Annotated in this window: 45 protein-coding genes (1 of these 45 cut by a window edge); 29 read left to right on the top strand and 16 right to left on the bottom strand. The window is 71.0% G+C overall.

The features are described from left to right. Positions 1-182: 182 nt before the first annotated feature. A complete protein-coding gene (locus AB6V31_RS14950; RefSeq protein WP_369366592.1) occupies positions 183-1,106 on the bottom strand; it encodes a hypothetical protein in 924 nt (307 codons plus the stop codon). 18 nt (positions 1,107-1,124) lie between these two features. On the opposite strand from AB6V31_RS14950, the gene AB6V31_RS14945 reads away from it, so the two are divergent. From AB6V31_RS14945 to abc-f, 11 genes are all read left to right on the top strand, one after another. After that, positions 1,125-1,877: a hypothetical protein gene (locus AB6V31_RS14945; RefSeq protein WP_369366590.1), complete on the top strand. Its 753-nt coding sequence runs from the start codon at positions 1,125-1,127 to the stop codon at positions 1,875-1,877. Further along, positions 1,874-2,911 carry an HAD-IIA family hydrolase gene (locus AB6V31_RS14940; RefSeq protein ID WP_074695202.1) on the top strand — a complete coding sequence of 346 codons (1,038 nt, stop codon included), beginning with the start codon at positions 1,874-1,876 and terminating at the stop codon, positions 2,909-2,911. The genes AB6V31_RS14945 and AB6V31_RS14940 overlap by 4 nt, the downstream gene beginning before the upstream one ends. Positions 2,912-2,930: 19 nt before the next feature. Next, positions 2,931-3,089: a hypothetical protein gene (locus AB6V31_RS14935; RefSeq protein ID WP_369366588.1), complete on the top strand. Its 159-nt coding sequence runs from the start codon at positions 2,931-2,933 to the stop codon at positions 3,087-3,089. Further along, complete coding sequence (locus AB6V31_RS14930) at positions 3,086-3,886, top strand: TlyA family RNA methyltransferase (RefSeq protein WP_369366586.1); 801 nt, start codon at positions 3,086-3,088, stop codon at positions 3,884-3,886. The genes AB6V31_RS14935 and AB6V31_RS14930 overlap by 4 nt, the downstream gene beginning before the upstream one ends. Next, a complete protein-coding gene (locus tag AB6V31_RS14925) occupies positions 3,883-4,803 on the top strand; it encodes an NAD kinase (RefSeq protein WP_056224195.1) in 921 nt (306 codons plus the stop codon). Before AB6V31_RS14930 ends, AB6V31_RS14925 begins: the two co-directional genes overlap by 4 nt. After that, complete coding sequence (gene recN / locus AB6V31_RS14920; RefSeq protein WP_369366584.1) at positions 4,800-6,494, top strand: DNA repair protein RecN; 1,695 nt, start codon at positions 4,800-4,802, stop codon at positions 6,492-6,494. Before AB6V31_RS14925 ends, recN begins: the two co-directional genes overlap by 4 nt. After that, the gene (locus AB6V31_RS14915; RefSeq protein ID WP_369366582.1) at positions 6,491-9,304 is read left to right on the top strand and encodes a DUF2207 domain-containing protein; all 2,814 of its coding nucleotides are present in this window, start codon (positions 6,491-6,493) and stop codon (positions 9,302-9,304) included. Before recN ends, AB6V31_RS14915 begins: the two co-directional genes overlap by 4 nt. 72 nt (positions 9,305-9,376) lie before the next feature. After that, a complete protein-coding gene (locus AB6V31_RS14910; protein WP_369366601.1) occupies positions 9,377-11,074 on the top strand; it encodes a CTP synthase in 1,698 nt (565 codons plus the stop codon). Between the two features lies 1 nt (position 11,075). Further along, positions 11,076-11,654, top strand: coding sequence for an NUDIX hydrolase (locus AB6V31_RS14905; RefSeq protein ID WP_074695208.1), 579 nt, complete (start codon positions 11,076-11,078; stop codon positions 11,652-11,654). Position 11,655: 1 nt separating this feature from the next. Beyond that, positions 11,656-12,585, top strand: a complete 930-nt coding sequence (gene xerD, locus AB6V31_RS14900) for a site-specific tyrosine recombinase XerD (protein WP_369366580.1) — start codon at positions 11,656-11,658, stop codon at positions 12,583-12,585. A gap of 173 nt (positions 12,586-12,758) precedes the next feature. After that, positions 12,759-14,399, top strand: coding sequence for a ribosomal protection-like ABC-F family protein (gene abc-f, locus AB6V31_RS14895; protein ID WP_369366578.1), 1,641 nt, complete (start codon positions 12,759-12,761; stop codon positions 14,397-14,399). A 123-nt stretch (positions 14,400-14,522) separates the two neighbouring features. Here the strand turns inward: abc-f and AB6V31_RS14890 are convergent, their stop codons facing one another. The 7 genes from AB6V31_RS14890 to AB6V31_RS14860 form a co-directional block, all read right to left on the bottom strand. Then, positions 14,523-14,867, bottom strand: a complete 345-nt coding sequence (locus AB6V31_RS14890; protein WP_144785893.1) for a LysR family transcriptional regulator — start codon at positions 14,865-14,867, stop codon at positions 14,523-14,525. Between the two features lie 157 nt (positions 14,868-15,024). Beyond that, a complete protein-coding gene (locus AB6V31_RS14885; protein ID WP_369366576.1) occupies positions 15,025-16,578 on the bottom strand; it encodes a GMC family oxidoreductase in 1,554 nt (517 codons plus the stop codon). After that, the gene (locus AB6V31_RS14880) at positions 16,575-17,969 is read right to left on the bottom strand and encodes an alpha/beta fold hydrolase (RefSeq protein ID WP_369366575.1); all 1,395 of its coding nucleotides are present in this window, start codon (positions 17,967-17,969) and stop codon (positions 16,575-16,577) included. Before AB6V31_RS14880 ends, AB6V31_RS14885 begins: the two co-directional genes overlap by 4 nt. A 143-nt stretch (positions 17,970-18,112) precedes the next feature. Further along, positions 18,113-19,015, bottom strand: a complete 903-nt coding sequence (locus AB6V31_RS14875) for an SDR family oxidoreductase (RefSeq protein WP_056224178.1) — start codon at positions 19,013-19,015, stop codon at positions 18,113-18,115. A 106-nt stretch (positions 19,016-19,121) separates the two neighbouring features. Continuing rightward, the gene (locus AB6V31_RS14870) at positions 19,122-20,117 is read right to left on the bottom strand and encodes a LacI family DNA-binding transcriptional regulator (RefSeq protein ID WP_369366572.1); all 996 of its coding nucleotides are present in this window, start codon (positions 20,115-20,117) and stop codon (positions 19,122-19,124) included. Positions 20,118-20,229: 112 nt separating this feature from the next. After that, a complete protein-coding gene (locus AB6V31_RS14865) occupies positions 20,230-21,384 on the bottom strand; it encodes a Gfo/Idh/MocA family protein (protein WP_369366571.1) in 1,155 nt (384 codons plus the stop codon). Further along, on the bottom strand, positions 21,381-22,235 hold the full coding sequence (locus tag AB6V31_RS14860; RefSeq protein WP_369366569.1) for a class I fructose-bisphosphate aldolase: 855 nt from the start codon (positions 22,233-22,235) through the stop codon (positions 21,381-21,383). Before AB6V31_RS14860 ends, AB6V31_RS14865 begins: the two co-directional genes overlap by 4 nt. A gap of 95 nt (positions 22,236-22,330) precedes the next feature. On the opposite strand from AB6V31_RS14860, the gene AB6V31_RS14855 reads away from it, so the two are divergent. The 10 genes from AB6V31_RS14855 (at position 22,331) to AB6V31_RS14810 (ending at position 34,800) form a co-directional block, all read left to right on the top strand. Beyond that, on the top strand, positions 22,331-23,362 hold the full coding sequence (locus AB6V31_RS14855; protein WP_369366567.1) for an aldose 1-epimerase family protein: 1,032 nt from the start codon (positions 22,331-22,333) through the stop codon (positions 23,360-23,362). Positions 23,363-23,448: 86 nt separating this feature from the next. Further along, positions 23,449-24,525: a LacI family DNA-binding transcriptional regulator gene (locus AB6V31_RS14850; protein WP_056224168.1), complete on the top strand. Its 1,077-nt coding sequence runs from the start codon at positions 23,449-23,451 to the stop codon at positions 24,523-24,525. Further along, complete coding sequence (locus tag AB6V31_RS14845) at positions 24,522-25,559, top strand: hypothetical protein (protein ID WP_369366565.1); 1,038 nt, start codon at positions 24,522-24,524, stop codon at positions 25,557-25,559. The genes AB6V31_RS14850 and AB6V31_RS14845 overlap by 4 nt, the downstream gene beginning before the upstream one ends. Then, positions 25,556-27,007: an L-fuculokinase gene (locus AB6V31_RS14840; RefSeq protein WP_369366563.1), complete on the top strand. Its 1,452-nt coding sequence runs from the start codon at positions 25,556-25,558 to the stop codon at positions 27,005-27,007. The genes AB6V31_RS14845 and AB6V31_RS14840 overlap by 4 nt, the downstream gene beginning before the upstream one ends. Before the next feature lie 2 nt (positions 27,008-27,009). After that, a complete protein-coding gene (locus AB6V31_RS14835; protein ID WP_369366561.1) occupies positions 27,010-27,789 on the top strand; it encodes an ATP-binding cassette domain-containing protein in 780 nt (259 codons plus the stop codon). Continuing rightward, a complete protein-coding gene (locus tag AB6V31_RS14830; protein ID WP_369366559.1) occupies positions 27,786-28,868 on the top strand; it encodes an ABC transporter permease in 1,083 nt (360 codons plus the stop codon). Before AB6V31_RS14835 ends, AB6V31_RS14830 begins: the two co-directional genes overlap by 4 nt. Positions 28,869-28,911: 43 nt before the next feature. Continuing rightward, on the top strand, positions 28,912-29,901 hold the full coding sequence (locus tag AB6V31_RS14825) for an ABC transporter substrate-binding protein (protein WP_369366557.1): 990 nt from the start codon (positions 28,912-28,914) through the stop codon (positions 29,899-29,901). A 228-nt stretch (positions 29,902-30,129) separates the two neighbouring features. Further along, positions 30,130-30,957 carry a class II fructose-bisphosphate aldolase gene (locus AB6V31_RS14820; protein WP_369366556.1) on the top strand — a complete coding sequence of 276 codons (828 nt, stop codon included), beginning with the start codon at positions 30,130-30,132 and terminating at the stop codon, positions 30,955-30,957. Further along, complete coding sequence (locus tag AB6V31_RS14815) at positions 30,954-31,952, top strand: 1-phosphofructokinase family hexose kinase (protein WP_369366554.1); 999 nt, start codon at positions 30,954-30,956, stop codon at positions 31,950-31,952. The genes AB6V31_RS14820 and AB6V31_RS14815 overlap by 4 nt, the downstream gene beginning before the upstream one ends. 31 nt (positions 31,953-31,983) lie before the next feature. Continuing rightward, positions 31,984-34,800: an FAD-binding and (Fe-S)-binding domain-containing protein gene (locus AB6V31_RS14810; RefSeq protein ID WP_369366552.1), complete on the top strand. Its 2,817-nt coding sequence runs from the start codon at positions 31,984-31,986 to the stop codon at positions 34,798-34,800. 77 nt (positions 34,801-34,877) lie between these two features. Here the strand turns inward: AB6V31_RS14810 and katG are convergent, their stop codons facing one another. Both katG and AB6V31_RS14800 read right to left on the bottom strand, forming a co-directional pair. Next, entirely contained in the window at positions 34,878-37,190 is a 2,313-nt protein-coding gene (gene katG, locus AB6V31_RS14805) for a catalase/peroxidase HPI (RefSeq protein WP_369366550.1), read from the bottom strand. Between the two features lie 242 nt (positions 37,191-37,432). Further along, positions 37,433-38,677: an HAD-IA family hydrolase gene (locus tag AB6V31_RS14800; protein WP_369366548.1), complete on the bottom strand. Its 1,245-nt coding sequence runs from the start codon at positions 38,675-38,677 to the stop codon at positions 37,433-37,435. A gap of 74 nt (positions 38,678-38,751) precedes the next feature. Here AB6V31_RS14800 and AB6V31_RS14795 point away from each other — a divergent pair, with 74 nt between their 5' ends. The 7 genes from AB6V31_RS14795 (at position 38,752) to AB6V31_RS14765 (ending at position 45,633) form a co-directional block, all read left to right on the top strand. Next, positions 38,752-40,104, top strand: a complete 1,353-nt coding sequence (locus AB6V31_RS14795) for an FGGY family carbohydrate kinase (RefSeq protein WP_369366547.1) — start codon at positions 38,752-38,754, stop codon at positions 40,102-40,104. 75 nt (positions 40,105-40,179) lie between these two features. After that, entirely contained in the window at positions 40,180-41,067 is an 888-nt protein-coding gene (locus AB6V31_RS14790; RefSeq protein WP_074695237.1) for a tagatose-bisphosphate aldolase, read from the top strand. Between the two features lie 162 nt (positions 41,068-41,229). Continuing rightward, positions 41,230-42,201 carry a LacI family DNA-binding transcriptional regulator gene (locus AB6V31_RS14785; RefSeq protein ID WP_369366599.1) on the top strand — a complete coding sequence of 324 codons (972 nt, stop codon included), beginning with the start codon at positions 41,230-41,232 and terminating at the stop codon, positions 42,199-42,201. Between the two features lie 250 nt (positions 42,202-42,451). After that, positions 42,452-43,096, top strand: a complete 645-nt coding sequence (locus AB6V31_RS14780; protein ID WP_369366545.1) for a hypothetical protein — start codon at positions 42,452-42,454, stop codon at positions 43,094-43,096. Positions 43,097-43,115: 19 nt separating this feature from the next. Further along, positions 43,116-43,580: a hypothetical protein gene (locus tag AB6V31_RS14775; RefSeq protein ID WP_369366543.1), complete on the top strand. Its 465-nt coding sequence runs from the start codon at positions 43,116-43,118 to the stop codon at positions 43,578-43,580. Further along, positions 43,577-44,500, top strand: a complete 924-nt coding sequence (locus AB6V31_RS14770; protein WP_143017896.1) for a hypothetical protein — start codon at positions 43,577-43,579, stop codon at positions 44,498-44,500. The genes AB6V31_RS14775 and AB6V31_RS14770 overlap by 4 nt, the downstream gene beginning before the upstream one ends. Then, complete coding sequence (locus tag AB6V31_RS14765) at positions 44,497-45,633, top strand: alpha/beta hydrolase family protein (protein WP_369366541.1); 1,137 nt, start codon at positions 44,497-44,499, stop codon at positions 45,631-45,633. Before AB6V31_RS14770 ends, AB6V31_RS14765 begins: the two co-directional genes overlap by 4 nt. A gap of 13 nt (positions 45,634-45,646) precedes the next feature. On the opposite strand, the gene AB6V31_RS14760 is transcribed toward AB6V31_RS14765, so the two are convergent. The 5 genes from AB6V31_RS14760 to AB6V31_RS14740 all read right to left on the bottom strand — a co-directional run bounded on the left by AB6V31_RS14760 (position 45,647) and on the right by AB6V31_RS14740 (position 50,899). Continuing rightward, positions 45,647-47,107 (bottom strand): mannitol dehydrogenase family protein, encoded by a 1,461-nt coding sequence (locus AB6V31_RS14760; RefSeq protein ID WP_369366539.1) that lies wholly within the window; start codon positions 47,105-47,107, stop codon positions 45,647-45,649. 182 nt (positions 47,108-47,289) lie between these two features. Beyond that, complete coding sequence (locus AB6V31_RS14755; protein ID WP_369366597.1) at positions 47,290-48,279, bottom strand: ABC transporter substrate-binding protein; 990 nt, start codon at positions 48,277-48,279, stop codon at positions 47,290-47,292. Positions 48,280-48,354: 75 nt separating this feature from the next. Further along, positions 48,355-49,440, bottom strand: coding sequence for an ABC transporter permease (locus AB6V31_RS14750; protein ID WP_074695251.1), 1,086 nt, complete (start codon positions 49,438-49,440; stop codon positions 48,355-48,357). Further along, positions 49,437-50,213, bottom strand: a complete 777-nt coding sequence (locus tag AB6V31_RS14745) for an ATP-binding cassette domain-containing protein (RefSeq protein WP_369366538.1) — start codon at positions 50,211-50,213, stop codon at positions 49,437-49,439. Before AB6V31_RS14745 ends, AB6V31_RS14750 begins: the two co-directional genes overlap by 4 nt. Then, on the bottom strand, positions 50,213-50,899 hold the full coding sequence (locus AB6V31_RS14740; protein WP_369366536.1) for a nucleoside/nucleotide kinase family protein: 687 nt from the start codon (positions 50,897-50,899) through the stop codon (positions 50,213-50,215). The genes AB6V31_RS14745 and AB6V31_RS14740 overlap by 1 nt, the downstream gene beginning before the upstream one ends. Before the next feature lie 238 nt (positions 50,900-51,137). Here AB6V31_RS14740 and AB6V31_RS14735 point away from each other — a divergent pair, with 238 nt between their 5' ends. After that, complete coding sequence (locus tag AB6V31_RS14735; protein ID WP_074695256.1) at positions 51,138-51,866, top strand: SDR family oxidoreductase; 729 nt, start codon at positions 51,138-51,140, stop codon at positions 51,864-51,866. A 104-nt stretch (positions 51,867-51,970) separates the two neighbouring features. Here the strand turns inward: AB6V31_RS14735 and AB6V31_RS14730 are convergent, their stop codons facing one another. Beyond that, a protein-coding gene (locus AB6V31_RS14730) for a D-arabinono-1,4-lactone oxidase (protein ID WP_369366534.1) crosses the window boundary here: on the bottom strand, positions 51,971-52,340 show its end. The gene runs 878 nt beyond the window's last position; only the last 370 of its 1,248 coding nucleotides appear in the window; the start codon falls outside the window, past its right edge; its stop codon occupies positions 51,971-51,973.

The raw sequence follows: 52,340 nt of genomic DNA, 5'->3' as shown, positions 1-52,340 counted from the left end.
GACACCGCCGGACTTCCCTTAGTCGAAATGGCCACCCAAAGTTGGGTGGCCATTTCGCATTTACGGGCACAATCCCCGGAAGGACAGTCATGTCGTCGGATGACGCGAACGATCGCAAGAGCAACGAAGGGCGCTCGGGCGACCGCGCATCCGGGCGCGGACAGTCTTCTCGAGGCAATGATTCATCGCCTCGCAGCGATCGTCCTTACCGCCGCGACGGGCAGGCCGGGGGGCAGCGCCGCGACGGTGACCGTCCGTTCCGTCGTGATGGTGACCGTCCTGTTCGTCGTGATGGTGACCGTCCCTTCCGTCAGGACGGTGACCGTCCGTTCCGTCGTGATGGTGACCGTCCTGTTCGTCGTGATGGTGACCGTCCCGTTCGTCGTGATGGTGACCGTCCCGTTCGTCGTGATGGTGAGCGTCCGGTTCGTCGTGATGGTGATCGTCCGTTCCGTCAGGACGGCGACCGTCCGTTCCGTCGTGACGGCGAACGCCCCGCCCAGCGCGATGGTGATCGTCCGTTCCGTCGTGAGGGGGATCGTCCTGTTCGTCGTGATGGTGACCGTCCTGTTCGTCGTGACGGTGACCGTCCCTTCCGCCGGGATGCTGATCGTCCTGTTCAGCGTGATGGTGATCGTCCGTTCCGTCGCGACGGGGATCGTCCTGTTCGTCGCGAGGGGGATCGTCCGTTCCGCCGTGACGGTGATCGTCCCGTTCAGCGCGAGGGGGAGCGTCCGTTCCGTCGTGACGGGGACCGTCCGGTTCGTCGTGACGGGGACCGTCCCGTTCGTCGCGACGGCGATCGTCCGGTTCGCCGTGACGGTGACCGTCCGTTCCGTCGGGACGGGGACAGCCCCGTGCGCCGAGACGGTGATTCCCGCGGCTTCGGGGGCGGTGACCGACGTCCGAGTGGCGACCGCCGGCCGGGCGCGGGAGCGCCGCGTCGATTCGATCGCGAGGACTCCCGTGCCACGCGCCCGCCGCAGGATCGTCGCGAGCGTGGCCCGGAGATCCCCGAGGACGTCACTGCCTTCGACCTTCCTGGCGCAGCCCGCAACGAGTTGAAGACGCTCAGCAAGGACAACGCCGACAACGTCGCCCGTCACCTTGCGATGGCTGCTCGCATGATCGACGAAGACCCCCAGCTGGCGCACGAACACGCGCTGGCGGCATCCCGGAGCGCCGGCCGTGTCGGGGTCGTCCGCGAGACCGTCGCCATCACGGCATACGCCGTCGGCGACTTCGCCCTGGCACTCCGCGAACTCCGGACGCACCGCCGGATTACCGGGTCCGACGAGCAGCTTCCGCTCATCGTCGACAGTGAGCGCGGGGTCGGACGTCCCGATCGCGCCCTCGAGGAGGGGCGCGCGGTCGACCGCTCGAGCCTGTCCGTTCCGGTACGTGTACAGCTGGCGATCGCCATGTCGGGAGCGCGCCTCGACCTCGGGCAGACGGACCGTGCTCTGCAGGAGCTCGAGATCCCCGAGGCCGACCCGGACCGCGCGTTCGAATGGAGCCCGGCCCTCTTCTCCGCGCGCGCAGCGGTTCTCGAAGAACTCGGACGGTCCGATGAAGCCGCCGAGTGGGAGCGTCGAGCCGAGATCGCGGCCGACGCCCTGGACGCCGCCGCAGGCGTCGCCGATCGCGAGGTCATCGTCGTCGAAGAGATCGAACTCATCGATGACGAGGGTGGTGTGGACGTGGCATCCGGAGTCATCCCCCTCGAAGGAAACGACGTGGCGGTCGAATCGGCTGACGACGCTGCGAGTGAACCGCACGACGAAGACGTGACAGACGGTGACGGGGACGATCGTGCCGACGGCATCGAGCCCGCCGAGACGGTTGTCGAAGCGGACGTCGAGGAAGACGGGCGATGATTTTCGGCCGGAGCACTCCGCCGCCGACACCGCTCGACGGCGTCGACGTCGTCCTGGCGGACCTCGACGGGGTGGTCTATGCCGGCCCCGGTGCTCTGCCGCACGCGGTCGACAGCCTGAACCGCGCCCAGCAGGAGGGGCGTCGTCTCGGGTACATCACGAACAACGCGTCGCGGACCGACGCGTCGGTCGCCGAGCACCTCACCTCCCTCGGGCTGCGTGTGGCGGCGGACGACGTCACCACCAGCCCGCAAGCGGCGATGCGTCTGATGCGCGACCTGGTGCCCGCGGGTTCCACCCTGCTGGTCATCGGCGGCGAGGGTCTCGTCGTCGAGGTCGAGAAGGCCGGCTTCGTCGTCACGCGCAGCGCCGATGACAACCCGGCGGCCGTCGTCCAGGGCTTCGCTCCCGAGGTCGGGTGGGTCCATCTCGCCGAGGCCGCGTACGCACTCGCGACGCCTGTGGAGGAGGGGGGGATCCCCTGGGTCGCCACCAACTCCGACTGGACGATCCCGCAGGCCCGCGGCATCGCTCCGGGTAACGGCACGCTCGTGTCGGCCGTGCACACGGCCGTGGGGCGGTTGGCCACCATCGCAGGCAAGCCCGAACGGCCCATCTTCGATGTCGCCGTCGCCCGCACCGGCGCGCAGTCGCCGCTGTTCATCGGTGATCGCCTCGACACCGACATCCAGGGTGCGCGCACGGCTGAGATGCGCTCCCTGCTGGTGCTCACCGGCATCGACCGACCGAAGCAAGTTCTCGCGGCGCCGCCCTCGCAGCGCCCCGACTACATCGTCGAAGACCTCCGTCAGCTCTTCGAGCCGTACCCCACGACGGTCGTCAAGGGCGACCGCACCCGTGTGGGTGATGCGATCGTCGAGATCGACGGCGTCGATCTCCGGATCGTCAACGACGGAGGGCGGCAGATCGACCTTCTGCGTGCCGGCTCGGCGGCCATCTGGAACAGTGGTCGTGCCATCTTCGGCTTCCGGGTTCCGGAGCAGCTCTACGCGGACCCGTTCCGCGTGCGCTGACGTCGGTAGCATGGCATCCATGTCCGACAGCTCCGCCCCGGACGCCGGGCTCATCGATCGGCTGCGTCTCATCGAGGAGGAGCCCCTCGACACCCGCGCGGACGCTTACGCCGCCGTGCACGAAGAGTTGGCTCGACGACTCGAATCGGCGCCGATCGATCCGACCGCAGCGTCGTGAGCCCGCGCCTCGATGCCGAGCTCGCCGCCCGCGGGCTGGCGCGTTCCCGCTCGCACGCGGCTCAACTGATCTCCGGCGGGCTCGTGACGGTCGACGGCCGCCCCGTCGTCAAAGCATCGACGCCCGTGGAGACGGACAGCGTGCTCGACGTCGCGGGGGCCGACCACTACGTCAGCCGCGGCGCGCACAAGCTGCTGGCCGCGCTCGATGCCTTCGGGGTCGACGTGAGCGATCGGGTCGCCCTCGATCTCGGAGCGTCCACCGGCGGCTTCACACAGGTCCTTCGCGAGCGCGGCGCGCGCCCGGTCATGGCCGTCGACGTGGGGCACGGTCAGTTATCCACCGTCGTGGGGGCGGACCCCGACGTGGTGTCGGTCGAGGGGTATAACGTGCGGTTCATGACCGCCGACTCCCTCGCGGGCGCCACGGGTATCGCCGAGCGTCCCACCGTGGTGACCGGAGACCTGTCGTTCATCTCGCTGGAGCACGCGTTGCCCGCCGTCGTGGCCACGGCGGCCCCCGAGGCGGATGTCATCCTCCTCATCAAGCCGCAGTTCGAGGTCGGCCGCACAGCGCTGAAGGGCGGGCTGGTCACCGACCCCGCCCTGCGATCCGACGCCGTGCACGGCGTGCTCTGGGCCGCGTGGGACGCGGGTCTCAGGACCTCCGGGCTCATCGCGTCGCCCATCGTCGGAACGCACGGGAACCAGGAGTACGTCGCGTGGTTCTCGGCCACTCGGGGCAGCGACCCCTCAGAATGGGAGAGCACCGTGACCCGACTGACCGGAAGCCGATGACCCCCAGCGATCGCCGAATCCTCCTCGTCGTGCACGCGCGCCGAGATGACACCGTCCACGCCGCCGAGCGCATCCTGACCGCCGTGCGGTCGGCCGGTGCCACCCCGGTGGTGTCCGCGGAGGACCGGCCCGAGCTCGCGGAGCGTCTGTCGCTCGAGGGCGTCCAGACCCTCGGGGTCGACGTCGGCATCGACGACATCGAGCTCGCCATCGTGCTCGGCGGCGACGGCACCATCCTGCGCGCGGCCGAAGTCGTGCGGGGTGGGACCGTCCCGATCCTCGGGATCAACATGGGCCACGTCGGATTCCTCGCCGAGATCGAACGCGACGACATGGACGACGCCGTGCGTCGGGTCATCGACCGCGACTACGTCGTCGAGGAGCGACTCGCCCTCGCGGTGCGCGTGTTGAACGCCGACGATGAGGTCATCTTCGAGACCTGGGCACTGAACGAGGCCACCGTCGAGAAGGCGAGCCGCGAGCGGATGCTCGAAGTGGTGATGGAGGTCGACGGCCGTCCGCTGTCATCGTTCGGCTGCGACGGGATCGTCGTGGCGTCTCCGACCGGTTCGACGGCCTACAACTTCTCCGCCGGAGGGCCGGTGATCTGGCCGACGGTCGAGGCCATCGCCGTCGTCCCCCTCTCGGCGCACGCCCTTTTCGCACGTCCGCTGGTGGTGAGTCCCGAGGCGATGGTCGCCGTCGAGGTACTCGAGCGCACGAGCGGCAGCGGCATCCTGTGGTGCGACGGCCGACGCTCGCACGAGCTGCCCCCGGGCGCTCGCGTGATGGTGCGTCGTTCGTCGCGGCCCGTCCGCCTCGCCCGCCTGCACCCTGCCGCGTTCACCGACCGGCTCGTTCGGAAGTTCCGCCTTCCGGTCACGGGATGGCGCGGGATGCCGGGAGGTGCGGCGTGATCGAAGAGATGCGGCTGCGCGACCTCGGCGTGATCGCGGACGCGACCCTGCCGATCGGGCGCGGTTTCACGGCCATCACCGGCGAGACCGGGGCGGGCAAGACCATGGTCGTGACCGGGCTCGGGCTGCTGCTCGGTCAGCGCGCCGACTCCGGCGCGGTGCGCAAGGGCGCGACCCAGGCTGCCGTCGAGGGCGTGTGGCTCGTCCCCGAAGAGGGGGTCGTCTCCGCGCGAGTGCGGGAGGCCGGAGGCGATGTCGAGCCCGTCGGGGACGGTTCGGCCGAGCTCTATCTCGGACGCACCGTCTCGAGCGAAGGACGCGGGCGCGCCACCGTGGGCGGACGCACCGCTCCGGCGGGTGTCCTGGCTGATCTCGCCGACGACCTCGTCGTCGTGCACGGACAGTCCGACCAACTCCGCCTCAAGTCGTCGGGAGCGCAGCGCGATGCCCTGGACCGCTTCGGCGGGGAGCCGGTCGTCGCTGCCCGCACCGCCTATCGCGCGGCGTGGGACGCCTGGCGTGCTCTGGATGCCGAACTGACCACCCTGACCGCTGATCGTGACGACCGCGCCCGCGAGGCCGAGCAGCTGCGCGCCGCGATCGCCGAGATCGAGGCCGCAGCGCCGATCGTCGGCGAGGAAGAGGAGCTGGCGCGCCGCGCCGAGCGTCTCGCCAACGCCGAGGATCTGCGAGTCGCCGCCGTGACGGCCCACGCCGCCCTGTCGAACGAAGACGGCTCACCCGATGTCGTGACGCTGCTGGCCGAAGCCCGCCGGGCCCTCGAGCGGATCTCGGGCAGCGACGAGGCACTCGCCGCCATCGGCGAGGTGATCGCCGACCTCGGGTATCGCGCGACCGACGCCTCCGTCGCGCTGTCGGGCTACCTCGCAGACCTCGACGAATCCGGCCCGCACGAGCTGGTCGCGGTCGATGAACGCCGCGGAGTGCTCGCCGGACTCGCCCGCACGCACGGAACGGTCGAGGCGGCGATCTCGTTGCTCGAGACGGGCTCGGCTCGTCTAGTCGAATTGGATGACGACGGCGACCGCCTCGAGCGACTCGAGGCGCAGCGCGACGCCGCGGCCTCCGAGCTGGATGCGGCCGCGGAAGCGCTCACCGCTGCGCGACGCGAGGCCGCCGAGAGACTGGGCGCCGCGGTCACCGAGGAGCTCCATGCGCTCGCCCTTCCCGACGCCCGGTTGAGCGTCGACGTGGCCCCCGCCTCACCCGCCGGTCACGGACGCGATGAGGTGTCGATCCTGCTCGCCCCGCACCCGGGCGCCGATCCCCGCCCCGTGTCGCGCGGGGCGTCCGGGGGCGAGCTGAGTCGCGTCATGCTCGCCATCGAGGTCGTCATCGCCGGCGTCGACCCGGTGCCCACCTTCGTGTTCGACGAGGTCGACGCCGGAATCGGGGGAGCCGCGGCGATCGAGGTCGGTCGTCGGCTCGCTCGTCTCGCGGAATCGTCGCAGGTGATCGCCGTCACGCACCTCGCGCAGGTGGCGGCCTTCGCGGGAAACCACCTGACGGTCGTCAAGGGCAACGACGGTGCGGTCACGGCATCCAGTGTCCGCCGTCTCGACGGGGCCGAGCGCGAAGCCGAGATGGCCCGCTTGCTGTCGGGACTCACCGACTCGGAAGCGGCGTTGACGCACGCCCGTGAACTGCTGGAGACCGGCCGATCCCGATGACCGACGACTCCGACGACGAGCTCTCAGCGCCGCCGGAAGCGACGCTGATCGACCCCCCGCGGCACACGCCGCTGTGGGCGTTCCTCTCCCGGCTGCTGCTGCGTCTCGAGGCGTGGCTGCGGTCGCACGGGGGGACACGTCTGCGTGCCGGCATCCGCGTGTTCTGGGCGGCGGTCGCCGCCGTCGGCGTGGTGCTCCTCGTCGGCCCGGTGATCAACGCGCCCCTCACCTTCGACGACATCACCTCGTCGGCGAAGGAGGCCACGAGCACCTGGATCGCGAAGGACTTCTCGGCGGAGTACGACCTGCAGCGTCACGACGACGGGCGACTCGTCGTCGCGGTGACGGAGAAGTTCACCGCGGTCTTTCCGGACGACGTCGACGAGAACTCGATCGAACGCGTGCTCGCGTCGCAGTACGAGGGACACGATCTCGCTCCCGCGCTGCGCGAGGCGCGGCTCGACGATCGCCCCGTCGACGCACGGGTGGAGACGACGCCGACCCGCACGACCTACGTCATCGGGGGAGTGGACAGACTCACCGGGTCGCATCTCGTCGAAGTGCGCTACGACCTGCGCGACCTCGCTTACGACGACCGCGACACCTCGTCAGACCAGGTGTCCCAGGTGCTGCAGTGGGACGTCTTCGGGCCCGAGTGGCCGCACGGGGTCTCGTCGAGTTCGTTGCGCGTCGTCGTGCCCCGCGACCTCGAGGGGGCTTTCGCGCGCCAGCCCTCGGCGGGACTGTCGTGGCTTCTCGTGGGCGGTTCCACCACGATGGAGCCCGAGGACGCGGCATCCGATCCGCTCGTGTACGAGATCACGAACGACCAGAACATCCCTCCCCACGGATCGTTCTGGTTCACGTTCCGGTTCGATCCGGGTACGTTCGCGATGCCGGGGCCGTCTCCGCTGTTCTTCGTCCAGGCGTACGGGCCCTTCGTGCCGCTGTTGCTCTCGGCGGCCGGCGTGCTCTTCGCCTTCGCCGCGCGGGCGGTGGCCTGGGCCGACGCGCGGGGGCGCGCGTGGTTCGTGCCGGAGTCGCAGCCGCGCCGCGGCAGCTCGGTGGCGCTGGACGCACGCCTGTGGGGAGCGCGCCGCACGGCGGTACTCGCCGAGGCCCTCGACGCGTGGCGTCGAGATCCGAAGGACCCCCGGCTGACCCATCGTCTCGCGCGCGCCGCCCATCGAGCGGGGCGGTGGGGGGATCTGCTCCCGGCTCTGCGGTCGTTCCGCTTCTCGCCCGCGTGGAGGGCGCAGTTCGAACGTGGTCTCCGCACGGTGCCGCGCGGGTTCGTCCGGGACGCCTTCCTCGGCGGAGCGTTCGCGCTCGCCGTCCTCCAGCTCGGACTGACGCGACAACTCTCGTATCAGCGCGCGCTGACGATCGAATGGTGGCCCGTGGCTGCCGCGGCGGCCTCCGTCGCTCTCGCCGGCGTGATCCTCGCGGTGGCGCTGAGCGCACGCCCACTGACGCGCGAGGGAGCCCTCGCGCGTGAACACCTGCTCGGTCAGCGGCAGTATCTCGAGCTGACGAGCGCCGCCGAGCGCACGCCGCTGCGATCGGCGGATCTGCCCTACGTCGTGATCTTCTCGCACCCGCGCGCGGCAGGTCGTCTGCTCCGAGGCCTGATCGAGCGCGAAGGGATCGATCGTCGGGTGGGGGCCGATCCGAGGTTCCTCGGGGGCGGACGACTCGCCGTCCGTGCGTGCGCGCTGGGTCTCGTCGCCGGCGCCATCGCCCTCGCGTTCCTCACGACGGCGTCCACCACCGCCGCTCCCGATCAGACCGCGGTTCTCGACGGGATCGAGGGCAGCAGCGGTCTCGCCGTGACGGACGCCGACATCGCCGCCACCCTCCGTCGCGACGGCGACGGAGCAGGCCGGGTGGAAGTCGTCGAGACCCTGAAGACGGAGGTCGAGGCGGATCGCCGGGTGATCCCCCAGGTCACGCGCGTGTGGCGGGACGTCGTCGACGGGCACGATCAGGGGCTGACCGTCGAGTCGATCACCGTCGACGGCGGGACGGTTCCGTTCGTGCAGACCCGGCGTCTCGATCACGCCGTCGTCCAGACGCGCCTGACCGACGACTGGACCGGGACCCACGTCGTCGAGATCCGGTATGAGGTGACGCGCCCGATCGCCCAGGACGCATCGGGGGAGCGGATGACCTGGACCGCCCTCATGCCGGGGTGGTCGTGGTCGTGGCGGACCGTCGACGCGGAGACGGAGCACGTGCGGATCGCGTTGACCCTCGCGGACGGACTGGGAGAGGGCCTCGAAGAGGGGTCCGGATGGGTGGATGCCACTCCCTACCGCCCGGACGCGGCGCCCGAGCCACTGGGCGACGACGCCGTGCAGAGCGGGTCCGAGACCGTCATCGCGTTCGACGCCAGGGCGAGCGACGAGTATTCGCCGGACAGCCGGTGGCCGTCCTCGTCGACGTACGCGGGGCTCGACCTGCGATTCGCCTCGGGGACGTTCTCATCGGCGACGCCTCCGAGCATCGGGCACACCCTGTGGGCGGCGCTTCCCTGGGTCATCGGGCCGATCCTCGGAGCGGGGGCCGTCGTCCTGGGCCTGGTGGGCATGAGCGCGCGCGACCGGGTCGGTGTGCGGCGCGACCTCGCGCGGTGGTTGCCGCCGAGCCTGGTCATCGCCCAGGTCGTGCTCGTCGGCTGGGCGGCCGGCGACGCGGCGACCGAGGACGCGATCCTTCCCGTCGTGCTGATCCCCGTGGTGCTCTCGGTGGTCGTCGCGGTGGTCGCCTTCGTCCGCACCCGAAGACTCGCCATCGTCACGCGAACGTGACGCGGATGTCGGAGGGGGGTGCCAGACTCGGAGGCGAACCCCCACACGCGACTGATAGGATCGAAGCCCGTGATGCAGACTTCGGACGCGGGACATTCAGACGGCACGACTTTCACGACGAAGCACATCTTCGTCACCGGAGGCGTGGTCTCCTCACTGGGCAAGGGCCTGACGGCGGCTAGCCTCGGCAACCTCCTCACGGCTCGCGGACTTCGCGTCGTCATGCAGAAGCTCGACCCGTACCTGAACGTCGACCCCGGGACGATGAACCCGTTCCAGCACGGCGAGGTCTTCGTGACCGACGACGGAGCCGAGACCGATCTCGACATCGGCCACTACGAGCGATTCCTCGACATCGAGCTCAGCCAGGCGGCCAACGTCACCACGGGCCAGATCTACTCGCAGGTCATCGCGCGCGAGCGCCGCGGCGAGTACCTCGGCGACACGGTGCAGGTCATTCCGCACATCACCGACGAGATCAAGCGCCGCATGCGCCTGCAGGCCAGCGAGCAGCCGCAGCCCGACGTCATCATCACCGAGATCGGCGGAACCGTCGGCGACATCGAGTCGCAGCCCTTCATCGAGTCGGCGCGTCAGATCCGCCACGAGCTCGGCCGCAAGAACGTCTTCTTCGTGCACGTCTCGCTCGTGCCGTTCATGGGCGCCTCGGGTGAGCAGAAGACCAAGCCGACGCAACACTCCGTCGCGACCCTGCGCTCGATCGGCATCCAGCCCGACGCCCTCGTTCTGCGCAGCGACCGCCCCGTCACCGAGTCGAACAAGCGCAAGATCGCGCTCATGTGCGATGTCGACGAAGACGCGGTCGTCAACGCGATCGACGTGCCGAGCATCTACGACATCCCCTCGATGCTGAACGACCAGGGCCTCGACGGTCACATCGTCGACGCCCTCGACCTCGACAAGGCGAGCGACGTCGACTGGTCGCGGTGGCAGCGCGTGCTCCAGGCCGTGCACAACCCCAAGCACGAGGTCTCGATCGGACTCGTCGGCAAGTACATCGACCTGCCCGACGCGTACCTCTCGGTCACCGAGGCCATCAAGGCCGGCGGCTTTGGTCAAGAGACGCACGTCAAGATCACGTGGATCCCCTCCGACCTCTGCGAGACGCCCGAGGGCGCGGCGAAGGCCCTCGGCGCGGTCGACGGCATCATCGTCCCCGGTGGTTTCGGCATCCGCGGCATCGAGGGCAAGCTCGGTGCGCTGCGGTTCGCACGCGAGCAGGGCATCCCCACGCTCGGCATCTGCCTCGGCCTGCAGTGCATGGTCATCGAGTACGCGCGCACCGTCGCCGGCCTCGAGGGCGCGTCGTCGAGCGAGTTCGACCCCGACACCGCGCACCCGGTCGTGGCGACGATGGCCGAGCAGGTCGACATCCTCGAAAGCGGCGACCTCGGCGGCACGATGCGCCTGGGCCTGTACCCCGCCGCGCTCGCGGAGGGCTCGCTCGCGGCCGACCTGTACGGCTCGAACAGCATCTCGGAGCGCCACCGTCACCGCTACGAGGTCAACAACGCCTACCGTCAGCAGCTGAGCGACGCGGGCCTGGTGTTCTCGGGGCTGAACCCCGACCTCGACCTCGTCGAGTTCGTCGAGTTGCCGCGCGACGTGCACCCGTACTACATCGCCACGCAGGCGCACCCCGAGCTGCGCTCGCGCCCGACCGAGCCGCACCCGCTGTTCCGCGGTCTTGTCGGCGCGGCCCTCGAGCGTCACCGCTCGAGCGAGCTCTTCGACGTCGAGGAGGACTGACGTGGAGGAGCTGCGCGACGAGAAGGTCGACCTCGAGATCGTCTCGACCGACCTGGTCTACGAGGGCGCGGTCTGGGACGTGCGCTCCGACACCGTGCGCTACGGCGACGGCGAGATGACCCGCCAGTACGTCGAGCACCCGGGAGCCGCGGCGGTCGTCGCGATCGACGACGACGAGCGCGTCGTGCTCATCCAGCAGTACCGCCACCCCATCAAGGAGCGCGACTGGGAGATCCCCGCCGGGCTGCTCGACGTCGCGGGGGAGCCGCCGATCGAGACCGCCAAGCGCGAGCTGACCGAAGAAGCCGATCTCGCCGCCGACCGCTGGCAGCACCTGGTGTCGATGCACACGACCCCCGGCGGCAACGACGAGGTCGTGCACCTCTTCCTCGCGCGCGGTCTGCGCGCGGTCGAGACCGACTTCGAGCGCGAACACGAGGAGTCCGACATGCGCCTCGAGCGCGTGCCGCTGGCCGAGGTCATCGACGGCGTGCTCGCGGGACGCCTGCGCAACGGCATCCTCGCCACCGGCGCCCTGGCGGCGGCCGAGGTGTTGCGCCGCGAGGCCTCCTCCCGCTGACGTGGAGCTCGAGCGCGCGGTCGAGACCTACCTCCGGCACGTTGCGCTCGAGCGCGGGCTCTCGGACCACACCGTGGCCGCGTATCGCCGCGACCTGTCCGTCTACACGGACTGGTTGGGCGAGCGTGGCATCGGCGAGGTCGAAGCGGTGACACCCGCTCTGATCGCGGACTTCGCGGCCGAGCGGGCCTCGGCCGAGCCACCGCCCGCCTCGTCGTCGCTGGCGCGGCTGCAGTCGTCGGTGCGGGGGCTGCACCGCTTCCTCGTGCGGGAGGGACGAGTGGATGCCGACCCTAGCGGCCGACTGCGCCCGCCCAAGGCTCCGCGCCGCCTGCCGAAGGCCCTCACGATCGCTCAGGTCGATCAGCTGCTGGATGCCGCGGGTCCCGCGCCCGGTTCGGCAGACGCCTCCGCCGCGGAGCCGGCGGCCGTGCGCGACCGCGCTCTGCTCGAGCTGCTGTACGCCACGGGTGCCCGCGTGTCGGAGATCGTGCAGCTCGACGTCGACGACACCGCCCACGGCGACCTGCTGCGCGTGCGCGGCAAGGGCGACAAGGAGCGGATCGTGCCCGTCGGCTCGTACGCGCGCGCGGCCGTCGAGGCCTACCTCACGCGCGTGCGCCCCGCGCTCGCCGCGAAGGGACGGGCGACACCGCGGCTCTTCCTCGGCGTGCGCGGGGCGCCGCTGTCGCGCCAGAGCGCGTGGTTGATCATCCAGGCCGCCGCCGAGAAGGCGGGGCTCACCGCCCACGTCTCACCGCACACGCTGCGGCACTCGTTCGCGACCCACCTGCTGCACGGCGGAGCGGACGTGCGCGTCGTCCAGGAACTGCTCGGACACGCCTCGGTGTCGACGACACAGATCTACACGCACGTGTCGGTCGACGCGCTGCGCGACGTGTACGCGACCTCGCACCCGCGGGCGCGGTGACGCGACGGCATCCGGTGCCTTCGGCGGGCTCAGGGACCCGGGCGGCGGCGCCCGGTCTCGTCGACGGGCTCGGGGACCTGCATGGGCCGGCGCCTGAGGGAGTGGCATCCGGGGTCTTCGAGGCGTCGAAGGCGGAGGCGTGAACAGCGCGGCGGCCCTGAGACACTAGAGGGATGACCGCCACCCTCGTCGCGCAGGGCCTCGCCGGGGGCCACGGACACCGCACGCTCTTCGACGGCGTCGACCTCACCGTCGCGCCGGGAGACGTGATCGGCGTGGTCGGGGCGAACGGAGCGGGCAAGTCCACGCTGCTGCGTCTGCTCGCCGGCGTCGACGAGCCGCAGGGTGGATCGATCAGCCTCGCGCCCAGCGACGCCTTCGTCGGTTGGCTCCCGCAGGAGCACGAGCGCGTCGCGGGAGAGACCGTCGCGCAGTACATCGCCCGCCGCACCGGGTGCGCGGAGGCGACGCGGGAGATGGATGCCACGGCGGCGGCGCTCGGCGATGCGTCGGTCGTGGGGGCGGACGACGCCTACGCCACGGCCCTCGAGCGGTGGCTCGCCAGCGGCGCCGCCGACCTCGACGAGCGGATGCCGATCGTGCTCGCCGACCTGGGTCTGGAGGTGGGACCGGATGCCGAGATGACGGGTCTCTCCGGAGGCCAGGCGGCGCGCGTGGGGTTGGCGGCCCTGCTGCTGTCGCGCTTCGACATCGCGCTTCTCGACGAGCCGACCAACGACCTCGACCTCGACGGGCTCGAGCGACTCGAGACCTTCGTGAAAGGGCTCCGCGGCGGTGTCGTGCTGGTCAGCCACGACCGGGAGTTCCTCGCCCGCTCGGTGACCCGCGTGCTCGAGCTCGACCTCGCGCAGAACTCCCACCGTGTCTACGGCGGTGGGTACGACGCCTACCTCGAGGAGCGCGCGACCCTGCGCCGCCAGGCGCGTGAGAAGTACGAGGAATACGCCGACACGAAGGCCGACCTGGTCTCGCGTGCTCGGACGCAGCGCGAGTGGTCGAGCCAGGGCGTGCGCAACGCCATGAAGAAGTCGCCCGACAACGACAAGATCCGCCGCAAGGCCGCGACGGAATCGAGCGAGAAGCAGGCGCAGAAGGTGCGTCAGATGGAGAGCCGCATCGCCCGCCTCGACGAGGTCGAGGAGCCGCGCAAGGAGTGGCAACTCGAATTCACGATCGGATCGGCGCCGCGCTCGAGCTCGGTCGTGTCGACGCTGTCGGGGGCGGTCTTCCGCCAGGGCGACTTCACCCTCGGGCCGGTGTCGCTGCAGGTCAACGCGGGCGAGCGGATCGGCATCACCGGGCCGAACGGCGCCGGCAAGTCGACCCTGCTGCGCGGCATCCTCGGCCGTCAGAGCCCTGACGAGGGATCGGCCTCGCTGGGCTCGAGCGTCGCGATCGGCGAGATCGACCAGTCGCGGTCGCTGCTGGTCGGCGGGCGTGCGCTGGCCGAGACGTTCGAGGGCTTCGTGCCGGAGATGAACGCCGGTGAGGTGCGGACGCTGCTGGCGAAGTTCGGGCTCAAGGCCGATCACGTCACCCGCCCGGTCGATGAGCTCTCGCCGGGCGAGCGCACGCGCGCGGGACTCGCCCTGCTGCAGGCGCGGGGCGTCAACGTCCTCGTGCTCGACGAGCCGACGAACCACCTCGACCTGCCGGCGATCGAGCAGCTCGAGCAGGCGCTCGAGTCGTACACCGGCACGCTGCTGCTCGTCACGCACGACCGGCGGATGCTCGCCGCGGTGCAGACGGACCGCCGCTGGCGCGTGGAAGCCGGGGTCGTGACCGAGCTCTAGGCGAGCGGCGCGGGGCGCACCCGTCGCTCGATAAACGCGGATTCTGTCGAGACACGCTGTGTCGCAGAGAGTCTCGCCACTATCAGCGTTTATCGCGTGTGGGGGCGGCGGGGAACGGTGGGGTCAGCGGCCCTGGCGCTTCTTGTAGGGCTTCGGCTCGCCCTTCACGATCGGGGCGCGGCCCTTGCCCTTGTTGGCTTTCGCCTTGCCGCCGCCGGGGGCCTTCTGCCGCGGCGCGGCGGGAGGCGCATCCGCGATGCGGAGGTGGGCTTCTTCGAGCAGCAGGCGGCCGGCCGGGGTGAGCTGCGTCGGCGGGGTGCGCGAGATGAGCGGCTGCCCCACCTGCTCCTCGAGCTTGTCGACGGTCGTGTACAGCGAGGCGAGGGGGATGCGCAGCTTCTCGGCCGCGCGCGGGAAGTGCAGCTCCTCAGCGAGGGCGGCGAACCGGACGAGGTGCTCGAGCTTCATGGCATCCATTCTCCCGTGTTCGACGCGCGGAGCGGACCGGGCCGCTCAGCATGCGGACACGGGTGCCGCTCCTGAGCCGTCTGGAGCGCGGACCGGGGGACCTGGACGCGCGTCACCGTCCCGCCGCACCTGCGCGCGGCGGGACGGACGACGCCACTCAGGCGGCGGTGGAGGCGAGGAAGCGGTCCGCGGTGCGCAGCGAGAGGGCCATGATCGTCAGCGCGGGGTTGGCGGCGATCGCCGAGGGGAAGACCGAGTTGTCGCAGATCCAGAGGTTCGGGATCTCGTGCGAACGGCCGTCGGCATCGACCACGCCGTCGGACGGGTCGGTCGACATGCGGCACGTGCCGATCGTGTGCGCGGTGCGGGCGAGGACCATCGTCTCGCGCGCCCCGGCGGCCTCCATCACGCGCAGCATGAAGGCCGTCGCGTGCTTGTCGATCGCCTTCTCGTTGTCGCCGGCGGTGAACGTCACCCGAGCGCGCGGGATGCCGAACTCGTCGAGCTCGTCGACCAGCTCGAGGCGGTTGTCGTCGGACGGGAGGCAGTCGGCGTTGATGCCGATGCCGGCCATGAACCGCGCCTGATCGAGTCGCTGCAGGAGCTCGGGGCCCCACAGGCCGCCGCCGCGCACGAGGGTGGTCGAGAACGTCAACGGCATGACCCCGAGGCTCTGCACGAGGTATCCGCCGGCGAAGTCGGCGTCGGCCGGGCGCATCATGTCTTCGCTGATGAGCGACGAGGGGTACCCGCGGTGCCCGCGCACCGGCTCGTCGAACCGGCCCCACACCTGCGTCGCGCCGTGCGCGAGGAAGTTGCGGCCCACCTGACCGTTGTCGTTGGCCAAGCCCGTGTGCAGCAGCAGGCGCGGCGTTTCGACACCGCCGCCGGCGAGCACGAGGGCGCGGCAGCGCTGACGACGATCGACGCCGTCCGTGCGGTAGACGACGGCCTCGACGTGGCCGCGGGCGTCGAGCTCGATGCCGTGCACCATCGCCTCGCTGCGGATCTCGGCACCGGATGCCACGGCCGCGGGCAGGTACGTGTTGGCGGTGGACGCCTTGGCATCCACCCGGCATCCCTGATGGCACTCGCCGCAGTTGACGCACGCCCCGCGCTCGCCGTGGTGGTCCTGCAGGCGGGCGCGGGTGAGAACGGCGGCCGGGGCGTCGGCCCAGCGCACGCCGAGGGCGTCGCAGCCCTTGGCCACGAGGTTCGCGGGAGCATTGCGCTTCGCCGGCGCGTAGGCGTAGGTACGGCTGGGATCCCACGGATAGGGGGACGGACCCGAGACGCCGATGTCGCCCTCGACGCGCTCGACGTACGACAGCAACTCGTCAGGATCGATCGGCCAGTCGCGGCCGACGCCCGATTCGGTCTTCAGTGCGAGGTCGCGTCGATCGGGGCGCGGGGTGAACGCCCCCCAGTGCAGCATCGAGCCGCCGACGCCGCGCCCGCTGTTGTTCGGGCCGAACGCGGTCGGGTCGTCACCGCCGCTGAGGCGCTCCGACATCCAATTGATTTCGACGGCCTCGGTCTCATCGGGCGTGAGGTCGTCGAGCGAGAAGTGCCGCCCGGCCTCGAGAGCGACCACCGTGAGACCCTTCCGCGCGAGTTCGGCGGTCAGGGGTGCGCCGCCGGCGCCGGTTCCGATCACCACCACGTCGACGATCTCGTCGTCGGTGAAGGTGCGCATCGCTTCGAGGTTCATGCCGCGTCTCCCGTCGCGATCGTGCCGCCGACGTTCGCCGGCTCCCAGTCTTCGCGGCGCCCCAGGCGCAACTCGACGAATCCGCGGATGGGGCGGCCTCCGGTGGCGAACCCGTCGTAGCCGACGCGCGCCATGCTCGCGGGGTGGGCGAGCCACTGACGGACGAGGTCGTTGCGCACGTCCTCGAGCCACGCCTTCAGCTGGGCGGCGTCGAAGGGGCCCTCGGCATCCGCCTCTCCCTCGACGGCGGCGCGGAAGGTCTCGGCACGCTCCACCGGGTCGGTGGGCCACGTGGCGGCCATCTGATCGAGACCGGTGCGATACGCCTCGGCGTCGATGGGCAGGTCGGCGTGACGCCAACCGTCACCCTCGCCGCGCGCGAGCTGAGCGTCGACGCGTCCGGCGATGTCGATCGCCGGTCCGTCCTGGGGCACCACGAGGTCGGCGATCTCGCGGAGCAGCGTCAGCTGCGCCAGGTCCAGCACCGCGGGGGCGTAGCCGCGGTCGTCGGGCAGGGATCGTCGAGCCAGGATGCCGCGCACCCGGGCATCGACACGATCGCCGGCGATCAGCCGGGCCCAGTCGTCCGGCACCACCGGACCGACCCGCACCTCGTCGGCGATGAAGCGGGAGATCGCCGCAGCGGCCTCGGCGGGACGTTCGAGGGGGATCATGTGCCCGGTGTCGGGGAAGGTCGTGAAACGCGCGCGGGGGTAGACCGAGGCGAGCAGCTCCGGCTGGGCGGCGGCCCCGAGGTCCGCGTCGTCGGTCCCGGCGAGCACGAGCACGGGGATATCGAGGGTCTGCACCTCGGCGGTGGCGTCGACGCGACTTCCCGTCTCGAGCCAGGCGCGCCACGCGGTGGGCGACGTGCGACGAAGATCCGCGAGGGCGAGGGAATGCGCCCCGGCATCGAGGGGCTCCGCGGTGTTCTGATCGATGAAGGTCTCGGCATCCTGCTCCGAGATCGCCCCGCCGTCGACCCACGAGAGCATCCGCTCACGGCGCTCCTCGTCCATGGGTTCGGGACGCGGCGGCGAGGGAGCCATGAGCACCATGCCGCGGAGTCCGAACAGCGGAGCGTCTCCGCGCAGGACGCGCGCGGCCACGAGCGCGGCGATCTTGCCGCCCATGCTGTGGCCGCCGAGCATCCACGGACCGTTCGCGTGGCCGGCGAGGTGGCGGAGGACGTGCTCGACGGTCTCGTCGAGGGTGGCGTCGGGGGCGCTCGCGGCGGAGCCGAACCCGGGGAGGTCGATGCCCTGCACCCGCACGTCGTCATCGAGCTTCTCAGCGAGGCGGTCGAAGGAGCCGGAGCTCGCTCCCAGCGCGTGGAGGAGGTACAGGGTGAGGGGCGCCCCGCTGGCGGCGGAGGCGTTGTCGGTGGGCATGCACTCACGCTCGCGTACGGGAGGCCCCGGAACGGGTCGGTTGCGGAACGGGACGTTTTGCGCAAGCGTGCGCTGTGGCCCGTCCCTGGGACGACGATCGCCCCGGCCGTGCGCGACGGACCGGGGCGATGCGCGTGGTCGGCTTACGGAGTGACCATGCCGCCGTTGACGTTGAGGGTCTCTCCCGAGACGTAGCTCGACTCCGCGGAGGCGAGGAAGACGAAGGCCGGCGCGATCTCGGCCGGCTGGCCTGCTCGCTGGTAGGTGCTCTCGTCGTCGAAGTGCTCCATCTGGTCGTCGGAGACGCCCTGACTCACCTGCAGCGCCGACCAGGTGGGTCCCGGTGCGACGACGTTGACCCGGATGCCGCGTGACGCGAGCTGCTGCGCCAGGCCCTTCGAGAGGTTGTTGATCGCGGCCTTGGTCGCGGCGTAATCGAGGCGGTCGGGCGCCGGCACGTACGCCTCGAGGGACGCGGTGTTGATGATCGTGCCACCTTCCGGCAGATGGGCGAGGGCCGCCTTGGTGATCCAGAACGGCGCGAACACGTTGGTGCGGAACGTCTGCTCGAACTGTTCGTCCGAGAGGTCGTCGACCTTCTCGACCATCACCTGCTTGCCGGCGTTGTTCACGACGATGTCGAGGCCGTCGAGCGCCTCGGCGGCGCGGGCGACGAGCTCGCGGCACGCGCCGGGATCGGTGATGTCGGTCGCGATCGAGACGCCGGTACGGCCGGCATCCCGGATCTGCTCGAGGATGTGGTCGGCATCGCGCTGCTCGTCGGGCAGGTGCACGATGGCGACGTCGGCACCCTCGCGCGCGAAGGCGATCGCCACGGCCCCGCCGATCCCGGAGTCGCCCCCGGTGATGAGCGCCTTGCGGCCGACCAGGCGGCCGAGCCCGCGGTAGGTCTTCTCACCCAGATCGGGCACCGGACTCATATCGGCTTGAACGCCGGGCTCGGGCTGGTGCTGCAGGGGCGGCTCGACGCGGGCGTAACGGGTGACGGGATTGTCGAAGGTGAACTGATCGCGATCGGAGGTCATGCCTCGACGGTAAGCAGGGGCCGCCGCGCGGGGCGCGGCCTTGACGGGAGCGGGGCAGCCACGCTCGGACCGCGGGAGCCGGCGCGGAGACGGGAGTGTTCGATGGTCAGGACACTCCGCCCCGGTCGACGAGGCGCGTCGGAACGAGGTGCGTGTGAGAGCCGGTCGCGGGGTCGGCGCCCCTCGCCAGCAGCGTCTCGGCCGCGCGCGTGCCGAGCTCGGTGACGTCGTAGTCGACGATGCGGATGCGACGAGGCAGGAGTCGCGAGAGCTCGAAGTCGTCGAAGCCCGCGATCGCGATCTCTGCTCCGCGGGGCAGGATCGCCTCCAGGGCACCGATCGTGACGCGGTTGTTGGCGCAGAAGACCGCCGTCGGCGGGTCGGCGGAGTCGAGCAGCCGATGCACGGCGTCGCGCGCGACGGCGGGGGTGTGGAGGCCGTCCACGACCAGCGCGGGATCAAGGGGCGTTCCGGCCGCGGCGAAGGCCTCACGTGCTCCGGCGAGGCGCTCGACCATGGTGAAGATCTCGGGGGAGTCGAGCAGCACGGCGGTACGACGGTGTCCGGCCGCGAGGAGCTCAGCGACGGCGTCGCGAGCGCCTCCCCGGTTGTCGAGAAGGATGGCATCGGCCGGTACCCCGCTGCCGGGGCGGTCGAGGAAGACGACGGGCGTCCCGAGCTCGACCTCGCGGGACAGGTAGGAGTGATCGGTGGCGGTGGGGACGACGATGAGGCCGCCGATCTGGCGCTGGCAGAGATCGAGGGCGAGGGTGCGTTCCAGGTCGGCATCCTCTTCGCTGGATGCCATGACCAGGTGCATGCGCTCTCGCGTGGCGATCGTCGAGACGGCGGCGGCGACGGCCATGTAGAAGGTGTTCGAGAGGTCGGCGGCGACGAAGCCGATCGTGTCCCGGTTGCCCGAGCGCAGGCTCGCGGCGAGGGAGTTGCGGTGGTACCCGAGCCGCGCGACCGCGGCGCGCACTCGCTCGATCATGGCCGGGTCGACGCCCGACTCCCCGTTCACGACCCGGGAGACGGTCTTCAGGCTGACTCCGGCGTCGGCGGCGACGTCGATCATCGTGGGCCGACCGGTCTTGCGCATGCGTCTCCTCGTGCTGCCGTGAAGCGACGGCATCCTCCGAGCATAGGGAGTGCGCCCGCCTCGAACCGGCGACGCGGGGCCCGGTGGCGCGTCCGGGCCCCGCGTCACGTGATCAGGCCTCGGGGGCGACCAGCGCGCCCGTCTCGTGGGAGGCGATCGCGGCCGCGAACAGGCGGTGGGTGAGCGCCGCCTCTTCGGGGCGCACGCAGCCGAATCCGTCGCCCAGCTCGCCCTGGTATTCGGCGAGGAAGGCCGCCCACATCTGCAGGATGGCGTCGGAGAAGCCCGACTCGAAGTTGGGACCGGTCACCGTCGGCCAGACGGACTGGCTCCCGGCATCCACGCTCTGCCAGCTCTGCTCGCGGCCGACACCGGGCACGTCGACGAAGGCGAACACCTCGACCTGCTTGGGGTTCTTGGTGCTGAAGCGCACGCCGCCCGACATGCCGATGGCCTCGAACTCCCACGTGTTCTTCTGCCCCGGCGCGATGCGCTTGGTCTCGGTGGTGAGGGGGAAGGGGGCGCCGTCGTGGCGCGACCACGAGTGGATCACGGCGTTGTCCCACGTGTCGCACGGCTGCGGCGACCCGTCGGGACCGGGGCGCTCGGTGACGATGTCCTGCAGGATGCCGACGACCTTCTCGGGCGCCCACCCCAGCCGCAGCGGCACGTGCCACGTGTGCATGCCGAGGTCGTTGAGCACTCCCGCATCGCCGCAGAACTGCTTCTGCCGCTTCCAGTTGAGGGGCTTGTTCACGTCGATGTCGCTGGAGTGCAGGAAGGTGCATTTCGCCTCGACGATGCGGCCAAGACCGCCCGCGCGTACGTAGTCGACCGCCCACTGAGCACCGGGGAAGAACGGCATCTCGCTCGAGACGCGCACGAACGACTGAGGGTTCTCCTCGATCGCGGCCACGACAGCGTCGGCGGCGGCGCGGTCGATGCCGAACGGTTTCTCGGCCAGCAGTGCCTTGCCCGCGCGCACGGTGTCGACGTAGAGACGCTCGTGCAGGTCGTGGCGGACCGCGATGTAGACGACGTCGACGCGGGGGTCGGCGAGCAGCTCGTGGTGGTCGGTCGTGGTCAGCTGCACCGTGTCGATGCGCTCGAAGAACTCCAGCGCCGCGGGGTTGATGTCGCAGACGGCGACGAGCTCGGGCTCGGCCGGGTGGTCGATCAGGGCGGGCCAGCGTCGCAGCGCCGCCGCGATTTCGCGGCCCATGAGGCCGCCGCCGATGATGCCGACGCCGATCTTCTTGCCGGTCATGCGCGGTCTCCTTCCACGGGGGCGCCGATGAGGGCGAGAGCCTCGTCGACCGAGGCGTCGTCGTGCACGACGGCCATGAGCGCGGCCGTGATGCCGGCGGGGTCGTGGTGCTGGATGACGTTGCGTCCGTAGACGATGCCGCGCGCGCCCTGCTCGAGGACGGCCTGCGTACGCTCGAGCAGTGTGCGGTCGTCGACGCGCCCGCCGCCGCGGACCAGCAGCGGGGTGTCGCCGGCGGCCTGGATGACCCGGTGGTACTCGGTGATGTCGTCGGTGGGGTCGGCCTTGATGAGGTCGGCGCCGAGCTCGCGCGCCTGGCGGACGAGCGTGATCACCTTGGCGGTGTCGCCGTCGACCCCGTATCCGCCCGAGCCGGGCTTGGTCTGCATGACGAGGGGCTCGATCATGAGCGGCATCCCGTACTTCTCGGCGTCTGTGCGGAGGGCCAAGATCGAGCGGATGCACTGCTCGCGCACCTGCGGCTCGCCGGGGAGGTCGAGGAGGTTGACGCACACGGCCACGGCGTCGAGACGCACGGCCACTTCGATGGCATCCGGAACGTGGATGCTGTGCAGCGGGGTTTCGAGGGGATCGCCGTAGACGTTGGCGATGTCGGTGCGCAGCACGAGTCCGGGCTTCTGCTTGCCGGGGAACGCCTGCAGCAGCGGGGCCTGGCCGAGGGTGAGCTGCACGGCGTCGGGGCCGGCGTCGACGAGCGTCGCGACGGTCTTCGCCATGTCTTCGATGCCGGTGAGGAAGGTGTGCTCGTGGAACGCGCCGTGGTCGACGGCGACATCGAACGCGCGACCGGATCGGGCGTTGAAGAGGCGATTGAGGCGGGGTTTCGACATGGGGTGTGGGTCTCCGAAGCGTCGTATCGGGGCGCGGCTCTGCGCTCGACGGTCAGTATGCGGTTCGCAAGACAACGTTGTCAAACATTGGTAGCGTGAGCGTCGCAACGGCGAGGAAGGCGGGGCTCATGGGCGAGCTGTACGGACGATCGATCGACGAGGCGCTGCGGCGCTCGGGCTCCGCGGCGCAGGTCGCCGCGGTCGAGGCATCGGTGCGCAGCGATGGACCGGATGCCGGAACCCGGCGACTCCGAGTGATCGCGGGCGACCTCGACATCGAGCTGCTGCCCGACCGCGGACTCGACCTCGGGCAGGTGCGGCACCGCGGCGTGCCCTTGGCCTGGGTGTCGCCGACGGGATGGCCGCGCCCCGGCGCCGCGGGGTTCGGGGCGTCGTTCGGCGGGGGACTCGTGACCACCTGCGGCCTGCTGTCGTTCGGCCCGCCGTCGGTCGACGCCGAGGGGGAGCATCCCCAGCACGGGCGGTTCAGCGGGCTGTCGGCATCCGTCACCCGGGCGGAGGCGCGGGCGGATGCCGTGGTGGTCGAGGCCACCGTCGTCGAGGCGACGGTGCTCGGCGCCCACTTGGAGCTGCGACGGCGCCTGCGCGTGCCGCTGGGCGCGGGGCGGATCGAGCTGCGCGACGAGATCGTCAATCGCGGGTCGCGGGTGGTGGAGCCGATGGTGCTCTACCACGTCAACCTCGGCTGGCCGCTGGTCGACGCGGGCACCGTGCTGCGCTCGCCCGCGGACCGCGTCGAACCCCGCGACGCGGCGGCCGAGGCGGGGCTCGACGGGTGGGCGGAGTTCCCCGAACCGGTCGCGGACTACCCCGAACAGGTGTTCCGCCACGAGCTGCCGAGCGATCGACGGGTGAGTGCCGAGGTGATCGCGGCGTCGGGGCTCGGCATCCGGATCTCGTTCGACACCACGGTGCTGCCGGCGATGTTCCAGTGGCGCGTGGCACAGGACGACGGTCTCGTGCTGGGCGTCGAGCCGGCGACGGCGGCGACGATCCACGGCCGTGCCGCCGCGCGGGAAGCGGGGCTGCTGCGCGTGCTCGCCCCCGGTGCGTCGTGGGAGCTCGGTCTCGACATCGATGTCATCCGTAATCGATCTGAGACTTGACAACGTTGTCCGGCTGACCGCAGGATGACTCCATCGGAGCCCGCCCGAGGGATCCGATCCGAAATGACAACGATGTCGAGGATGCGATGACGCACGATGAACGGGTGGCCGCCGCCGCGGTCGCCGAGGCCGCGCCGGCCCGCCCGCGCGCTCGCCTCATCGACGTCGCGATGGCTGCGGGTGTGAGCCCCAAGACCGTGTCCCGGGTCATCAACGACGAGACGGGGGTGCTCCCCGTCACCCGCGACAAGGTCATGCAGACCGTGCGCGACCTCGGCTTCGTGCCCGACCGCAGCGCCCGGGAGCTCAAGCGTCGCGAGGCCGACACGATCGGCATCCTGATCGACGCGATCAGCGACCCCTTCTTCGCCGCCTTCGTCAGCGTGGTCGAGGAGCTCGCGATCGCCGAGGGCCTGAGTGTGATCTTCGCCAGCACCGGCTACGACGCCGCGCGCGAGACGGCCCAGCTCGACCGCCTGACCGGACGCCGCCTCGCCGGTCTCGTGGTCGCCCCCGTCGCCGTACCCGCCGCGGTCCTCGCGGGGCTCCGCAACAGGTGCCCCGTGGTGACAGTCGACCGCGTGCGCTCGGGGATCGACGCGGTCGTCATCGACGATTTCGGGGCGGCGGCCGAAGCGACGGCCGCCCTCCTGTCGCACGGCCACCGCCGGATCGCCTTCATGGGCGAGGACGTTCCCTACCCCACCGTCAGCGATCGCCTCGCCGGATACCGCGCGGCGCTCGAAGCGGCCGGCGTGGCCTTCGACCCCTCACTCGTGATCTCGCACGAGCGCTTCCGCGCGGGGGAGGCGGCCGAAGCCTCGCCCCTGCTCGAACGCGTGGACGCCCCCACCGCCCTGCTGTGCGCGACGAGCCTCGCGGCCATCGCGACCGTGCGCGCGATCCGCGCGCGGGGGCTCCGGATGCCCGCGCTCATCTCGTTCGGGGACTTCACCCTCGCCGAGGTGCTCGAACCCGGGATCTCCTATGTCGATCACGATCCCCGTCTGCTCGGCGCGGCGGCCTTCCACCGCCTCCGGCACCTGGCCCAGCACCCGGACGACGCTCCGAGCCGAACGGTCGTGCCCACGCGTCTCGTGCCCCGCGGCTCGGGCGAGATCGCCCCCGCCCTTCCCCTCGACCCGATCGGAGCGACGCGATGAAGCCCGTCCTGCTGCCCCCCAATCCCGTGCAGCACTTCTACCGCGGAGGCGACCGCATCGCCGCCCTCCGCGGCATCGTGCCCGAGACCGACCGTCAGCCCGAGGAGTGGCTCGGCTCGACCGTCTCGCGCTTCGGCTCCGACGAGATCGGTCTCGCCGTCACCGACAGCGGGGGGTTCCTGCGCGACCTCGTGACCGCGGATCGCGCCGCGTGGGTGGGAGCGCGCAGCGGACGGGATGCCGCCGACCTCGGCATCCTGGTCAAGCTCCTCGACGCCCGGCAGCGCCTTCCCGTCCACGTGCACCCCGACCGCGGGTTCGCGAGCGCCCACCTCGACTGCCCGTACGGCAAGACCGAGGCCTGGTACGTGCTCGAGACCGAGGACGACTGCGCCGTCCACGTCGGCTGGAACGAGAGCGTCGACCGCGACGAACTCGACCGCCGCCGCGACGCGCAGGACAGCGAGTGGATGCTCGCCCACATGAACCGCGTCGTCGTGCGCCCGGGCATGGGGGTGCTCGTGCCCGCCGGCACCGTGCACGCGATCGACGGCGGCATCTTCGTCGCCGAGGTGCAGGAACCCACCGACTTCTCGATCCTGCTGGAGTGGTCGGTCACGACCTCGACGCGCGAGGAGTCGCACCTCGACCTGGGCTTCGATGCCGTCATGCCCGCGGTGTCGACCGAGAAGCTCGACGCCGCGGCCCTCGACGCCCTGGTCAGTACCTCCGGCACGACCCCGGCCGGACCCGCTTTCCGCTCCCTGTTGCCGGATGCCGCGGACCCCTACTTCCGCCTCTTCGACGCCGCGGGAGACACGGTGGCGCACGCGGCCGGCTTCTCGGTCGTCCTGGTGCGCGAGGGCGCGGGCGCCCTGGTGTCGGATGCCGGCCGGGTCGACGTCGAGCGCGGACAGGTCTACGCCGTGCCGCACGCCTTCGGTGCCTGGCGCCTCACGGGCGGAGCCGAGATCCTCGTCGCCGCCCCCGGCGCCGGCTGGCCCGGAACCCTCCGCGGCGGTGACGTGCGATGAGCGATTACGTCGTCGGCGTCGACATGGGCTCGACGAGCACCAAGCTGCTCGTCGCCACCCCCGAGGGACGTCAGGTGCTCGTCGTGAGCCGCCGGTCGCCGTGGACCAACCTCGACCACGGTCAGGCCGAGATGACCGCAGCGGAGGCCGTCGCCGTCGTGCGCGACCTCGCCGCCGAGGCCGATGCGCGCCTCGATGAGGGCTACCGCATCGTCGCGCTCGGGGTCTCGGGCATGGCCGAAGCCGGCGTCCTGCTCGACGAGCGAGGCGCGGCCCTCGCGCCGATCATGGCGTGGTTCGACCCCCGCGGGGCGGCGCAGATCATGGCGACGCCCGATTCCTTCCGCGCCGAGTTCCCCGGCCGCACCGGACTGCCGGTCGGACCCCTGGCATCCATCGCCAAGCTGCTGCACCTGCGCGACGAGGGTATCCCGCTCGCGGGAACCACGTTCCTGAACGTCCCCGAGTTCGTCGTGCACGCGCTCGGCGGCCCCCGCGTCGCGGAGTACTCGCTCGTCTCGCGCACCGGCCTCATCGACCAGGACGACAGCACCCCCTGGCAGGCCGCCCTCGACGTGCTCGGCGTCGACGAGTCGATCCTCGGCACCCTCGTCAGCGCGGGGGAGCCGGTCGGCACCCTCGCCGACCTCGACATGCCGGCGGGCTTCCGCGGCGCCGCCCTCACCGTCGCCGGCCACGACCACCTCGTCTCGGCGGTCGCCGTCGGCGCCACGCACACCGGTCAGCTCTACGACTCGATGGGCACCGCAGAGGCGCTCGTGCGGGTGCTCGACGACACCCTTCCCTTCGATGCGCGCGAGCGTCTGGCCCACGCCGGCATCAACTGCGTGCGCCACGTCATCCCCGGCAAGTACGTCCTGCTGGCGGGCACGAAGTCGGGCCTGCTCATGCGGCGCGTGCTGCAGCTGCTCGGCATCACGGATGCCGTGGGGCGGGCCCGCATCGACGACGAGGCTCTCGCTCTTCCCGTTGACGGGACTCTTGCCGACGGAGGCCTGGAGGTCTCGGGCGCGCGCAACGACGACGGCGTGCTGAACATCGTCGCGCAGAGCGACGGGCTCAGCCCCGCCGAGCTGTTCGCGGCGAGCCTGCGCCACGGCAACGACATGCTCGCCGAGTGCATGTCTGCGATGGACCGCGAAGTGACCCCTCCCACCTCGACGGTGCTCACCGGTGGCTGGTCGACCATGGCGTCCGTCGTGCGTTCGCGCTCCGCGCTGCTACCCGAGGTCACCGTCTCGACCCACGACGAGGGCACGGCCTACGGCGCCGCGCTCTTCGCCGCCTTCGCCGCGCGGTCGGTCGAGGGCACGGCATCCGGAACCTTCGCGAACGTCGCGGACACCTTCCTCTCGTCATCGCTCGACCCGGCGGAGCGCCGTTCCGCCGTGCTCGCCTCTCTCACCCCCACCCCTGAAAGGAGCTGACGATGTCGTCAGTCAGCACGACCGTCCCGGTGCTGCAGGCCCGCGGCCTGTCACGTCAGTTCGGATCCGTCCGCGCCCTCAACAACGTCGACTTCGAGGTCTACCCCGGAGAAGTGACGGCCCTGATCGGCGACAACGGCGCCGGCAAGTCGACGCTCGTCAAAGCCCTCTCGGGCAACCTCGCGGTCGACGAGGGCGAGATCCTCTTCGACGGCACGCCCATCGAGATGTCGAACCCGCAGGTGGCGTCGTCGCTGGGGATCGAGACGGTCTACCAGGACCTCGCCCTGGCGCCCCACCTCGACCCGGTGCAGAACATGTACCTCGGCCGCGAGATCCGCCGCCCCGGCCTCGCGGGAGCGCTGGGTTTCATGAAGACCAAGGACATGGCCGTCGCCTCGCGGGCCGCGTTCGACGAGCTCGGCGCGACGGTGCGATCGCTGTCGTCGCCCGTGGGCGAGATGTCGGGCGGTCAGCGCCAGGCCATCGCGATCGCCCGCGCCGTGCACTGGGCCGGTCGCCTCGTCTTCCTCGACGAGCCGACCGCCGCCCTCGGTGTGCGTCAGACCAAGAACGTGCTCGAGACGATCCGGCGCGTGCGCGACAAGGGCATCGCCGTCGTCCTGATCTCGCACTCCATGCCGCACGTGATCGAGGTCTGCGACCGCATCCAGGTGCTGCGCCTGGGCACCCGCGTCGCCAACGTCGACGCGAAGAACACCTCCATGGAAGAGCTCGTCGGACTCATGACCGGCGCCGTCACGAAGGACGACCAGAAGTGAGCACCAAGACTCCTCCCACCGAGACCGTCGCCATCGGCACCTTCGACGACTCGCGGCCGAATTTCTTCAAAGGACTGCTCAAGGCGCAGGCCTTCCAGATCCTCATCATTCTCATCGTCATCGTGCTGATCTTCAGTGCGCTGGCCCCCGACTCGTTCGCGCAGTGGTCGAACTTCCGCCTGATCATCCAGAACGCCTCGATCCTCGCCGTCCTCGGCGTCGGCATGACCTACATCATCATCACCTCGGGCATCGACCTCTCCATCGGATCGGTGCTGGTGTTCTCGGGCGTCGTCTCGGCGCTGACGATGCGGGCGCTCGGCGGTGAAGGCTGGGGCGTGGCGACCATCGGCATCCTGGTCTCGATCCTCAGCGGCGTGTGCTGGGGCCTTTTCAACGGCTTCCTCATCGCGAAGGCGAAGATCCCGCCGCTCATCGTCACCCTCGGCTCGCTGGGCATGGCCCTCGGTCTCGCGCAGATCCTCACCGGTGGCGTCGACATCCGCGACGTGCCCACCGTGCTGACCGTCTCGATCGGCTACGGCAACGTGTTCGGGTCGCTGCCGATCATCAGCGTGATCGCGCTCGTCGTGGTCGTCATCGGCGCGATCGTGCTGCACTTCACCAAGTTCGGCCTGTACACCTACGCCGTCGGCTCGAGCGAGCTCGCCGCCCGCCGCGTCGGCGTCAAGGTCGACCGCCACCTCATCTCGGTCTACACGCTGTCGGGAGCGCTCGCCGGCCTCGCCGGCATCCTGGCCCTCTCGCAGTTCTCGACCACCGCGATCGCGGGACAGTCGCAGACCAACCTGAACGTGATCGCGGCCGTCGTCATCGGTGGCACCTCGCTCTTCGGCGGGGTCGGCACGATCTTCGGAACCGTGGTCGGCCTCTTCATCCCGGCCGTCCTGCAGAACGGCTTCGTCATCACCGGCGTGCAGCCCTTCTGGCAGCAGGTCGCGGTGGGCGCGGTGCTGATCACCGCCGTCTACGTCGACCAGGTGCGCCGCACCGCCGCGACCCGCGGCACCACCCAGAGCCTCTGGCGGAAGTTCGTCAGCGGAGGACGCCGCGGCTGAGGCCCGGCATCCGACACCCACCAAGAGAGAACAGGCAATCACAATGCAGTGGAACAAGAAGGTTCTCGCGTTCGCCACCCTCGGCGCCGCAGCCACCCTCGTCCTCGCCGGGTGCTCCGGCGGCTCCTCGTCCGGCGGCGCGTCGGGCGGGTCGGACGGCGGGTACAAGATCGCGTTCGTGCAGGGCGTCGCGGGAGATGAGTTCTACATCTCCATGCAGTGCGGCATCCAGGCCGAGGCCGAGAAGGAGGGGGCGACCGTCACCACCCAGGGCCCCGAGAAGTTCGACCCGACCCTCCAGAAGCCCATCGTCGACGCCGTCGTCGCCTCCAAGCCCGACGCGCTGCTGATCGCCCCCACCGACGTCTCGGCCATGCAGGCACCCATCGCGGCGGCCGAGGCGGCCGGCATCAAGGTCGTGCTGGTCGACACGACGCTGGAAGACCCCTCGGGTGCGGTCTCGCAGATCTCCTCCGACAACGAAGGCGGCGGAGCTGCCGCGTTCAAGGCCATCCAGGACGCCAACCCCAACGGCGGCAAGGTTCTCGTGGTGTCGGTCGACCCCGGCATCTCGACCACCGACGCCCGCGCGAAGGGCTTCGAAGACGCCGTCGCGAAGGACTCGAAGTTCTCGTCGGTCGGCGTGCAGTACTCGCACAACGAGCCCTCCACCGCCGCCGAGATCGTCACCGCGGCCCTGCAGAAGGACCCCGACATCGTCGGTATCTTCGCCGCCAACCTGTTCGCCGCCGAGGGTTCTGCCACTGGCGTCCAGCAGGCCGGCAAGCAGGGCGCCGTGACCATCGTCGGCTTCGACGCCGGTCCCGCGCAGGTCAAGGCCCTGCAGGCGGGAACGGTTCAGGCGCTCGTCGCCCAGGAGCCCGCCACCATCGGCCAGGACGGCGTGCAGCAGGCCATCGCGGCGCTGAAGGGCGAGGCTACTGAAGCCAAGATCCAGACCGGCTTCACGATCCTGACGAAGGACAACATCGACACCGACGGCAAGGACGCGGTCTACAAGTCGTCCTGCTGACTACCCCCCCTCTCGCGTGAGGGGTCAGAAACTGTCGCCGCGGGATGCTCCAGGCGACAGAAAACGACCCCTCACGCGAGATGAACCCCGGATGCCGCCCCCCTCTCCCTCACGCGACACACCGACCCTCTCTCGCGTGAGGGGTCAGAAACTGTCGCCGCAGGATGCTCCAGGCGACAGAAAACGACCCCTCACGCGGAGGGGCGACCCGACAAGAGAGAAACCGCCGTGCCGCTGGCCGACATGCCCGCCCTGCTCGCCGCGCACCGCGCGGTCGGGGCCTTCAACTTCATCACCCTCGAGGTCGCCGAAGCGATCGTGACCGGGGCCGAGGGCGCCGGCACCGGCGTGATCCTGCAGCTCTCGCAGAACGCGATCGCCTTCCACGGCGGTCTGGCGCCCGCCGCCTCCGCCGCCCTCCGCCTGGCCGAAGCAGCGCGGACCGACGTCGTCGTGCACCTCGACCACGCGACCGACGAGCCCCTCGTCGACGAGGCCCTGGCGGTCGGCATCCGTTCGGTGATGTTCGACGCCGCTCACCTGAGCGACGCCGAGAACCTCGAGCGCACCGCCGCCGTCGCCGAGCGGGTGCACGCGGCGGGAGGGTGGATCGAGGCCGAGCTCGGCGAGATCGGCGGCAAGGGCGCCCACACACCCGGGGTGCGCACCGACGTCGCCGAGGCCGTGCGGTTCGTGCGCGAGACCGGCGTCGACGCCCTCGCCGTGGCCGTCGGCAGTGAGCACGCGATGCGCGAGCGCAGCGCCCGACTCGATGAGACGCTCATCGCCGAGCTCGCCGCGGCGGTGCCCGTGCCCCTCGTGCTGCACGGCTCCAGCGGGGTCGCGGATGGGGGCATCGACGGCGCCGTGCGCGCGGGCATGCGCAAGATCAACATCGGCACACACCTCAACGCCGTGCTGACGGGCGCCGTCCGCGTGGAGCTGGAGCGGGACCCGGATGCCATCGACCCTCGCCGCTGGCTCACCCCGGGCCGCGCGGCGGTCGCCGCCGAGGTCGAGCGCCTCCTCGGTGTCATCGCGGGGCGCGGCGCATGAGCGGGTTCGTCACCCTGACCGCCGCCGGGGCGATCGACGCCACCTACCGCGTCGGTGCTCTGCGCCGCGGGGCGTTCGCCCGTGCCGAGAGCTACACGCGCGAGGTGAGCGGTAAGGGCGTCAACGTCTCTGCCGCCCTCGCCGCGGGCGGGGCGAGGACGGTCGCGGTCGTGGTGCTCGGGGCCGACGACGTGCGCTTCGCGCGATGCGGGCTCACCGCTCCGCTCCTGCGGATCGTCGAGGTGCCCGGGGCAACGCGCGTGAACACCTCGATCATCGACGCCGACGGCGCCACGACGAAGGTCAACGCCCCGACCCCGCCGCTGTCGTCCGACGCGTGGGATGCCACGGTCTCGGCCGTGCGCGACGAGCTCTCGGCCCGAACGGCCCCCTGGCTCGTGATCTCGGGGAGCCTGCCCGACCTCGCGGGCACCGGGTCTCTGATCGATCTCGCCGCCGTCCGCACGGTCGCGCGGGAGCACGGCGCGCGAGTGGCCGTCGACACGAGCGGGGCGGCGCTCGACGCTCTGCTCGCCGAACCGGACGGAATCGATCTGCTCACCCCGAACGCCGAAGAACTGTCGGCAGCGGTGGGACGCCCGCTCGCCACGCTCGGCGAGGTCGTCGACGCCGCCCGCGAGATCGTCGCGCGGGGAGTGGGGACGGTGCTCGCGAGCCTCGGCGCCGACGGGCTCGTCGCCGTCACCGCCGATCGAGCGGTCTTCGCGCGCGCGGCCGCCCCCTACGTCGCGAACACCGCCGGCGCGGGTGACGCCGCCCTCGCGGGCTTCCTCCTCGGCCTCACCCGCGAAGCCGCGGCCACCGCCGCCGGTGCCGACCCCCTCGCCGTCGCCGCAGCGTCGGCGGCCGAGTGGGGAGCGCACGCCGTCGCGCACGCCTCCACTCTCGTCGCGGGACCTCCGCACGGCATCCGGGCCCTCGTCGACACCGTGCCGGATCTCGAGCGCGTGCTCACGCCGGAGGGCGAAGCGTGACCTCCCGTCCGGCCCGATCGAAGGACAGTGCATGACCGTGGCCCGCACCGAGATCGCCCCGGAGATCGTCGCGGCCGTCGCCGACGTCTCGCGCATCCGCACCCGCGCGATCGACCGGGTCGCATACGCCAACGACGCCTCGCACTACCTGCTGACGCCCGAGGCGGTGGTGGTCGCCTCGGATGCGGCCGAGGTCGGCGCGATCCTCCGCGCGGCCACCGCGTCGCGCACGCCCGTGACCTTCCGCTCGGGTGGCACGAGCCTGTCGGGCCAGTCGGCCGGGTCGGGCCTGCTGGTCGACGTGCGGCAGGGGTTCGGCCGCATCGACGTGCTCGACGGCGGCCGACGCGTGCGCTCGCAGCCCGGAGCCACCGTGCGTCAGGTCAACGCGCGACTCGCGCGGCACGGGCATCGCCTCGGCCCCGACCCCGCGAGCGAGGCCGCGTGCACCATCGGCGGGGTCGTCGCGAACAACTCCAGCGGCATGGCCTGCGGGACGGCCGAGAACTCGTACCGCACCCTCGAATCGCTCGTGGTGGTGCTGGCGTCCGGAACCGTCGTCGACACCGCGGACCCCGATGCCGATCGGCTGCTCGCCCAGCGCGAACCCGCCCTCGTCGACGAGCTGATGCGGCTGCGCTCCCGCGTGGTCGGCGACCCCGCGAGCGTCGCTCTCATCGAGCGGCAGTTCGCGATGAAGAACACCATGGGGTACGCCCTCAATGCCTTCGTCGACTTCGACACCCCGGCGGCCCTCCTCGCCCACCTGGTCGTCGGCTCGGAGGGGACGCTCGCGTTCGTCGCCGAGGCGACCTTCCGCACCGTGCCGATCCGGCCCGCGATCGCGACGACCCTCGCGGTGTTCCCGACGCTCGACGCGGCCACGCGGTCGCTGCCGGCGCTGGTGGCGACGGGCGCGGCGACGCTGGAGCTGATGGATGCCACCTCGCTCCGCGTCGGACAGCGCCTGGAGGGCACTCCCGCCGCGATCCATGGCTTCGAGGCGACGACCCAGGCGGCTCTTCTCGTGGAGTATCACGCGGACGACCCCGAGGCCCTGCGCGCGCTCGCCGAGGCCGGCTCGCGCGTGCTGGGGGAGCAGGACCTGCGCGACCCCGCACTGTTCTCGAGCGACGCCGCCGACCGCGCGGCCGCGTGGAAATTCCGCAAGGGCCTCTACGCCTCGGTGGCCGGCGCCCGACCGAGCGGCACCACGGCCCTGCTCGAGGACGTCGTCGTGCCCGTCGACCGCCTCGCCGACACCTGCGGGGGGCTCCAGGAGCTGTTCGCGCGCTACGGCTACGCCGACAGCGTGATCTTCGGTCACGCCAAGGACGGCAACATCCACTTCATGCTCACCGATCGCTTCGAGGGCGCGAAGGCCCTCGGGCGCTTCGAGGGCTTCACCGACGCGATGGTCGACCTCGTGCTCGACGCGGGCGGCAACCTCAAGGCCGAGCACGGCACGGGTCGCGCGATGACGCCGTACGTGCGCCGCCAGTACGGCGACGAGCTGTACGACGTGATGGTGCGGCTCAAGCGCCTGCTCGACCCCAGCGGCATCCTGAACCCGGGTGTCATCATCGACGACGACCCGACCGCGCACATGCGGAACCTCAAGACGCCCGTGTCGATCGAGTCCGAGGCCGACCGGTGCGTGGAATGCGGATACTGCGAGCCGGTGTGCCCGAGCCGCTCGCTCACGCTCACCCCGCGCCAGCGCATCGTCGTGCGGCGCGCCTCGACCGCCGCCCGCGAGCGCGGCGACGGGGCGCTCGTCGCGGAGCTCGAGAAGGACTACGACTACGACGGCGTGCAGACCTGCGCGGTCGACGGCATGTGCCAGACGGCGTGCCCCGTGCTCATCAACACGGGCTCGCTCATGAAGCGCTTCCGCCGTGAGGACGCGAACCCCGCGCTCGCCGCCGGCTGGTCGGCCGCGGCGACGGGGTGGGGCGCGGTGACGCGCGCCGGATCCGCGGCCCTCTCGGTCGCGTCGGTACTGCCGACGCCGGCGGTGCGGGCGGTGACGGATGCCGCGCGCGCGGTGCTCGGGACCGACACGGTGCCCCGCTACGCGGCCGAGCTGCCGGGCGGCGGAACGTCGCGCAAGGCCCTGGGCCGGGTCGTCGGGGCCGCGGGCGTCGAGCCGAGCGCGGTGTTCCTGCCCGCGTGCGTGGGCAGCATGTTCGGACCGGCTTCCTCCGACGGCATCGGCGCGACCGGAGCGTTCGTGCGGCTGCTCGAGCGAGCGGGGGTCTCGGCGATCGTCCCCGAGGGGATCGATGCTCTCTGCTGCGGCACGCCCTGGTCGTCGAAGGGGTACGCGAAGGGGCACGCGACGATGTCGGCTCGCGTTCGCGCGGCGGTGTCCGCGGCGTCGCGCGGGGGAGAGCTCCCCGTCGTCTGCGATGCGTCCAGCTGCACCGAGGGCTTCTCGGCGACCCTGCGCGACGAGGGAGTGAGAGTGGTGGATGCCGTGGCCTTCGCGGCATCCGCTCTGCTTCCGCTCCTCTCGCCCACACCGGTGGCCGAGCTGCTGGCTCTGCACCCCACGTGCTCGTCGACGCAGTTGGGCATCGACGCGGCGCTGCGGGCGGTGGGCGAGGCCGTCGCCGCGGAGGTGCGCGTGCCCGACGCCTGGGGCTGCTGCGCCTACGCGGGGGACCGGGGCATGTTGCACCCCGAACTCACCGAGGCCGCGACCGCTCCCGAAGCGGCCGAGGTCGCCGGGCTCGGCGCCGATGCCTTCGCGTCGTGCAACCGCACCTGCGAGTTGGGCATGACGAAGGCGACGGGCGAGACGTACGTGCACGTGCTGGAGCTGCTGGAGCGCGCGACGCGGTAGCAGTGCAGCGGGTCCGAAGAATGGCCACCCCCTCTCCGTGTGAGAGGGGGTGACCACCTGAAGGGGTGTTGCGCCGGTCAGGCGGCCATCACGCCGTAGCGCTTGTGGCCCTTCACGTCGTAGCGGTCCAGCATCATGACCTTCGACCACACCTGAGCGAAGTCGCGGACGAACCTCTCCTGTCCGTCGGTGCCGGCGTAGGCATCGGCGATCGAGCGGAGCTGCGCGTTCGAGCCGAACACGAGGTCGTTCCTCGATGCCCGCCAGCGCGCCTCGCCGGTCGCCTGGACGCGGCCGGTGAAGGTCGACGCGGTGTCGTCGTCTTTCGTCCAGACCAGATCGGTGTCGGTCAGGTTGACGAAGAAGTCCGTCGTCAACACGCCGACGCGGTCGGTGAACACGCCTCGATCGGATCCGTCCCAGTTGGCGCCGAGCACGCGCAGACCCGCCGTCAGGACGGTCCACTCGGGCGCGGTGAGCGTGAAGAGGTTCGCCTTGTCGAGGAACGCCGCCTCGGGAGCGACTCCGGGCGCGAACTGGTCGAATCGATCCGACACGAAGTTGCGGAAGCCATCCGCCACGGGCCGAAGCCACTCGAACATCTCGATGTCGGTGAGTTCCTGCGTCGTGTCGACGCGACCCGGGGTGAACGCGACGTCGACGTCGGAGCCCGCCGCCCGCGCCGCCCGCTCCACGGCGGCCGTGCCGGCGAGCACGATCAGGTCGGCGAGCGACACCTGCCGCCCGCCCGACGACGCGGCGAACTCCGCTTGCACGGAGCGCAGCGCGTCGATCACCGGGATGGTGCGGCGGTTGATCGCCCAGTCCTTCTGGGGCGACAACGCGAGACGGCCACCGTTCGCGCCGCCGCGCTTGTCGCTGTCGCGATAGGTGGACGCGGCGGAGTAGGCCGTGTAGACGAGGTCGGACACGGACAATCCCGTCGCGACGACGGCCTCTTTGAGGGTCGCCACTTCCGCCTCGTCGAGGGCGGTTCCCTCCGCATCGGGCAGGGGGTCCTGCCAGAGCAGGTCGTCGGCGATGGTGACCTCGGGTCCGAGGTAGCGGTGCTTCGGACCCATGTCGCGATGCGTGAGCTTGTACCAGGCCTTTGAGAACGCCAGTGTGAAGAGGTCGAAGTCGGCCAGGAAGCGCTCGCACACGGCCCGGTACTCCGGGTCGACCTTCAGGGCGATGTCCGAGGTCATCATCATCAGCGGGTTCATCTGCCCGGGCACGTGCGCGTCGGGGGTCTTCGGTGCGTCCCGGTCGGTGGGAGTCCACTGCAGGGCGCCGGCCGGGCTCTTCGTCTGCTCCCAGTCGAACGCGAACAGGTTCTCGAGATACGTGTTGTCCCACTGGATCGGGTTCGGGGTCCAGCTGCCCTCGATGCCGTTGGTCGAGGTGTTCTCGGCGTTGCCGCTGCCGACGGGGTTGTGCCATCCGAGGCCCATCGACTCGATCGGTGCCAACTCGGGCGAAGGGCCGATCTTCGAGGCGGGTACCTGGCCGTGGCTCTTGCCGAAGGCGTGGCCACCGGCGATCAGGGCGACGGTCTCCTCATCGTTCATCGCCATGCGGGTGAAGGTGATGCGGATGTCGCGCGCCGAGCCCATCGGGTCGCCGTTGGCGTACGGTCCCTCGGGGTTGACGTAGATCAGGGCCTGGTGCGATGCGGCCAGGGGGCTCTGCAGGTCGTAGTCCGCGTCGCCGTTCTCGCCGTGCCAGCGTTCGTCACGACTGACCATCTCGTCGGGGCTCTGGACGTTGTGCGGGTTCCAGACCTCGGGGCCCCACCAGGTGCCGTCGTCGGGCTCCCACGCGTCGAGTCGTCCCCCGGCGAAGCCGTACGTCGGCAGTCCCATCAGCTCCAGCGAGCAGTTGCCGGTCAGCACCATCAGGTCGGCCCACGACAGCGCGTTGCCGTACTTGTGCTTGATGGGCTGCAGCAGGCGTCGGGACTTGTCGGTGTTGCCGTTGTCCCACCAGCTGCCGATCGGCGCGAATCGCTGCATCGCGGTTCCCGCTCCGCCGCGTCCGTCGGCGATGCGGTACGTGCCGGCGGCGTGCCACGCCATGCGGATCATCTGCGGGCCGTAGTTGCCGTAATCCGCCGGCCACCAGTCGACCGAGGTGGTGAGCAGTTCTTTGATGTCGGCCTTGAGCGCGTCGAGATCGATCGTCGCGAACGCCGCCGCGTAGTCGAAGTCGGCACCGAGCGGGTCGGCGGCGACGCCGTTGCGATGCAGCAGCTCGACCTTCAACCGCTGCGGGTACCACCCGTCGAGGCTCGGCGCCTGGCCGAAGGTGCCGCCGAGGTGGTCGCCGCCGGCCGGGAGATCACCGGCCATGTGGTAGCTGCAGGTATCGGTCTTGTCATCCGAGCTCATGGGTGCTCTTTTCGTTCTCGAGGGGAGAGCACCTTCGTCGAGTTCGGGTGCGACACGAGGCGGCGGCCGCTCACTCTGTCCGATCAAGAGCCTGAAGATGCGCGATTGAGCCCAGAGTAAGCAGCGACCGGTTGGCGCGCTACGGGCGGGAGTGAACACCCAGCCGATGCGTCGATGGTCCTAAACTGTGCGGCTGGCGTCCCTTCGAGCCCGGATCGGGCCTCGTCGTGGCGGTCGCGTGATCAGGCCGGGAACAGCCTGAGCGTCCCGGATGCCGTGACCTCGAGCCGCACGGCATCCAGCCCGTCGACGACGAGGTCGGCGGTCAACTCCTCTTCGGCGGTCGTGCCGGTGAGGGCGATCACGGCGCAGCCGGCGGCGCGGGCGGCGGCGATGCCGGCGGGGGCGTCTTCGACGACGAGGCAGCGTGACGGATCGACGCCGAGACGTTCGGCCGCCAGCAGGAACGGCTCGGGGTCCGGCTTTCCGTTGACGACGTCGTCGACGGTGACGAACACCGCGGGTCGCTCGTAACCGGCGGCCGCCAGACGCGCGGTCGCGATCGGAACGGATCCCGACGTGACGATGGCCCGATGCTCCACCGGGACGGATGCGAAGAAGTCCGCGGCTCCGCGGATGGGGGACAGGCCCACGGCATCCGCCACCTCGAGAGCGGTGACGTGCGCGATGGCCTCGGCCCCGCGCTCGGCGGGCAGGAGCAGGCTGACGAGGGTGCGCGCGGGTTGCCCGTGGTTGGCGTGCAGGGCCTCCATCGACACGTCGAAGTGCTCCGCGAAGCGCCGCCACGACCGGACGACGGACGCGGTGGAGTCCACGAGCGTCCCGTCGAGGTCGAAGAGCACCGCGTCGAACTCGCGTCGGAAGATGTCGGCGTCCGCGTCGATCGCCCGGCGAATCCCCAGCGCGGGAAGAACCCGGGCGAGTTGTTGCGCGGTTGAGAGTTCGGCGTCGACGGCGATCACCGGGATCGCCGGCGCCGCGGGAGCGACGTCGGGGCGGTGCGCGTCGCGGGATGCTCCCCTCGCCGCGCGCCGGGATGCCAGGACGGCGGGGTCTCCGCCGACGTGCACGACGTGCGGCGCGGCGGGGGCGAGCGCGGCGACCAGCGCCTGCCACTCCTCGCCGCCGGAGAGCTCGGAGGTGAAGGGGGCGACGATCACCGCCCGGCCCGCTGTCGCGATGGCGTCTGCGGCGGTCGCGAGCAGGGCCGCGTAACGCCCGGCGCGGATCGCCGGGGCGTGGGGGGAGGTGAGCCAGTGGCCGCCGCCGAAAGCGTCCGCGGGCAGGGCATCGAGCAGGGGAGTCGTGACGCTGTCGAGGTCGACGAGGGGCGCGCGAAGGGTCTCGGCGATCGCGCGGCCGAGCGTGCTCTTGCCGCTCCCGGCCGTTCCGGCGACGACGACGGCGAGCGGATCGGGTATTTGACACGACGACGGCATACCCCCACCATAGACGTAGCAAGTCACCGGTGTCATGCTTGAAATTCCGGGACTCGACGAAGTTCCGGAAAGGACGGCCGCCCATGCGAGACACCGGTGACATGGTTTCGGGACCCGTGCGCCTGCACGGCGGGCTCGACCTCGGCAGCACCGCGATCAAAATGCTCGTCATCGACGACGAGGGCGCCGAGATCGCCGGTGCGCAGGTGCCGACGCCCTGGCGCGTCGGCGAGGGCGGAACGACCGACATCGACGCCGACGATCTGCTGCGCGCCATCCGCTCGCTCATCGAACTCATCGACGAGCAGCTGATGCCGATCACCGCCGCTTCGCTGACCTCTCTCGCCGTGGCCGGCATGGGAGAGACCGGAATCCTCGTCGATGCCGAGGGGACCGCTGCCGCGCCCGGCTTCGCGTGGTTCGACCCGCGCGGGCTCGAGCAGATCGCCGCCTTCCCGAGCGTGGTGCGCGAGGAGTTCGCCGGCCGCACGGGTCTCCCGCTCGGCGCGCAGGTGAGCGTCGCGAAGCTCGCGTGGTTGCGCGACCAGGGCACCTCGCTCGCGGGCCTGCGCTGGCTCGACCTGCCCGAGTTCGTGGTCGCCTCGCTCGGTGGCGACATCGCCCTCGAGCTCTCGCTCGCGTCGCGCACCGGCCTCATCGACCAGGACTCCGGTGCCGCCTGGCCCGCGATGCTCGACGCTCTCGGCGTCGACGCCGACCTGCTACCGCCGCTGCGGGGAGGGGGACTGCCCTGGGGGACGGCATCCGGGGCCTTCGGCTCTCGCGTCGCGGGCGCCGCACTCACCGTCGCCGGTCACGACCACCTCGTCGCCGCCCAAGCGAACGGGACCCTGGACGCGGACGGATACCACGTGTCGCTCGGCACCGCCGAGGTGCTGCTGCGCGTGCTCGATGAGCCGCTCGGCTTCGCGGCTCGACAGCGGTTGGCTGACGCGCTCATCAACGAGGTGCGCCACGTCGTGCCCGGCAAGCACGTGCTGGTCGCCGGGGTGAAGACCGGGCTGCTGCTGCGTCGCGCTCTTCACGCCGCCGGCATCAGCGACCGCGCCGGGCGGGACGCCCTCGACGAAGCGGTCATGGCCCTCCCCGTCGAGGGTGAGTTGCCCGCCGGGGCCATCGAGGTCACCGGTGCGCGCAACGACGACGGCGTGCTGCGCCTCACCCTGCACACCGAGGCGTCGCCCGCCGAGATCTTCGGCGCCGTGCTGCGGCACAGCAACGACGAGGTCGCCGCCCTCATCGCGGCGATGGACCGCGAGGTCCCCCCGGCCACTCGCTCCACCCTCACTGGCGGCTGGGCGGGCATGGCGAGCGTCCGCCGCGCCCGCGCCGAAGTGCTCCCCGAGCCGTCCCTGTCCACCCGCGAGCAGGACGTCGCGTGGGGAGCCGCCGACATGGCGCGGCGCCTCGTCTCGGCATCCGTCCCGTCCTGAAGATCCCCGCGCCGACCGCGTGCCAACAGATCACCCGCGTCGACCGGCGCGAGAAGACCCCAGAGAAGAGAGATCATGAACGCACTCACCACGATCGAGCGCCGCGCGCTCCAGTCGATCAGCACCCCCGACGGCCACATGCTCATCGTCGCCGCCGACCAGCGCAACGGCATGAAGGCCGCCATCAAGGACGCCCCGAACGGCTCCGACGCGATCTCGCGCGACGAGCTCGCCCAGGTGAAGGCCGACCTCGTGCGCCACCTCGCCAACCACGCGCCGGCGATCCTGCTCGACCCGGAGGTCGCGCTGCCGCAGATCGTCGACGACGGTGTGCTCGCTCGTGACACCGCCCTCGTCGTCGGCCTCGATGCCTCGGGTGCCGAGACCGTCGACGGCCTCAAGTACACGCGTTTCGTTCCCGGAGCCACCCCGCACTCGATCCGCGAGCAGGGTGCCGACGTCGCCAAGATGCTCTGGTACACCCGCCCCGACAAGCAGGATGCCGACTCCCGCGTCGCCCACGAGATCCGCGACCTCGTGCAGGCGTGCGAAGCCGAGGGGCTGCTGCTGATCGTCGAGCTGCTGACCTACCAGCTCGACGACGAGAGCGACGAGGAGTACACGGCGACCTTCGCCGACCTCGTCGTCGACGGAGCCGCCCTCGCCGTCGCCTGCGGCGCCAAGATCCTGAAGCTGCAGTACCCCGGCTCCGCCGAGGCGAGCGCCCGGGTGACCGAGGCCGCCCAGGGCGTGCCGTGGGCCGTGCTGTCGGCCGGTGTCGACCACGAGACCTTCATCGAGCAGGTGCGCACCGCCGTCGCGAACGGTGCGTCCGGTGCGATGGCTGGCCGGTCGCTGTGGAAGGACAGCCTCTCGATCGACGCCGACCGCCGCGAGGAGCTGCTCTCGGGCCGCGCCCTGCCGCGCCTGCGCGAGCTCGCCGACGCCGTCGACGGTCACTGAGATGACCACGCCCGCCCGGGTCGGGGCGCGCTCACCGCGGGTGCACGCGGGGGAGTGTCGCTGCGGCCCCGGGCGGGCGGGTCCGACCCGTCGCCGGATAGGGTGGCCTGTCGGAGCAGCCCCCCGCCCGATCCCCTACCTCGGAGGTGCCTCGTGACCACCATGCGCGATGTCGCCCTGCGAGCCGGGGTGAGCACCAAGACCGTGTCGCGCGTCTTCAACGACGACCCGCACGTGCTGCCCGACACCCGCGCCCTCGTCGAGGCCGCGATGCGCGAACTCAACTACGTGCCCAACGCCCTGGCGACGACCTTCCGCGCCGGTCGCGCCTCGGTCATCGGGGTCGCCGTTCCCGACGTCGTCGACCCGTTCTTCGCCGCGATCGCACGGTCGGTCGAAGACGCCGCCCGACGGCGCGGGCTCTCCACCCTCGTCACCAGCCTCGGCGAGGATCCGGCCGACGAACGTCCCGCTCTGGAGTCTCTCCTGGGGCGTCAACTCACCGGCCTGGTGATCGCCCCCGTCGGGACCGACCACTCGTGGCTCGAGCGCTGGCGCGGCCACACCCCGATCGTCTTCGTGGACCGCGCCCCGGTGGGTCTGCTCACCGACACGTTCACCGAGAACGACGAAGCGGGCGCCCATCTCGCGACCGACCATCTTCTCTCGCACGGTCACCGTCGCATCGCCTACGTGGGCGACATGGTGCACCTGTCGACCGAGACGAAGCGCGTCGAGGGCTGGCGACGAGCGCTCTGCGAAGCGGGGGTCGACGTCGACGAACAGCTGATCGCCTCGCAGGTGTCGGACCGCGAGTCCGCGGCATCCGCTCTCGAACGCCTGCGCGCGCTCGCCGACCCGCCCACCGCCGTCTTCTCGGCCAACGCGCGCTCGTCGATGGCTCTCGCCCACGTGCTGCGCGGGCAGTCGCTGCCGTTCGTCGGATTCGGCGACTTCCCGATGGCCGACACCCTGACCCCCTCGGTCACGGTCGTCGACCAGGATCCGCGCCGCATCGGAGCGCTCGCGGCCGAACGCGTCTTCGCGCGCCTGCAGCCCGACGCCGGTCTCGGCCTCGACGAGCTGACGGTCATCGACGTGTCGCTCGTCGAGCGGGAGTCCTGCGGCCTCTGATCGGCGCTTCGGGGTCCGGGAGGCCCGCGTGATCGATCCGCCGAAGCGACGGGCACGGCACCCCCCAATGGTGCCGTGCCCGTCGCCACGGACCGGGAAGCCTCTCCCGGTCGCTCGCGCGCGGGGTTTCCCCCACGGACGCCCGCGCGCGGTCGTCATCCATACAAGCACAGCGTCTCGTAAATAGCACCCGCTCTCGGATCGTAAATACGATCATCCCTGCGTCGTCGTGGGCGTCTACGATCGGAATGTGGGTCGCGGCGCTGTCGGACCGCCCTCGCGGTACTCCCGCCGAGTGGTGGCGAATGTGGACCGCCTGCGTCGGTCGAAAGGCCTGACGGTGGGCGAGCTGCTCAGCCGCGCCGGAATGACGAAGAGCTATTACCAGTCGCGCGCGGGCTTCTCTCTGCCGTACAACACGAACGACATCGAGGCGCTCGCCGCCGCCCTCGGAGTGGCCCCCGAAGAAGTCGCGAACCCCGACTCCGCGCCCCGGGTCGAGATGCGCGTCCCCGCGGCCCCCCTCGCCGCTCGCGTCCGTCGACTCGTCCACAGCCAGGGGGCGACGGAGAACGACCTCGTCGATCACCTCGATGAGATCGACCCCGCCGCCGCCGAGAGCGCGCGTGCCCTCCTCGCCGCCGCGACCAACACCGTCGTGCTCGACGAAGAGGTCCTGCGCCTGATCACGCACTGGGCCGACGTGCCGACCGAGTACCTCACCGACTACACCGACGACGCGGTGACCGACCGGACCGACGCCGAGCTCGAACTGCGCGACGCGATGCGCGAGGCGGGAGCGAGCGCCATCCAATTCCGCGCCCTCGGCGAGATGTCGCCCGACGCCCTTCGCGCCATCGCGCACTCCCTGCGAAGCAGGCCGCCCGCGACATGATCAGCCGTGAGGGGGGACGGTGGTGACGGAAGCGGACGAGATGCTCGCCCGTGTGCAGGCGCGCGCCGACCGCGCGATCCAGCGCGCCGGTCTCGCCGCCGGCATGACCTTCGACCAGGTCGTCCACGCGGTCGAGCAGGCGCTCGAGATCCGCTTGCGCATCGTCCCCGAGGCCGACACGGCGGGGTGGGGTACGTTGACCGGTTTCCTCACCTACTTCGCCGATCGACGCGAGGGCAGCATCCACGTCCGAGCCTCGGATGCCGCGATCTACAGCCAGTTTGCCGCCTCCCACGAACTGGGGCACCTCCTCGACGACGCCCACTGCTCCGGCGCTCTGCACGAGCGTTCCTCGGTCTCACCCCATGACAACCCCCTGTTGACCACGCCGGAGTACGAGGCGGAACTCGTCGCCGAGCACATCGCGCACCGGATCGCGCGCCTGCTGTACACCTCGCCGAGGGTGGCCGAGTCGTCGTGGTGACCGTCCTTCTGATCGACGCGGCACTGGCGGGGCTGCTTCTCGTCGTCGTGCTCCGGGCCCGCGTCGCCTGGCGCCAGCCGCGGGCGCGCATCGCGTGGCTCGCCGCTCTCATCGGCTGCATCGCCCTGCTCACGCAGGGCACCGTCATCCCCCTCGAGATCCTCGACGGGTTCCTCGGCGGAACGAACGTCCTCAAGCTCGTGCAGAACGTGCTCACCATGGTGGCGCTGTGGCTCGGCATCCAGGCGGGTACCGCTCCGGTGAGCGCGCGTATCCGCACCCTGCGGTGGTGGTTCCCCGGCCTGCTCGGCGCGCTGTTCGCGGTGGTCTTCTTCGTCGCCCTCCCCGAGCGGGGGACGTCGTCGTTCCGGTTCCTCGAGGATGCGGCGATGACCTCGACCGGCGCATGGGCGTACGGCGTGCTGCACATGGCGGGTATCGCGCTCGTCGGCCTGCTGCTGTTCCGCTCGGCCCGCGGATCGCTGCCGAAAACGCGCGTCTTCTTCCGCGTCGGGGCGGTGGGGATCGTTCTCGGGTGCCTCAGTGAGATCCTCGACCTGACGCTGTCGCGGTTCTTCGAGCCGGACGCGCTGGTCAGTGCGCTGTTCGATCCGCTCTTCTACCTCGGGGTCGTCTCCTTCGTGATCGGGATCTTCGTGGCATCCCGCACGACGACGCGCATCCGCCGCCGCGGCGATGAGCTACTGGCGCGGCTCGAGCCGGTCGCCCGGGAGCGCGGAGTGGACTCGTTCCCCGGGCTCCCGGCCGATGCCGTCGCCGACACGCGCCTTCACGCCCTGCGGGTCGCGGTCGAAGACGACGCGATCGCCACCTCGACGCCGCTCAGCCCTCCTCAGCGCGCTCTGCTCGACGACATCGACGCCCACCTGACCCGACGAACCACCGGAGTCCACCCATGATCCGATCCCTCGCCGTCGGCACCGGAGTCGCCGCCGCGACTCTCGCCCTCGCTCACACGGCCGTCGCCGGCTACGTCGCCCGCCGTCTCATCGCGCCGCGCGCTCCGAAGGTGTACGCCCCGATCACTGTCGCGGGCGACACCGTCTCGGTGCCGGCCACGCTGGAGAGCCGCGAGCCGGGTACGTACGGCCTGTGGCTCGACGACGGTCGGCACCTGGTTGTCGGCGAGCCGCTGCGCATCGGGAAGGACCGGGTCGTGCGCGCGCTGGCGGCGCGACCGGAGGGCCTCGAAGACGGGGATGCCGTGGCCACCTGGACCTCGCAGAGCATCGGCGCCCCCGAGGAGGTCGGGCCCACTCGACACGTCTCGGTGCCGCTTCGACGCGGCGGAGTCGCGGAGGCCTGGGAGATCGGCGATCGCGACACCGCGGACGGACGCTGGACGATCCACGTCCACGGCCTGCGCTCCAGCCGCAACGGCGCCCTGCGCTCCACCCCGGCCGCCGCCGACGCGGGGTGGATGTCGCTCGTCGTCTCGTACGCGGGCGACGAGGAGTGCGCCCCCGCCGATTCCCTCCCCTCGACGCTCGGGACCCGCGAGTGGAGAGACGTCGACGACGCGATCTCGTACGCCGTCGACCAGGGGGCGCGCGAGATCGTGCTCGTGGCCTGGTCGATGGGGGGAACGATCGCGATGCTCGCCCTCGAGCAATCGGCGCACCGCGACCGCGTCACGGCCCTCGTGCTCGTCGCGCCGGCCCTCGACTGGACGCGCGTGGTCGAGAACGCCGTCGCGGGCGCCCACCTTCCGCGCTCGGTGGCGGGGGCATCGATGCGCATCCTGGGCAGCGCCCTCGGCGCGCGAGCACTCGGACTCATCGAGGGCGTGGACGCCCCGGCGCTCAACTGGGTCGACGGTCCCCGGCCCGCGCCTCGCGTCCCCACCCTGATCGTGCACAGCCTGCGCGACCCCGTGGTGCCGGTGAGCGGGTCGCTCGCGTACGTGAAACGGCATCCCGAGGCCGAGCTCGTCGCGTTCGACGCGACCGGTCACTGCAACGAGGCGAACCAGGACCCGGCGCGGTTCCACGACGCCATCGCGGGGTTCCTGCGGAACCGACCGCGCACCTGATCCGCCCGGGCCGTCAGTCGGCGAGGGCGGCGATCGCTCCGCGCGCCCCGCGCTCGGCCAGCGACGCCCGCGCCGCGAGATAGGCCTCGCGCAGGCGCGGGTTCTGCCCGAGGTCGCCGAAGACGGGTGCGTAGTCGAGGAGCGACGCAGGGTCGTCGGCGACGATCGCCCGCAGTTCGTCGAGACGGCTGTCGACCGCGGGCGTCTCTTCGCCCGACTCGGTGCGCCCCTCGAGGAAGACGCTCCACCCCGCGAGCACGAGCGCGGCGTGGTCGATGCGGCCGCCCGAGGCGAGCTGCTCACGCACGACCGGCAGCAGGAACTTCGGCAGGCGGTCCGAGCCGTCGACGACCTGGCGCGCAAGGGTGTCGCGGATCGCCTCACTGCCGAAACGGGCGATGAGCTGGTTGCAGTAGGCGTCGAGGTCGATCCCCGGGACCGCGCGGAGCGTCGGGATCGCCTCCTCGTGCATGTATCCCTGCAGGAAGTCGACGAACAGCGGGTCGGTGCACACCTCGTGCACGTAGTGCGCGCCCGAGAGGATGCCGAGGTAGCTCATGGCCTGGTGCGAGGCGTTGAGCAGGCGCAGCTTCATCAGCTCGTAGGGCTCGACGTCGTCGACCAGCTGAACGCCGACCTCGTCGAACGGCGGGCGCCCGGCCGGGAAGGCGTCTTCGAGCACCCACTGCTCGAACGACTCGCTGCGCACCGGCCAGCGGTCGCGGATGCCGAACTCCGAGGCGATCGCGTCGCGCGTCTCGTCGGTGGTCACGGGCGTGATGCGGTCGACCATCGAGTTCGGGAACGACACGTTCTCGGCGATCCAGCTCGACAGCTCGGCGTCGCGCCGCTCGGCGAACCCGAGCAGGGCGGCACGGGCGACGTGTCCGTTGCCCTGGATGTTGTCGCACGACATGACGGTGAAGGCCGGGATGCCGGCATCCCGGCGTCGGCGAAGAGCTTCGGTGAGCAGACCCATGACGCTGTGCGGCGGGGTCGCACCGTCGAGGTCGGCGAGCGTCGCCTCGTCGCGCGGGGCGTAGGCGCCGGTGGCGTCGTCGATGCCGTACCCGCCCTCGGTGATGGTGAGCGAGACGATCGCGGTGTCGGGGGCGGCGAGCTTCGCGACCACGGCCTCGGGGTCATCGGGCACGAAGAGGTACTCGACGATGGAGCCGACGACGCGGGCGGTGGAGGTCCCGTCGGGCGCGGTCGTGACGAGCGTGTAGAGGTCGTCTTGAGCGGCGAGGACGTCGCGCATGGCCGCGTCGAACGACAGGACCCCGACTCCGCACAGGCCCCACTCGGTGTGGCCGGCTTCGAGCAGGCGGTCGAGGTACATGGCCTCGTGCGCCCGGTGGAAGCCGCCCACACCGAAGTGCACGATGCGCGCGCGCACGGCCGACCTGTCGTACGTCGGAACGGAGACGTTCGCCGCGAGGGAGGGGAGGGCGGCGGCGGTGAGGTCGGTCATGCGGGGCTCCGTGGTTCGTGGAGGAGGGGCGGGTGGGGCGGGATCAGAGGGGCGGATGCCGGGACCCGGGCAGTCGCTCCGGGTCCCGGCATCCGGGATTCATCTCGCGTGAGGGGTCACTCGGTGTCGCTTCGGAGCGGCCCAGGCGACCGTTTGTGACCCCTCACGCGAGAGGGGGTGTGTCAGCAGCTGGACTTGTAGACCGCGTCCTTGCCGTCGGTGGTGATGTTGTCCTTCGTCAGGATCGTGAAGCCGGTCTGGATCTTGGCCTCGGTGCTCTCGCCCTTCAGCGCGGCGATGGCCTGCTTGACGCCGTCTTCGCCGATGGTGGCGGGCTCCTGCGCAACGAGGGCCTGCACGGTGCCGGCCTCGAGGGCCTTGACCTGGGCGGGGCCCGCGTCGAAGCCGACGATGGTGACCTGGCCCTGCTTGCCGGCCTGCTGGACGCCGGTGGCGGAGCCCTCGGCGGCGAACAGGTTGGCGGCGAAGATGCCGACGATGTCGGGGTCCTTCTGCAGGGCCGCGGTGACGATCTCGGCGGCGGTGGAGGGCTCGTTGTGGGAGTACTGCACGCCCACGGAGCTGAACTTGCTGTCCTTGGCGACGGCGTCTTCGAAGCCCTTCGCGCGGGCGTCGGTGGTGGAGACACCCGGGTCGGTGGAGACGACGAGGACCTTGCCGCCGCTGGGGTTGGCCTTCTGGATCGCCTCGAACGCCGCGGCGCCGCCGCCTTCGTTGTCGGAGGAGATCTGCGAGACCGCGCCGGAGGGGTCTTCCAGCGTCGTGTCGACCAGCACGACCTTGATGCCGGCGGCCTCAGCGGCCGCGATCGGTGCCTGCATGGCCGAGACGTCGGTGGGGGCGATCAGCAGCGCGTCGGGCTTGGAGGCGACGACGGCGTCGACGATGGGCTTCTGGAGGGTCGGGTCGAACTTCTCGGGGCCCTGGGTGGTGACGGTCGCCCCCTCCTTCTCGGCCTCGGCCTGGATGCCGCACTGCATGGAGATGTAGAACTCATCTCCCGCGACGCCCTGCACGAACGCGATCTTGTACCCGCCGTCGGCGCCGCCGGACGCACCGCCCGAGGACGCACCGCCCGAGCACCCCGCGAGGGTCAGCGTCGCCGCCATGCCGAAGACCGTCAGGGCGGTCGCCTTCTTGTTCCACTTCATTGTGATCACCGTTCTTTTCTGGAGTACTGCTGTCGGGTTGGTAAGGGGTGGAGAGGGAATGGATGCCGCCGCGGATCAGCCGCGTCGACCTCCGCTGAGGAACTTGCGCCAGAGGCCCTGCGAGGTGCCGCGGGTTGCGGCGGTCCGGCGCACCTGGTCGACGTAGACCGCCGCGATCAGCACCGCGCCGACGGCGACCTGCTGCCAGAAGGGCTGCACGCCGGTGATGACGAAGCCGTTCTGCAGCACCGCGGGGATGAACAGGCCCACGACGGTGCCCATGATCGTGCCGACCCCGCCGAAGAGCGAGGTGCCGCCGATCACGACAGCGGCGATGACGTTCAGGTTGGTCTGGGACTGGCCGGCGATGGCGGTCGTGGAGAACTGGGAGAGAGACAGGATGCCGCCGAGCCCGGCCAGGGCGCCGGAGATCGTGTAGATCTTGATCAGCTGCGCGTCGACCTTCACACCGACGCGGCGGGCGGCGATCTCGCTCGAGCCCACGGCCAACGTGTAGAGGCCGAAGCGCGTGAAGTGCAGGACGACAGCGCCGATCAGCACCACGACGAGCGCGATGACGCTGATGATCGGAACGGATCCGAACACGTTGCCGTAGCCGATCGAGACGGTGAGCACGGTGGGGACGTCGCGGATGTCGACGCCGCCGGTGAGGATCTGCGCGAGGCCGAGGGCCATGCCCAGCGAGCCGAGGGTGACGATGAGCGGCGGGATCTTCGCCTTCGCGATGAGGAAGCCGTTGAAAAGGCCCCAGCACACGCCGCTCAGGACCGCGACGATGATGCCGACCGTGGCGACGCCCCACCCCTCGCCGCCCATCGCTCGCATGACGAGGGCCGACACGACCCCCGAGAAGACGAGGACGGACCCGACCGACAGGTCGATGCCGGCGGTGATGATGACGTAGGTCATGCCGACGGCGAGCACCGCGAGGATCGAGGCGTTCTGGATGATGAGGCGGAAGTTCGACCACTGCGCGAACGAGTCGGGCGCGATGATGCTGAAGACGATGATGATCGCCAGCAGAACCAGGAGGATCTGGAACGCCTGCGTGCGCAGGACCGCGGCGACCGGGTTGGTCTTCTTGTTGTCGTCGAACGTGCCGATCGCGACGGTCTCGGTCGGGGGAGTCTTGAGGCTCACTTCTGGTCGTCCTTCGTGACGGCGCCGGTCATGAGTCCGACGAGCTCTTCCATGGAGGTGTCTTTGGCGTTGATGTTGGCGACGCGGGTTCCGAGGCGCAGGACCTGGATGCGGTCGCTGACGTCGATGACGTGCGGCATCGAGTGCGAGATGAAGACCACGGCGATGCCCTTGTCACGCACGCGCCGGATGGTCTCGAGCACGTTCTTGGTCTGACGCACACCGAGGGCGGCGGTCGGCTCGTCGAGGAACACGACTCGCGAGGCCCAGTGCACGGCGCGGGCGATCGCGATGGCCTGACGCTGACCGCCCGACATCTCGCCGACGGGCGAGCTGAGCGAGCGGACGGTGGCGCCGAGTTCGTCGAATGCGTCGCGGGAGGCTGTCGCCATGTCCTTGGTCTTCATGAAACCCAGCGCTCCCGCGAGGCCGGGGCGGCGGATCTCGCGGCCCAGGTACATGTTCTGCACCGGGTCGAGGTGGGGGGCGAGAGCGAGGTCCTGATAGACGGTCTCGATGCCGAGGCCGGAGGCGATCTGCGGGTTCGACATGTCGATGGGCGTGCCGTCGAAGAGGATCTCGCCCTCGTCGACCGCGAGGTTGCCCGAGAGGGCTTTGACGAGCGTCGACTTGCCGGCGCCGTTGTCGCCGATCAGGGCGGTGACCTCCCCCGGGTAGACCTCGAAGTCCACGTTGTTGAGGGCGCGGACGGATCCGAACTGGCGCGACAGGCCGCGCGCCTGCAGCACGGGCGTAGCCGTGGTGGTGCTCATCAGAAAGCTCCTTCGGGGGGACCGACGGGGGCATCGGAGACGGTGACGACGAGGTCGGCGCGGTCGCGCCCGCGCTCGACGACGAGGGCATTGCGCTCGTCGACCTCGCGGACCCAGGCGACGGCTTCGTCGTAGGGGTGGTCGTGGGAGAGGCGCCGCGCGACGAGACGCTCGCGGCGCGCGGGGGAGTCGATGTCGAGGAACCACACCTCGTCGAGGCGCGAGGCGACGGCATCCCACCCGAACTCGTCGTGCAGCAGGTAGTTGCCCTCGGTGATGACGAGTGGAACACGGGCGGGCACGAGCACCGCCGAGCCGATCGGCTCCTCGAGGCCGCGGTCGAAGCGCGGGGCGTAGACCTCGTGCCCGGCGCGGATGCGATCGAGCAGGGCGATGTAGCCCTCGACGTCGAAGGTGTCGGGGGCGCCCTTGCGGTCGCGCCGGCCGAGGCGCACGAGCTCTTCATTGGCGAGGTGGAAGCCGTCCATGCCGACGAGCACCGCGTCGTCGCCGAGGGCGGCGAGCAGGGCGTCGCTGACGGTCGACTTGCCCGCGCCGGGGGTGCCGGCCACGCCCAGGATGCGCCGCTCGCCCGACGCCGCGAGCTGCCGGGCGCGGGCGACGAGGTCGTCGAGGTGCACGGTCGCGGTGGCGGTCGTCGCGTCGTTCTCCGAGGTGTGGGTCACAGCGGTGTGGTCCTTCCGGGCGACGCACCACGGCGGAGTGCTGCGTCGATGAAGCGGGTCCGGCGGGGGGTGTCCACCGGTCGAACTCCGGTTACGGTAAGCCCACCGTGACACCGGTGTCAACACCCGTGATCAATTCGTCATGACACCGAAGTCATCCGCGTGATTCTGTGGTTATCATGGGCCGCGACGACACCGCCGTCGTCCTCGACTCCCGGACCCGCGAAAGAGCCCACCCATGACCGAACTCACCGACCGCACCATCCTCGTCACCGGAGCCGGTGGCGGCATCGGAGGCGCGACCGTGCGCCACCTCGTGGCCGCCGGCGCGACGGTCCTCGCCGCGGGTCGCGACGCCGACAGCGTCGCCGCGATCAGCGCCGAGACCGGCGCCGAGCCCGTGGTGTTCGACCTCGAATCCGAAGACGAGATCCGCGCGGCCATCGAGGGCCGCGACATCTACGGCGTCGTCAACTGCGGCGGCTGGGGTGGCGAGATCGCGACCCCGATGGACACCGACATCGACGTCTTCGACAAGGTCATGCGCATCAACGCGCGCGGCTCGCTGCTGGTCACCAAGTACGCCTCGCGCGAGATGATCCGCGTCGGCAAGGGCGGCGCGATCGTGAACGTCTCCAGCCAGGCGAGCCTCGTCGCCCTCACCGGTCACATCTCGTACGGATCGTCGAAGGCTGCCCTCGACAACATCACGCGGGTCTCGGCCCTCGAGCTCGGTGGCTACGGCATCCGCGTCAACAGCGTGAACCCCACGGTCGTCATGACCCCGATGTCGGCCTGGTACTGGGGTCGTCCCGACATCGAGGGTCCCTTCCTCGAGGCCATGCCGCTGCACAAGTGGGCCACCGAAGACGACATCGCGGCGCCGATCGTGTTCCTCCTCGGCGACGGCGCCGGCATGATCTCGGGCGTCTCGCTCCCCATCGACGGCGGCTACTCCAGCCGCTGATCCCGGATGCCGTGAGGCGGCGTCGCGGTGGGCGGCGCCGTCTCGTGGTGACGCGTGCGTTGGTACCGGTCCTTCGACAGGCTCAGGGACCTGGATCGGGCTGATCAGCCCGCGAAAACGCGGTGCAGGAACGCGTTGCGGAAGACACCGCGCGGGTCCGCCTCGCGCGCGACCGCATCGAAGTCGTGGGCACGCGGCAGGGTCGCCAGGATCCGCTCACCGGGCATGGTGAACGCCTTGCCCCAGTGCGGTCGCGCATCGAACGGCGCGAGAGCGGCCTCGATGTGCGGCAGCGCTGAGAGCACTCCCTCGGTGTCGTTGCGCCAGGTGAAGTGGATGGCGAGCACGTCGCGCTCGTACGCGGGGCTCAGCCACAGCCGATCGGCGGCGACCGTGCGCAACTCGGTCACCAGCAGGTGCTCCGCGAAGGCCGGGGCGATCTCGCGCACGGCCGCAAGGGCCTCGGCCGCCGAG

Source organism: Microbacterium sp. 16-032, from assembly GCF_041079455.1.
Classification (GTDB): Bacteria; Actinomycetota; Actinomycetes; order Actinomycetales; family Microbacteriaceae; genus Microbacterium; species Microbacterium testaceum_A.
Note: the sequence above shows the minus strand (reverse complement) of the source record. Positions and strands in the feature narration are given on the sequence as shown.

Bases quoted from the DNA above. Each gene is read 5' to 3' on its own strand.
- AB6V31_RS14840 (WP_369366563.1), top strand. From the start codon at position 25,556: ATGAGCGATTACGTCGTCGGCGTCGACATGGGCTCGACGAGCACCAAG.
- AB6V31_RS14925 (WP_056224195.1), top strand. From the start codon at position 3,883: ATGACCCCCAGCGATCGCCGAATCCTCCTCGTCGTGCACGCGCGCCGA.
- AB6V31_RS14915 (WP_369366582.1), top strand. From the start codon at position 6,491: ATGACCGACGACTCCGACGACGAGCTCTCAGCGCCGCCGGAAGCGACG.
- AB6V31_RS14910 (WP_369366601.1), top strand. From the start codon at position 9,377: ATGCAGACTTCGGACGCGGGACATTCAGACGGCACGACTTTCACGACG.
- AB6V31_RS14825 (WP_369366557.1), top strand. From the start codon at position 28,912: ATGCAGTGGAACAAGAAGGTTCTCGCGTTCGCCACCCTCGGCGCCGCA.
- AB6V31_RS14795 (WP_369366547.1), top strand. From the start codon at position 38,752: ATGGTTTCGGGACCCGTGCGCCTGCACGGCGGGCTCGACCTCGGCAGC.
- AB6V31_RS14735 (WP_074695256.1), top strand. From the start codon at position 51,138: ATGACCGAACTCACCGACCGCACCATCCTCGTCACCGGAGCCGGTGGC.
- AB6V31_RS14945 (WP_369366590.1), top strand. From the start codon at position 1,125: ATGATCGACGAAGACCCCCAGCTGGCGCACGAACACGCGCTGGCGGCA.
- AB6V31_RS14790 (WP_074695237.1), top strand. From the start codon at position 40,180: ATGAACGCACTCACCACGATCGAGCGCCGCGCGCTCCAGTCGATCAGC.
- AB6V31_RS14875 (WP_056224178.1), bottom strand. From the start codon at position 19,015: ATGACCTCCGATCGCGATCAGTTCACCTTCGACAATCCCGTCACCCGT.
- AB6V31_RS14890 (WP_144785893.1), bottom strand. From the start codon at position 14,867: ATGAAGCTCGAGCACCTCGTCCGGTTCGCCGCCCTCGCTGAGGAGCTG.
- AB6V31_RS14815 (WP_369366554.1), top strand. From the start codon at position 30,954: ATGAGCGGGTTCGTCACCCTGACCGCCGCCGGGGCGATCGACGCCACC.
- AB6V31_RS14785 (WP_369366599.1), top strand. From the start codon at position 41,230: ATGCGCGATGTCGCCCTGCGAGCCGGGGTGAGCACCAAGACCGTGTCG.
- AB6V31_RS14865 (WP_369366571.1), bottom strand. From the start codon at position 21,384: ATGACCGGCAAGAAGATCGGCGTCGGCATCATCGGCGGCGGCCTCATG.
- AB6V31_RS14860 (WP_369366569.1), bottom strand. From the start codon at position 22,235: ATGTCGAAACCCCGCCTCAATCGCCTCTTCAACGCCCGATCCGGTCGC.
- AB6V31_RS14885 (WP_369366576.1), bottom strand. From the start codon at position 16,578: ATGAACCTCGAAGCGATGCGCACCTTCACCGACGACGAGATCGTCGAC.
- AB6V31_RS14835 (WP_369366561.1), top strand. From the start codon at position 27,010: ATGTCGTCAGTCAGCACGACCGTCCCGGTGCTGCAGGCCCGCGGCCTG.
- AB6V31_RS14850 (WP_056224168.1), top strand. From the start codon at position 23,449: ATGACGCACGATGAACGGGTGGCCGCCGCCGCGGTCGCCGAGGCCGCG.
- AB6V31_RS14880 (WP_369366575.1), bottom strand. From the start codon at position 17,969: ATGCCCACCGACAACGCCTCCGCCGCCAGCGGGGCGCCCCTCACCCTG.
- abc-f (WP_369366578.1), top strand. From the start codon at position 12,759: ATGACCGCCACCCTCGTCGCGCAGGGCCTCGCCGGGGGCCACGGACAC.
- AB6V31_RS14935 (WP_369366588.1), top strand. From the start codon at position 2,931: ATGTCCGACAGCTCCGCCCCGGACGCCGGGCTCATCGATCGGCTGCGT.
- AB6V31_RS14810 (WP_369366552.1), top strand. From the start codon at position 31,984: ATGACCGTGGCCCGCACCGAGATCGCCCCGGAGATCGTCGCGGCCGTC.
- AB6V31_RS14760 (WP_369366539.1), bottom strand. From the start codon at position 47,107: ATGACCGACCTCACCGCCGCCGCCCTCCCCTCCCTCGCGGCGAACGTC.
- AB6V31_RS14745 (WP_369366538.1), bottom strand. From the start codon at position 50,213: ATGAGCACCACCACGGCTACGCCCGTGCTGCAGGCGCGCGGCCTGTCG.
- AB6V31_RS14755 (WP_369366597.1), bottom strand. From the start codon at position 48,279: ATGAAGTGGAACAAGAAGGCGACCGCCCTGACGGTCTTCGGCATGGCG.
- AB6V31_RS14765 (WP_369366541.1), top strand. From the start codon at position 44,497: ATGATCCGATCCCTCGCCGTCGGCACCGGAGTCGCCGCCGCGACTCTC.
- katG (WP_369366550.1), bottom strand. From the start codon at position 37,190: ATGAGCTCGGATGACAAGACCGATACCTGCAGCTACCACATGGCCGGT.
- AB6V31_RS14845 (WP_369366565.1), top strand. From the start codon at position 24,522: ATGAAGCCCGTCCTGCTGCCCCCCAATCCCGTGCAGCACTTCTACCGC.
- AB6V31_RS14870 (WP_369366572.1), bottom strand. From the start codon at position 20,117: ATGCGCAAGACCGGTCGGCCCACGATGATCGACGTCGCCGCCGACGCC.
- AB6V31_RS14940 (WP_074695202.1), top strand. From the start codon at position 1,874: ATGATTTTCGGCCGGAGCACTCCGCCGCCGACACCGCTCGACGGCGTC.